General features: G+C 42.4%; 60 protein-coding genes (1 of these 60 cut by a window edge). 45 read left to right on the top strand and 15 right to left on the bottom strand.

Annotated elements, in window-relative coordinates:
- Positions 1-764, top strand: the 3' portion of a protein-coding gene (locus ACEWB7_RS08285) for an AAA family ATPase (RefSeq protein WP_180068828.1). Its footprint begins 952 nt before the window's first position; only the last 764 of its 1,716 coding nucleotides appear in the window; its start codon lies off the left edge, out of view; the stop codon is at positions 762-764.
- A 346-nt stretch (positions 765-1,110) separates the two neighbouring features.
- Here the strand turns inward: ACEWB7_RS08285 and ACEWB7_RS08280 are convergent, their stop codons facing one another.
- Entirely contained in the window at positions 1,111-1,563 is a 453-nt protein-coding gene (locus ACEWB7_RS08280) for a DUF441 domain-containing protein (protein ID WP_312308936.1), read from the bottom strand.
- A gap of 136 nt (positions 1,564-1,699) precedes the next feature.
- On the opposite strand from ACEWB7_RS08280, the gene ACEWB7_RS08275 reads away from it, so the two are divergent.
- Complete coding sequence (locus ACEWB7_RS08275) at positions 1,700-2,407, top strand: pseudouridine synthase (RefSeq protein ID WP_180138704.1); 708 nt, start codon at positions 1,700-1,702, stop codon at positions 2,405-2,407.
- Between the two features lie 10 nt (positions 2,408-2,417).
- Here ACEWB7_RS08275 and ACEWB7_RS08270 read toward each other — a convergent pair whose 3' ends face one another.
- The 3 genes from ACEWB7_RS08270 to ACEWB7_RS08260 form a co-directional block, all read right to left on the bottom strand.
- Complete coding sequence (locus tag ACEWB7_RS08270) at positions 2,418-2,861, bottom strand: GNAT family N-acetyltransferase (protein WP_004784033.1); 444 nt, start codon at positions 2,859-2,861, stop codon at positions 2,418-2,420.
- Positions 2,862-2,960: 99 nt separating this feature from the next.
- On the bottom strand, positions 2,961-3,308 hold the full coding sequence (locus tag ACEWB7_RS08265; RefSeq protein ID WP_180068822.1) for a type II toxin-antitoxin system RelB/DinJ family antitoxin: 348 nt from the start codon (positions 3,306-3,308) through the stop codon (positions 2,961-2,963).
- A gap of 113 nt (positions 3,309-3,421) precedes the next feature.
- Positions 3,422-4,330: an RluA family pseudouridine synthase gene (locus ACEWB7_RS08260; protein WP_411580578.1), complete on the bottom strand. Its 909-nt coding sequence runs from the start codon at positions 4,328-4,330 to the stop codon at positions 3,422-3,424.
- 129 nt (positions 4,331-4,459) lie between these two features.
- On the opposite strand from ACEWB7_RS08260, the gene tsaE reads away from it, so the two are divergent.
- The 4 genes from tsaE to hfq all read left to right on the top strand — a co-directional run bounded on the left by tsaE (position 4,460) and on the right by hfq (position 8,463).
- Positions 4,460-4,936: a tRNA (adenosine(37)-N6)-threonylcarbamoyltransferase complex ATPase subunit type 1 TsaE gene (gene tsaE, locus ACEWB7_RS08255; protein WP_312308931.1), complete on the top strand. Its 477-nt coding sequence runs from the start codon at positions 4,460-4,462 to the stop codon at positions 4,934-4,936.
- Positions 4,929-6,899, top strand: coding sequence for a DNA mismatch repair endonuclease MutL (gene mutL, locus ACEWB7_RS08250; RefSeq protein ID WP_312308952.1), 1,971 nt, complete (start codon positions 4,929-4,931; stop codon positions 6,897-6,899). Before tsaE ends, mutL begins: the two co-directional genes overlap by 8 nt.
- A gap of 6 nt (positions 6,900-6,905) precedes the next feature.
- A complete protein-coding gene (gene miaA, locus ACEWB7_RS08245) occupies positions 6,906-7,850 on the top strand; it encodes a tRNA (adenosine(37)-N6)-dimethylallyltransferase MiaA (protein WP_262738046.1) in 945 nt (314 codons plus the stop codon).
- Positions 7,851-7,941: 91 nt separating this feature from the next.
- On the top strand, positions 7,942-8,463 hold the full coding sequence (gene hfq, locus ACEWB7_RS08240) for an RNA chaperone Hfq (protein WP_312308928.1): 522 nt from the start codon (positions 7,942-7,944) through the stop codon (positions 8,461-8,463).
- A gap of 103 nt (positions 8,464-8,566) precedes the next feature.
- Here the strand turns inward: hfq and ACEWB7_RS08235 are convergent, their stop codons facing one another.
- The gene (locus tag ACEWB7_RS08235; RefSeq protein ID WP_411580575.1) at positions 8,567-9,874 is read right to left on the bottom strand and encodes a peptidylprolyl isomerase; all 1,308 of its coding nucleotides are present in this window, start codon (positions 9,872-9,874) and stop codon (positions 8,567-8,569) included.
- Positions 9,874-12,345, bottom strand: coding sequence for an LPS export ABC transporter periplasmic protein LptC (lptC, locus tag ACEWB7_RS08230; protein ID WP_411580574.1), 2,472 nt, complete (start codon positions 12,343-12,345; stop codon positions 9,874-9,876). Before lptC ends, ACEWB7_RS08235 begins: the two co-directional genes overlap by 1 nt.
- A gap of 121 nt (positions 12,346-12,466) precedes the next feature.
- Here lptC and ACEWB7_RS08225 point away from each other — a divergent pair, with 121 nt between their 5' ends.
- The 29 genes from ACEWB7_RS08225 to ACEWB7_RS08085 all read left to right on the top strand — a co-directional run bounded on the left by ACEWB7_RS08225 (position 12,467) and on the right by ACEWB7_RS08085 (position 34,979).
- Entirely contained in the window at positions 12,467-13,480 is a 1,014-nt protein-coding gene (locus tag ACEWB7_RS08225; RefSeq protein WP_411580573.1) for an aminoglycoside phosphotransferase family protein, read from the top strand.
- Entirely contained in the window at positions 13,481-14,170 is a 690-nt protein-coding gene (gene murU / locus ACEWB7_RS08220) for an N-acetylmuramate alpha-1-phosphate uridylyltransferase MurU (protein ID WP_034170582.1), read from the top strand.
- An 85-nt stretch (positions 14,171-14,255) separates the two neighbouring features.
- Positions 14,256-14,888: a 16S rRNA (guanine(527)-N(7))-methyltransferase RsmG gene (gene rsmG, locus ACEWB7_RS08215; protein ID WP_411580572.1), complete on the top strand. Its 633-nt coding sequence runs from the start codon at positions 14,256-14,258 to the stop codon at positions 14,886-14,888.
- A gap of 24 nt (positions 14,889-14,912) precedes the next feature.
- Positions 14,913-15,695, top strand: coding sequence for a ParA family protein (locus ACEWB7_RS08210; RefSeq protein WP_004784019.1), 783 nt, complete (start codon positions 14,913-14,915; stop codon positions 15,693-15,695).
- Complete coding sequence (locus ACEWB7_RS08205) at positions 15,692-16,579, top strand: ParB/RepB/Spo0J family partition protein (RefSeq protein ID WP_004784018.1); 888 nt, start codon at positions 15,692-15,694, stop codon at positions 16,577-16,579. Before ACEWB7_RS08210 ends, ACEWB7_RS08205 begins: the two co-directional genes overlap by 4 nt.
- A gap of 37 nt (positions 16,580-16,616) precedes the next feature.
- Positions 16,617-17,258: a MotA/TolQ/ExbB proton channel family protein gene (locus tag ACEWB7_RS08200; RefSeq protein ID WP_411580571.1), complete on the top strand. Its 642-nt coding sequence runs from the start codon at positions 16,617-16,619 to the stop codon at positions 17,256-17,258.
- 10 nt (positions 17,259-17,268) lie between these two features.
- Positions 17,269-17,691, top strand: coding sequence for an ExbD/TolR family protein (locus tag ACEWB7_RS08195; RefSeq protein WP_200228777.1), 423 nt, complete (start codon positions 17,269-17,271; stop codon positions 17,689-17,691).
- A complete protein-coding gene (gene msbA, locus ACEWB7_RS08190; protein ID WP_411580570.1) occupies positions 17,691-19,418 on the top strand; it encodes a lipid A export permease/ATP-binding protein MsbA in 1,728 nt (575 codons plus the stop codon). The genes ACEWB7_RS08195 and msbA overlap by 1 nt, the downstream gene beginning before the upstream one ends.
- 3 nt (positions 19,419-19,421) lie before the next feature.
- A complete protein-coding gene (gene lpxK, locus ACEWB7_RS08185; protein WP_312308916.1) occupies positions 19,422-20,426 on the top strand; it encodes a tetraacyldisaccharide 4'-kinase in 1,005 nt (334 codons plus the stop codon).
- 12 nt (positions 20,427-20,438) lie between these two features.
- Positions 20,439-21,200 (top strand): 3-deoxy-manno-octulosonate cytidylyltransferase, encoded by a 762-nt coding sequence (gene kdsB / locus ACEWB7_RS08180; protein ID WP_159123998.1) that lies wholly within the window; start codon positions 20,439-20,441, stop codon positions 21,198-21,200.
- 14 nt (positions 21,201-21,214) lie between these two features.
- Positions 21,215-22,195 (top strand): DNA polymerase III subunit delta' C-terminal domain-containing protein, encoded by a 981-nt coding sequence (locus ACEWB7_RS08175; protein ID WP_312308915.1) that lies wholly within the window; start codon positions 21,215-21,217, stop codon positions 22,193-22,195.
- 17 nt (positions 22,196-22,212) lie between these two features.
- Positions 22,213-22,554 carry a PilZ domain-containing protein gene (locus tag ACEWB7_RS08170; RefSeq protein ID WP_312308913.1) on the top strand — a complete coding sequence of 114 codons (342 nt, stop codon included), beginning with the start codon at positions 22,213-22,215 and terminating at the stop codon, positions 22,552-22,554.
- Positions 22,555-22,581: 27 nt separating this feature from the next.
- Complete coding sequence (locus tag ACEWB7_RS08165) at positions 22,582-23,355, top strand: TatD family hydrolase (protein ID WP_004783999.1); 774 nt, start codon at positions 22,582-22,584, stop codon at positions 23,353-23,355.
- Positions 23,356-23,395: 40 nt separating this feature from the next.
- Positions 23,396-24,001, top strand: coding sequence for a TetR/AcrR family transcriptional regulator (locus ACEWB7_RS08160; RefSeq protein WP_005236135.1), 606 nt, complete (start codon positions 23,396-23,398; stop codon positions 23,999-24,001).
- Between the two features lie 18 nt (positions 24,002-24,019).
- Entirely contained in the window at positions 24,020-24,568 is a 549-nt protein-coding gene (locus tag ACEWB7_RS08155; protein WP_034170572.1) for a Tfp pilus assembly protein FimT/FimU, read from the top strand.
- Positions 24,558-25,142 carry a type II secretion system protein gene (locus ACEWB7_RS08150; RefSeq protein ID WP_312308907.1) on the top strand — a complete coding sequence of 195 codons (585 nt, stop codon included), beginning with the start codon at positions 24,558-24,560 and terminating at the stop codon, positions 25,140-25,142. Before ACEWB7_RS08155 ends, ACEWB7_RS08150 begins: the two co-directional genes overlap by 11 nt.
- Entirely contained in the window at positions 25,139-25,765 is a 627-nt protein-coding gene (gene gspJ, locus ACEWB7_RS08145; protein ID WP_312308906.1) for a type II secretion system minor pseudopilin GspJ, read from the top strand. The genes ACEWB7_RS08150 and gspJ overlap by 4 nt, the downstream gene beginning before the upstream one ends.
- Positions 25,766-25,779: 14 nt before the next feature.
- Positions 25,780-26,751: a type II secretion system minor pseudopilin GspK gene (gene gspK, locus ACEWB7_RS08140; protein ID WP_312308904.1), complete on the top strand. Its 972-nt coding sequence runs from the start codon at positions 25,780-25,782 to the stop codon at positions 26,749-26,751.
- 160 nt (positions 26,752-26,911) lie between these two features.
- A complete protein-coding gene (locus ACEWB7_RS08135) occupies positions 26,912-27,508 on the top strand; it encodes a 6-carboxytetrahydropterin synthase (RefSeq protein WP_312309847.1) in 597 nt (198 codons plus the stop codon).
- Between the two features lie 45 nt (positions 27,509-27,553).
- A complete protein-coding gene (gene ung, locus ACEWB7_RS08130; protein WP_180033498.1) occupies positions 27,554-28,267 on the top strand; it encodes a uracil-DNA glycosylase in 714 nt (237 codons plus the stop codon).
- Entirely contained in the window at positions 28,264-29,385 is a 1,122-nt protein-coding gene (locus ACEWB7_RS08125; protein ID WP_312309849.1) for an enoyl-CoA hydratase/isomerase family protein, read from the top strand. Before ung ends, ACEWB7_RS08125 begins: the two co-directional genes overlap by 4 nt.
- Before the next feature lie 6 nt (positions 29,386-29,391).
- Positions 29,392-29,907, top strand: coding sequence for a tRNA adenosine(34) deaminase TadA (gene tadA / locus ACEWB7_RS08120; protein WP_312309852.1), 516 nt, complete (start codon positions 29,392-29,394; stop codon positions 29,905-29,907).
- Between the two features lie 62 nt (positions 29,908-29,969).
- Positions 29,970-30,404 (top strand): SRPBCC family protein, encoded by a 435-nt coding sequence (locus ACEWB7_RS08115; protein ID WP_004783989.1) that lies wholly within the window; start codon positions 29,970-29,972, stop codon positions 30,402-30,404.
- Positions 30,405-30,418: 14 nt separating this feature from the next.
- The gene (gene cmk, locus ACEWB7_RS08110) at positions 30,419-31,102 is read left to right on the top strand and encodes a (d)CMP kinase (RefSeq protein WP_312309855.1); all 684 of its coding nucleotides are present in this window, start codon (positions 30,419-30,421) and stop codon (positions 31,100-31,102) included.
- A 110-nt stretch (positions 31,103-31,212) separates the two neighbouring features.
- Positions 31,213-32,889, top strand: coding sequence for a 30S ribosomal protein S1 (rpsA, locus tag ACEWB7_RS08105; protein WP_004783987.1), 1,677 nt, complete (start codon positions 31,213-31,215; stop codon positions 32,887-32,889).
- Between the two features lie 164 nt (positions 32,890-33,053).
- Positions 33,054-33,359 carry an integration host factor subunit beta gene (locus ACEWB7_RS08100; RefSeq protein WP_005097312.1) on the top strand — a complete coding sequence of 102 codons (306 nt, stop codon included), beginning with the start codon at positions 33,054-33,056 and terminating at the stop codon, positions 33,357-33,359.
- Positions 33,360-33,381: 22 nt separating this feature from the next.
- Complete coding sequence (locus ACEWB7_RS08095) at positions 33,382-33,747, top strand: lipopolysaccharide assembly protein LapA domain-containing protein (RefSeq protein WP_005236124.1); 366 nt, start codon at positions 33,382-33,384, stop codon at positions 33,745-33,747.
- 242 nt (positions 33,748-33,989) lie between these two features.
- Positions 33,990-34,670 (top strand): orotidine-5'-phosphate decarboxylase, encoded by a 681-nt coding sequence (gene pyrF / locus ACEWB7_RS08090; RefSeq protein WP_373686378.1) that lies wholly within the window; start codon positions 33,990-33,992, stop codon positions 34,668-34,670.
- Between the two features lie 87 nt (positions 34,671-34,757).
- On the top strand, positions 34,758-34,979 hold the full coding sequence (locus tag ACEWB7_RS08085) for a hypothetical protein (protein ID WP_005236122.1): 222 nt from the start codon (positions 34,758-34,760) through the stop codon (positions 34,977-34,979).
- 101 nt (positions 34,980-35,080) lie between these two features.
- Here the strand turns inward: ACEWB7_RS08085 and ACEWB7_RS08080 are convergent, their stop codons facing one another.
- The gene (locus ACEWB7_RS08080; RefSeq protein ID WP_180053398.1) at positions 35,081-35,989 is read right to left on the bottom strand and encodes a lysine exporter LysO family protein; all 909 of its coding nucleotides are present in this window, start codon (positions 35,987-35,989) and stop codon (positions 35,081-35,083) included.
- Positions 35,990-36,054: 65 nt separating this feature from the next.
- The gene (locus ACEWB7_RS08075; RefSeq protein ID WP_312309859.1) at positions 36,055-37,551 is read right to left on the bottom strand and encodes an NAD(P)/FAD-dependent oxidoreductase; all 1,497 of its coding nucleotides are present in this window, start codon (positions 37,549-37,551) and stop codon (positions 36,055-36,057) included.
- A 144-nt stretch (positions 37,552-37,695) separates the two neighbouring features.
- Here ACEWB7_RS08075 and ACEWB7_RS08070 point away from each other — a divergent pair, with 144 nt between their 5' ends.
- From ACEWB7_RS08070 to ACEWB7_RS08050, 5 genes are all read left to right on the top strand, one after another.
- Entirely contained in the window at positions 37,696-38,703 is a 1,008-nt protein-coding gene (locus tag ACEWB7_RS08070) for an AraC family transcriptional regulator (protein ID WP_104426984.1), read from the top strand.
- 83 nt (positions 38,704-38,786) lie between these two features.
- On the top strand, positions 38,787-39,938 hold the full coding sequence (gene zapE / locus ACEWB7_RS08065; protein ID WP_104425963.1) for a cell division protein ZapE: 1,152 nt from the start codon (positions 38,787-38,789) through the stop codon (positions 39,936-39,938).
- 363 nt (positions 39,939-40,301) lie between these two features.
- Positions 40,302-42,467: a malate synthase G gene (locus ACEWB7_RS08060; protein WP_312316168.1), complete on the top strand. Its 2,166-nt coding sequence runs from the start codon at positions 40,302-40,304 to the stop codon at positions 42,465-42,467.
- Between the two features lie 464 nt (positions 42,468-42,931).
- Positions 42,932-44,374, top strand: a complete 1,443-nt coding sequence (locus ACEWB7_RS08055) for an aldehyde dehydrogenase family protein (RefSeq protein WP_312309869.1) — start codon at positions 42,932-42,934, stop codon at positions 44,372-44,374.
- Positions 44,375-44,466: 92 nt separating this feature from the next.
- A complete protein-coding gene (locus tag ACEWB7_RS08050) occupies positions 44,467-45,129 on the top strand; it encodes an SOS response-associated peptidase family protein (protein ID WP_104425965.1) in 663 nt (220 codons plus the stop codon).
- 82 nt (positions 45,130-45,211) lie between these two features.
- Here the strand turns inward: ACEWB7_RS08050 and ACEWB7_RS08045 are convergent, their stop codons facing one another.
- Entirely contained in the window at positions 45,212-45,676 is a 465-nt protein-coding gene (locus tag ACEWB7_RS08045) for a MarR family winged helix-turn-helix transcriptional regulator (RefSeq protein ID WP_004783963.1), read from the bottom strand.
- Between the two features lie 960 nt (positions 45,677-46,636).
- On the opposite strand from ACEWB7_RS08045, the gene ACEWB7_RS08040 reads away from it, so the two are divergent.
- The gene (locus ACEWB7_RS08040) at positions 46,637-48,160 is read left to right on the top strand and encodes a TerC family protein (protein WP_312309876.1); all 1,524 of its coding nucleotides are present in this window, start codon (positions 46,637-46,639) and stop codon (positions 48,158-48,160) included.
- Between the two features lie 478 nt (positions 48,161-48,638).
- On the opposite strand, the gene thiM is transcribed toward ACEWB7_RS08040, so the two are convergent.
- The 3 genes from thiM to ACEWB7_RS08025 form a co-directional block, all read right to left on the bottom strand.
- Entirely contained in the window at positions 48,639-49,472 is an 834-nt protein-coding gene (thiM, locus tag ACEWB7_RS08035; protein WP_312316172.1) for a hydroxyethylthiazole kinase, read from the bottom strand.
- A gap of 39 nt (positions 49,473-49,511) precedes the next feature.
- Positions 49,512-50,672 carry a hypothetical protein gene (locus tag ACEWB7_RS08030; RefSeq protein WP_179992448.1) on the bottom strand — a complete coding sequence of 387 codons (1,161 nt, stop codon included), beginning with the start codon at positions 50,670-50,672 and terminating at the stop codon, positions 49,512-49,514.
- A 168-nt stretch (positions 50,673-50,840) separates the two neighbouring features.
- On the bottom strand, positions 50,841-51,098 hold the full coding sequence (locus ACEWB7_RS08025) for a hypothetical protein (RefSeq protein WP_004783954.1): 258 nt from the start codon (positions 51,096-51,098) through the stop codon (positions 50,841-50,843).
- 682 nt (positions 51,099-51,780) lie between these two features.
- Here ACEWB7_RS08025 and pepN point away from each other — a divergent pair.
- Both pepN and ACEWB7_RS08015 read left to right on the top strand, forming a co-directional pair.
- Positions 51,781-54,390, top strand: coding sequence for an aminopeptidase N (gene pepN / locus ACEWB7_RS08020; RefSeq protein WP_312310079.1), 2,610 nt, complete (start codon positions 51,781-51,783; stop codon positions 54,388-54,390).
- Between the two features lie 209 nt (positions 54,391-54,599).
- Positions 54,600-54,809, top strand: a complete 210-nt coding sequence (locus tag ACEWB7_RS08015; RefSeq protein ID WP_004783945.1) for a hypothetical protein — start codon at positions 54,600-54,602, stop codon at positions 54,807-54,809.
- 41 nt (positions 54,810-54,850) lie between these two features.
- On the opposite strand, the gene ACEWB7_RS08010 is transcribed toward ACEWB7_RS08015, so the two are convergent.
- Both ACEWB7_RS08010 and ACEWB7_RS08005 read right to left on the bottom strand, forming a co-directional pair.
- The gene (locus ACEWB7_RS08010) at positions 54,851-55,297 is read right to left on the bottom strand and encodes a universal stress protein (RefSeq protein ID WP_312310078.1); all 447 of its coding nucleotides are present in this window, start codon (positions 55,295-55,297) and stop codon (positions 54,851-54,853) included.
- A gap of 125 nt (positions 55,298-55,422) precedes the next feature.
- Positions 55,423-55,866 (bottom strand): universal stress protein, encoded by a 444-nt coding sequence (locus ACEWB7_RS08005; protein ID WP_125279008.1) that lies wholly within the window; start codon positions 55,864-55,866, stop codon positions 55,423-55,425.
- A 53-nt stretch (positions 55,867-55,919) separates the two neighbouring features.
- Between ACEWB7_RS08005 and ACEWB7_RS08000 the strand changes: the two genes are divergently transcribed.
- Positions 55,920-56,063 (top strand): hypothetical protein, encoded by a 144-nt coding sequence (locus ACEWB7_RS08000; RefSeq protein ID WP_166135019.1) that lies wholly within the window; start codon positions 55,920-55,922, stop codon positions 56,061-56,063.
- Positions 56,064-56,141: 78 nt separating this feature from the next.
- Positions 56,142-57,146 carry an alpha/beta hydrolase gene (locus ACEWB7_RS07995; protein ID WP_312310077.1) on the top strand — a complete coding sequence of 335 codons (1,005 nt, stop codon included), beginning with the start codon at positions 56,142-56,144 and terminating at the stop codon, positions 57,144-57,146.
- Positions 57,147-57,172: 26 nt separating this feature from the next.
- On the opposite strand, the gene ACEWB7_RS07990 is transcribed toward ACEWB7_RS07995, so the two are convergent.
- Positions 57,173-57,286, bottom strand: coding sequence for a hypothetical protein (locus ACEWB7_RS07990; protein WP_411580577.1), 114 nt, complete (start codon positions 57,284-57,286; stop codon positions 57,173-57,175).
- Between the last annotated feature and the right edge of the window lie 54 nt (positions 57,287-57,340).

The following is a 57,340-nucleotide window of genomic DNA, read 5'->3' as shown; positions in this document are numbered from 1 at the left end:
TAATTGTAGAGCCTGAAACCTGGTCAGTGGATAATGAAGCAGGCAAAACCATTGCCAGTTTCCAGCAGATTCCACTACGTCTGGCTTGGGCGATTACCATTCATAAGTCTCAAGGCATGACGCTAGAAGCTGCTGAGATTGACCTGAGCCATACCTTTGAAAAAGGTCAGGGCTATGTAGCATTATCCCGTTTAAAAAGTTTAAATGGTCTACGCTTAAAAGGCTTTAATGAACAGGCTCTGGAACTGGATAGTCTTGCCATTAAGGCTGATCGCCGTTTTCAGGAACTGTCAGATGAAGCAGAAGCGAATTTTGAAAATGTAGATTTGACTGTACAGCATAAGGCCTTTATTCGTCATTGTGGTGGCACTTTGAACGAAGTCGAGATCCAGCGCAATGAGAAGAAAATTGCCAAAAATGGTGGTAAGCAAAACTACGCGACTGCAACCTTGGATGAAACCCGTGAATTGTTTGAAGAAGGTTATGAGATTTCCGATATCGCAACTGAACGTGGCTTGACGCCGGCAACCATCATTAATCATCTGGGACGTTTGCATAAAGAGCAAGGGCTGGATATTTCGGTGGCTCATCCAGGTGAAGAGGTCGTTGAACAAGTCCGCAAGATTTATAAACGTCTAACCAAACGTCAAAATTCAGATCATTTTAATGATGATGGCAGTATTAAATTACGTCCGATCGTGGAACTGACCAGCCCACGTATGGGTTATGATCAGGTGCGTTTGGCCTTGCTGTTTGTGGAATAGGTTGGTTGATTTATGGCTATTCGACAAGTTATTAAATTATAGGAAATTAGACTTATCTCTTAAAAGATGAGGTTTGGCTGAGTGAGGTGATCTTGTGATTTTAAGCTTAATCTTGTTATAAATTATAACTGAGATAAATTTTAATGACTGGCGCCAAGGATGTTGCCGTTGATCTGTGGCACAAGGACATGTCATCAGATCAACAAATGGTTTTTGTTGCTTTTGTCTTTCAAAAGTAAGGCTCCAAGTATGTAAGGTAAATGAAAGCCAAATCATGATCACTGGCAGATAAAATTCATAAGCAGAATTTTTAAATTGTTAGAGTTGTTTTTTAAAGTCCGATCTATCATCTCGTTCCAATCAATAACGATAAAATCCCGGCCGCAATTAATGGCCCGACTGGGACACCACGAAGTACCGCCACACCTGCGACGGTACCAATTAATAGACCTGCAACGACATCAGGCTGACTCGACATCAGTTTCACCCCACGTCCACCAAGCCAGGCAACAAATAGACCGATTGCAATTGCCAGTAAAGATTTCCAGCTCAGGAAAGATTTAAGAATACTGTCACCGGGAATTTTCCCGCTAGCAATCGGAGCCAATACGCCAATGGTTAAAATAATAATCCCGATATTTAAACCATGTTGCTGTACATAAGGTAAGAGTTCATTGAGAGGCGTGATTTTTAATACGATCAACACGGCCGCAGCAATGGTCACAGCAGTATTATGACTAAAAATACCGCAAGCCAGTAGAACCAGAAGAACAAGCAGATTCAGATCAAGTTGGGACATGAGGAGATAAAAAAATGAAAAGTCACAGGATTATAGGCTTTTTAGCCATTTAAAGGGAGAAAGCTCTACAAGAAATGAATCTGGTTAGTTTTCAGTATAGAATGCGCCTATCTTTCGTATAAACAGGTTCAGACAGATGCTATTGGAAAAAATGTTGCAATCACAAGGTTTCGGTTCACGAAAACATTGTCAGCAACTGATTAAAAATGGTGCTGTTTCGATTCAGGGCGAACTCATCGATAACCCCAAGCATAAGCTGAATCTGCAAGATCTGACTTTTAGCGTCTATGGTCATGAGTATCGCTATCGGGAAAAAGTATATATCGCGCTCAATAAGCCTCAAGATTATGAATGCTCACATCAGGCTACCCATCATTTCAGTGTATTTGATCTGTTTGATGATACCTTGTTAAACCGTGGAATTCAATGTGTAGGTCGTCTCGATCAGGACACTACCGGACTGTTATTGCTGACGGATGATGGTCAGTTTCTACAAGCGTTGACCCATCCTAAAAAACATGTAGCGAAAGTCTATCAGATGACTACTGCTGATCCCGTGACGGATGAGCAGATTCAACAGCTTGAACAGGGTGTGGAATTGAGAAATGAAAAAGGCACCTTTGCTGCTACAGATATTGTTCGTCTGAATGACAATCGACTGCAAATGACCATTCATCAAGGTGTGTATCATCAGGTGAAACGTATGCTGGCAGCTGTTGGCAATAAAGTGGAGCAGCTGCATCGTGCCCAGATTGGTGCATTGGCCTTAAATGAACTGGCAATAGGGGAATGGACCTATCTGGATGCAGAACAAGTGGCACAGGCAAAATTCCGTACCGAATAAAGTCTGGGATTTATTTCAGGAAACAATGGAAAGTCACAAATTCATTGTCCTGAATAAATCCAAGTGATTCATAAAGTTTATGTGACTGATAATTGGTTTTTTGCGTCTCCAGGCTGATTCGAAGCGCATTTTCATGCCGGGCAAATAAAATAGCAGTATCAATCAGTTGCTTGGCTGCACCATGCCGGCGATAAGGCGGGCTAATATAGACATCGTCCAGCACATAATAAGTAGAACATGCGACTGAGGAAAATCTTAAATACAGCAGAATAAATCCGGTAAAAATATCATCCTTGGTATTGATGAAAATGACAGTTTGACCATCTTCAAAACGCTGTTTCAAAAACTCGTAAGATAAATCCAGATTGGAAGAAGTACCATAAAATTGACGGTACTCATCAAATAAAACGGCCAGGTTAGGTAGATCTTCTGACTGGGCACGTCGCACGATCATCGGCTTACTCCATGTTAATTTTATTATTTATCATTAACATCAAGCATAGCGAAGTTTGAAAGGAGAGAAACTTAAGAATTGTTCGTAAATGCAACAATGTTAAATTTTGTCGCTTTCACCTAAAATAGCATTCAGTTCTTCAAATAAATCAAAATGATCATCATCCAGATTCATTTCCTGATGATCTTCAGAAACGGCTGTAGCACTTGGACTTGAGGCTTGTTCTGCCTTAAGTTCATTCTGTTTCTGCTTGCGTAACTTGATCAGCTGTTCCAGATTAATATTCTGATTTTCAATCGAGAAGGGGATTGATTTGGTCAGAACCACCTGTTTAAAAAAAAGACGAACTGCCTGAGCCGGCGTAATCCCCAATTGTTTAAATACTGCAAATGCCTGTTTCTTCTCTTGGGAATCCAGGCGAATTTGATAAACTTCAGTTTTTCTCATAATATTTTCAAAGCTTTAAATTACTTAACTTTTCGCCTTATTCTAATCGATAACTTCGGGATTTCAATCCTCAAGTTGCCGTTTTTAGAAAATAATCTGTAATGACAAGAGATTTACAGTGTCAATTCAAGTTTAGAGCTAAATTGCATCTGCTTTTGGGTAACTGGATCCGTAAACTGAATGTGTTTGGCCAGTAGCTGTAACGGTGCAGAAAAATCATCATCCGCCTTATGGGCAACCTGCGGATAAAAAGGATCATTCTGGATCGGAATCCCCAAATGACTTAAATGTACCCTTAACTGATGCTGCTTTCCTGTATGCGGTTTTAGCTCATATTTGCCCCATTGCTGATCATGTTGCAGCAATTGAATTTCGGTTTCGCTATTAGGTTCTCCCTCTACCACCTGCATGGTATAAAAGGGCTGGCCTTTCTCCATTTTCAGCTTTGTGATGAGTGGAAAACTTAAATCATCACGATAAGCCGCAATTGTATGATAGGTTTTCTTTACCTGCCGAGTCGCAAACATTTGCTGATAAACGCCACGAGATTGCACACATTTTGAAATCAGCACCACTCCTGCTGTTTCACGATCTAAGCGATGAATCGGAGTAAGATGTTCATTTCCAGTTTGCTGTTTTAGGCGTACCAGCAAGGTTTCCTGTACATATTGTCCAGTAGGACTCATGGTCAGAAAATGCGGTTTATCTACGACCAGCAGATGCTCATTCTCAAACAGAATCTGATGCTGAAAAGGAACATGCACTTCGTGTGCCAAAAAACGATAATAAAAACAATGAGTATTCGCTTGAAAAGAACTTTCGATGGTTAAGGCTTTGCCCTGAGCATCATAAACCAGACCATTATCGAAACGGGATTGCCATTCGCTCGACTCAATATGGGGAAATTGCGCGCACAGATAGGCATAGACTGTCTTGGGTGAATTTGATGTCGCTTGCAGGAATACTTTACTTGCCGTAACCCCATTCAGCATGGGTGGGTTAAATTCAACAGTCGAAGTCATCACAACGTGGATCTATCTCTGGTCTGGAACGGATGCTGTGAAAAAATACAGTTTCTCACAGAGGTGAATAGGCTTTTAAAGCGTTGCGATGCTATCATAATTATTCTTTTTCATCATGTCGTGAGTAATATGCCTTATTCATTTAATGTCACTTTAAAACATGAAGATGACACCCAAAATCTGGCCAAAGTTCTGGCAAATAATTTTTCTTCGGGCGTTATATATCTGATTGGTGACTTGGGTGCGGGGAAAACCACGCTGACGCGTTATTACTTACAACAACTTGGTCATAAAGGCTCAGTAAAAAGTCCGACTTATACGCTGGTGGAACCGTATCAGGTGAATGGTCAGGATATATTTCATTTTGATTTATATCGTCTCAATGACCCTTATGAACTTGAATTGATAGGAATCCGGGATTATTTAGAAACTCCCAATGCGCTATTTTTATTTGAATGGCCTTCTAAGGGTGGCGATGAAATCCCGCAAGCCGATTTAATTATTGAAATTTTAAAATCAGAAGATGAGCTGACCCGTACCGCGAGTCTGATTTCTTCTAATCTAGCTTTACAGCAAGCTTTGGAGCGTGAATTCCCAAATGGTTGATGATTTAAGCATACGCCGTATCCGTGCACTTGATCCTGCGCTGGCGAACCAGATTGCCGCAGGTGAGGTGATTGAACGTCCTGCATCTGTGGTCAAGGAGCTGCTGGAAAACTCGATTGATGCAGGTGCGACCGAGCTGATCATCCGGGTGGAACAGGGCGGCAGTACGCTGATTGAAATCATTGATAATGGCCGAGGCATTCATTATGAGGATTTGCCACTAGCCGTGATGCGTCACGCGACCAGTAAGATTCAAACGGCTGAAGAGCTGCATGCGATTACCAGTTTGGGCTTTCGTGGTGAAGCATTGGCCTCGATTGCTGCAGTGTCGCGCCTGACTCTAACCAGTAGCCGGAATGAAGATGGCATTGGCTATCAGGTCGAAGTGAACGGCACAGCTTTTGATCATCAGGAAATTCAACCTGTCGCGGCATCCAAAGGAACCCAGATCCGGGTGCAGGATTTATTCTTCAATGTTCCGGCGCGGCGCAAATTTCTTAAAAAGCCCGGCACTGAATTTGGACATATCGAAGAAATTGTCCGCCGTATGGCTTTAACACATTTCGATATTCGCTTTGTATTGGAACATAACCAAACCATCAAGCTGAATTTGCCGGTCGCCGATAGTGGTGCTTTGCGTTTTCAGCGTGTGCAACAATTACTTGGCCGTCAGTTTACTGAAAATGCCTACTGGATTGATGCAGACAGTATCAATATGCGTTTATCAGGCTGGCTCGGACATCCTTCGGATGCACGGGCTCAAGCCGATCTGCAATATGTCTATGTGAATGGCCGGATCGTTAAAGACAAGACCATTTCGCACGCTTTGCGTATGGCTTATGATGGTATTCTGCATGGCCATCAGCATGCCGCTTATTTACTATTTCTGGAAATCGATCCAGAAAGCATCGATGTCAATGTACATCCGACCAAACACGAAATTCGTTTCCTGAACCAGCGTGAAGTACATGAATTTGTACGTCACTATACCAAGGAAACTCTGGCGCAATTTCAGACTGCGAGTGCTGATCTGGCTGAGGCGATGAAAACTGAGTCTGAAGCTGTTGCGATAACACCTCAGCCGCGCTATCAAGAGCAGTTTAGCCTGCATCAGTCCGTAGCCACTCAACCGGTTATTCCAGTCACATCTCCGTATCGTCAGCATGAAGAAGAAGCTTCTGATGTGTTAACGGATTTCGAGTCATCAGGTCCACAAACTATGTATTATGCGCAGGATTACAATAAGTCATATTCGGGTTCACAGCAGCTGAATAATGCCTTGAAAAGTTATCTCGCGCCTTTAAGAGAAACTGAACCGGAAACCAATACTTCAGCATCGGATACATTTCAGTCACATTTACAAAGTAAAGTAGATGAGCATCCTTTGGGGATTGCGATCGCTCAACTGCATGGTATTTATATTCTGGCGCAAAATACCGAAGGCCTAATCATCGTAGATATGCATGCGGCGCATGAGCGTATTCTGCTGCAACAGATGAAAATGGCTTGGGATAAACCGGAATTCTGGATATCCCAGCAATTGCTGATTCCTAAAGTGGTGAGCATTAGTCGTATGCAAGCCATGCGTGTTGACGAGCTCAAAGATCAACTCGCTCGTTTAGGCCTGGAAATTGACCAGTATGGTGATGAACAGGTCATTGTACGGGGCGTACCGGCCATTTTGCATAAAGCTGATTTTGATGCCTTGATCCCTGAATTATTGAATGATCTGGATCCTAATGATCAGGGACAGGGTTTAATGCAGAAACGTGACCAGATTCTTGCAGGTATGGCCTGTCATGGTGCAGTACGTGCACATCGAATGTTGAGTCTGTCAGAAATGAACGCTTTGCTGCGCCAGATGGAACAAACTGAATTTGCGAGCCAATGTAATCATGGTCGTCCAACCTGGCGAGCATTTCCATTGTCTCAACTTGATAAACTTTTCGCTCGAGGAGAGTAGCCTTACATGTCCAATCAACTGCCGGTCATCAATTTAATGGGACCAACTGCAAGCGGTAAAACTGCTTTGGCATGTGAACTATACGAGCAAGGTCATTTTGAGCTGATTTCTGTCGATTCTGCGCTAGTTTATCGGGAAATGGACATTGGTACAGCGAAACCTTCTAAAGAGGAATTAGAGCGCTATCCACATCATCTGATCGATATTATTAGCCCGCTTGAAGTCTATTCTGCAGCAAATTTTGTCGAAGATGCTTGCCGTCTGATTGATGATATTCATGCACGTGGTAAAACTCCAATTCTGGTGGGTGGCACCATGCTGTATTTTAAGGCCTTACTTGAAGGCTTGTCTGATAATTTACCAAGTGCAGATTATGCGGTGCGTGCCCAGATTGAAGAGAAAGCCGCTCGTGAAGGGTGGGAAGCGGTGTATGCTGAATTATGTCAGGTAGATCCACTAGCAGGCCAGAAATTTAAAGTCAGTGATAAACAGAGAATTATCCGTGCATTAGAGGTTTTTAAGCTAACAGGTGAGCCGATTACAAAACTACAAGCAGAACAACCAAAAAATTTACCATATCGTTACAGTTTCCATAATTATGCCTTAATGCCCGATCGGTTAGAATTGCACAAACGTATTGAAAAACGTCTTGAAATTATGTGGAAAAACGGATTTTTAAATGAAGTTAAAGGATTAATGGGAAAATACGATTTTGACGAAAATTTACCCTCAATGCGTTCAGTAGGTTACCGCCAAGCCATAGAATTCTTAAAAAAAGGTGACCTAAGTCATGAAAAACAACGGGAAATGGAGGATAAGGCTTTATTTGCGACACGACAACTTGCCAAACGTCAATATACCTGGTTGAGATCTTTGCAAGAAAAGCATAAATTTACAACATATTTTACGCTCGAGCAGGCCCAAGAAGACTTGCGAAACTGTCACGGATAAAGCAAAATTTGAGTACTATCTTTTTTATAATTTTTAATTGAAAAATAGAGATAGTTTTTTGCGCTGATTTTTAAATTTTTGGAGTTATAACATGTCTAAAGGTCAAACTTTACAAGATCCATTCTTGAATTCTCTCCGTAAGGAACGTATTCCAGTTTCTATCTTCCTGGTAAACGGTATCAAATTACAAGGTCACATCGAGTCTTTTGACCAATACGTTGTATTATTAAAAAATACAGTAAGCCAAATGGTTTACAAACATGCGATTTCTACAGTAGTACCTGCACGTAACCCTCGTCCAGCTGGTGCTCCTGCTGGTTCACAAGGTGCGGGCTTCGGTGGTCAAGGTGGCGCGGGTGGCTTCGGTGGTCAAGGCGCTGCTGGTGGCTTCGGTGGTCAAGGTGGCTTCGGCGGTCAAGGCGCTGGCTTCGGTGGTCAAGGCTTCGGCGGTCAAGGCGGCTTCGGTAGTCAAGGTGGCTTCGGTAGTCAAGGTGGCTTCGGTGGTCAAGGTGCTGGTTTTGGTGGTCAAGGTGCTGGTTTTGGTGGTCAAGGCGCTGGTTTTGACAACGATTCAAAATTTGAAGATTCTTCTGACGACGAAAACAATCGTTAATCGGATCTGAAATAAAAAAGCCTCTTAATAAGAGGCTTTTTTATTGCTTAAAAAATTGAGCCATTAAAAAAAGCCAGCATTATACTGGCTTTCTTTTCTTAAATTAACGAGCGCGTTTAGGATCTAGCTGAGGATCTTTGATTTCTACATAGGCATTGCTACGGGTTTCACGTAACCAGCTATCTAGCTCAGCATCAAACTGGCGTTCACCCAGGATCTGGCGTGCCATACGTTCCTGATATTCCTGAGTCATATCTTGCTGACGTGTATCGGTCACTTGCAGGATATGCCAGCCAAATTGTGACTGGAACGGTTCACTAATCTGACCCACTGGCGTACTTTTCATACGCTGTTCAAATTCAGGTACCATGACACCTGGGCTGACCCACCCTAAACTTCCGCCATCACGTGCTGAACCTGTGTCATTAGAGAAAGTAGACGCCAATACTGCAAAATCTTCACCTTGCTTAAGACGCGTATATAAGCTATCAATCATCTGTTTAGCATTTTCTGGGCTAACCACTTCTGATGTTTGAATCAGAATATGACGGGTCTGGTACTGAGGAACCAATGCTTTCTGCTCACCACCTTTACGCTCTAAAAGTTTCAGGACATGCACGCCATCTGCCGCAGGAATCAGTTCAGATGTTTGACCCGCTTGCAAAGTAGAAACACGTGCAGCGAGTTCGCTTGGGATTTCTGATAAATTTCGCACGCCCATATCAGACGCATCTACTTTAATATCGCCGGTTGAATATTTTTTGCTGATCGCCTGAATATCATTGCTGCTGCTTAAATCATTTCTTACTTGCGCAGCAATCTGTTGAGCATTTTCTCCGGTTATACGTAAATGCAGAACATGTACCTGGCTGCCTAACAGAGCTTGACCTTGCGGTGTATTCAGGAAGTTTTTCACATCCTGATCACTGATCTGGATACGTGAATTAACTGCTTGCTGGCGTAAACGGCTAAGTGCCAGATCTTCAGCAATACGGTTACGTAAAGAGGCATACGTATTCGGCGCGATAGCATCTAGTTTTTGCTGGAAAGCTTCCAAGCTAGGAGAGCCTGACTCACGTGCTACTTTAAGCACTGCTTCATTTAAAGATTTTTCATCTGGACGGATATTGTAGCGTTTGACCTGTTCCAGTTGAGCCTGACGTACAATTAGCTGTTCAAGTGCTTGTTGTTCAAGATAAGGTTGCGGTGGAACAGGCTTGTTTTGCTTTTGTAACTGGTGAGAAATTTCAGCAACGCTTTGTGCCAGATCACTACGCAGAATAGCGCTATTGTCGACAACAGCTACAACTTCATCTTTAGGTTGGGCAACAGCAAAAGTCGTCATCGCTGAAGAAAGACATAGCGCAAGTGCGGTCGCTTTAAAAATTTGTTTTAACTGTTTTGTCTTCATTAACGTTCTGTCCAAGTTTGATTGATATTGTTAAAACCTAGAATACGATTTTCTAGTAATGAGGTTAGCTTGTTGCTTAACCCGCCAAGACCTTTAAGCGTTACTTCAGCCATTACTGCACGTTTCGCTTTCACATCTGGGTCATTGATATCGTCTAAGTCATTGTAGTATGAGCGGCCATAGACAGATACTCCCCAACAGCATGACTCATAGTTTACGCCAAGTAAATATTCACGTGCGACACTATTATCCAGGTCAAATTGCGCATGGCCGACCAGACGCCAGTTATTGGCAATGGGCTGGATAAATGAGCCAACCACCTGATCATAACTTTCCTGGCGGTTTGGAATATCTTTACGATAGAAATAGCCTGCGTTATATAGATTGCCCTGATCGCCCGTATAATAAACCTGTACATCATGCTGGGCATTGGAGCCATTCGACATCCAGCTAGAATTTAGGTTGACATGCACGTTTTTGTTTAACTGACTTCTAAGCTGAATAACTGGACCAGTATGGCTTTCACGGTCAAATTTATCTGCTTCACGATCTAATGTGACACGGCGATCTTCAAAGAAGAAACTTTGTCCCACACTGGCGCGTAATCGCTCTAAACCTTCTTCATTAAATAAACTGTAACTAAGACCTAAAGAAGCGAAGTTATTGTCTTCTAAGCGGTCATTACCATAGAAGCGGCGTGCACTAAATAATTGGTCATAATTAATTGAGGCTACGACAGAGTCAAAGTTTGGCTGATTGCGCTGATTTTCATACGGTGAATAAGCGTAAAACAGGCGAGGCGTCAAGGTCTGTAAATAGCGACCATCTTTTTCAAAAATTAAACCGGTGTCCAGCGTAAATTGTGGCACTACGATAGAATGATTTTCACTTGATGAGCTGGTTTGATTATTATTAATACGATCAATAGTATCTTGATCATAGAAAGTATTGATATTGCGTAATGTTGCCTGAGGAATGAAGAATGACCAAGGGGTAAAGTGATTATAGCGTACCGAGAAATCATTATAGATGCGTGTACCACTTGGCTGATAAATGACTTCATTATCTGGATCAATATTTTCGGTATTTCTGATGTCTTTCTGGAAATAAGCCGTATCGTTATTAAATTCGTATTGCAAACCCAATGGGTTACCGGTCTTATAATTCACTAAAAGCTGCGGTAAACGTGCATAAGGGCGGTCTTCATCCAGAACGGCAGGATCAAGCGTCTGGAAATCTTCAACTTTAAATTGAGCTTTTAAGCCGGGGATACCATTTTTATAATTAACTTCCCAAGCACGACGCAAGTTCAGGTCTGTTTTTGAATCTGGGTTATTATCCAGATCGGCAAAAAAGTCCTTGTCTGATGCGTAATTATATTCAAGACTTGTTGAGAACTGATCGTTGATTTGCCAGTTATGCAGGAAGTGCAGGTCTTTACGGTCTTTATTGCCATAACTTTCATCAGATGGCAGGTAGCCACCCCAAATCCGGCCTTCACCATAGTTTTCTGTTAAATAACGAAACTCGCCATCCAGCATCGCGCCACGGTCACTGATATAACGTGGTGTAATAGTCGCATCATATTGTGGTGCCAGGTTAAGATAAACCGGCACACCTAATTCCAGACCGCCATCATTGGTAAATCCGAAAGTTGGCGTCAGAATCCCTGTGGTACGGCGATCATCGATTGGGAAGTTAAAATAAGGAACAGCGAGTACCGGAACATCTTTCACATAGAGCTTGGTATTACGGGTTTCACCGCGACCGGTTTCCTGATTCAGCTTGATTTGATCTGCCTGAATTTTCCAGGTCGGTTTCTGTTCAGGTGGACAGGTGGAATAGGTGGCATTTTCCAGTTCAAGCGTATCATCAGAGGTTTTGGCAATCTTTTCAGCACGACCATGCGCATGCTGTTCTTCGGCAATGAAGAAACTGTTGTTTAAGTCACCTTGCTGGGTTTTCAGGTTGTAATTGATATCATCGCTTTGCGAAATCAAGCCACCTTGGGCCAATTGGACTTGACCTTCTGCCTTAGCATAAGTTTGAGTCTGATCAATCGTCACGCGTTCCGCACGAATCTGGCGACCTTCCTGATCAATGACCACATTGCCTTCTAAGTAGGAATCACCGGCCGGATTATAATGGCCATAGTCTGCAGTAATGGTTGAAGTTGCCTGTTCAGGGTCAATCGTCGGTGCATCAGGTGCAATAGGAGTGACCCAAGCACCTTCACAATAGGCTGAACTGAGATATTTAGCTTGACGCTGCTGTGCTTCTGGCGAAGATTTATCCACATAATATTGTGAGAAGAATGCTTCACCGGGATAGGTCTCATTAATGCGCTGTTTAAGTTGTTCCGCATTTACATTGGATGAGTCATTTGATGCAGCATAGCTTGAGACCGAGCTACTACATAAAAGGGTTAAGATCGCAGTCGCTAGAGGGTTTATTTTAAAGTGATGCTTCATTTGTCTCATTAACCAATCATGCTTTTATCGCAATTAATTATTGTCGCATCATAGAGAAAAAGTTGATAAGTAGCTACACTTAGTACTTTAAAAACTCAGCCTGTACTAGAATTTATTGCAAATGAATACTCAACGCGAACAATTGATACAATCTTGGATTGCTTCTGTACTCGGTTCAGATCAATTTGAAACACATTTTTTAGCAGGCGATGCAAGTTTTCGTCGTTATGCACGAATCAAACTGAATAATAAAACATTTATGCTCATGGATGCACCACCAGAAAAAGAAGATTGTGTGCCTTTTGTGACGATTGATGAATTTTTTGATGCCCATGACGTACGTGTTCCACACATCGTGGCCAAAGACTTGGAAAATGGTTTTTTGCTGCTCGAAGATTTTGGTGATGTGCTGTTATCAAATCTGCTGAATGATCAGACGGTTGATGCCTATTATGAGCAAAGTTTTAAACAACTGATTCAGCTGCAGTCCATTCCTGGAGAAGGTCAGTTTCCTGCTTATTCTTATGAGAAGCTTATTTCTGAAATGGAGTTGCTGACTGACTGGATGCTACCTGCTCTAAAAATTCAGCCAACAGAATCAGAGTCCGCTCTGATCAAGCGCACATTTGCGATACTGGCGAATGCTGCTTTGGCACAACCTCAAGTCATTGTGCATCGTGATTTTCATAGCCGTAACCTGATGAAAATCGAAAATGAAACCGAACTGGGTGTGATTGATTTTCAGGATGCAGTGATTGGTGCTGATACCTATGACCTGATCTCTATTACCCGTGATGCCTATGTGCAGTGGAATGCAGATCGCGTGTATCGCTGGTTTAAAGTGTTCTATGACCTGTTACCAGCAGCGGCAAAACAGGACCGTGATTTCGAACAGTTTAAAAAAGATGCGGATATGATGGCGATTCAGCGTCATATCAAGATTTTAGGTATTTTCGTACGTCTATTTGAGCGAGATGGGAAATCTGGCTATCTAAAAGACCTACCACGTGTGATGTGGTATCTGCTCGAAGAAACCAAAGACTATCCAGAATTACAGCCATTTATGCAGTTTATTCATGAAAAAGTGATGCCAGCTTTTGAAGCAAAATATGGTTCATACGAGGTAGCGGCCTAAATGAAAGCGATGATTCTCGCGGCTGGCTTGGGCAACCGCATGCGTCCTTTAACTTTGCATACTCCAAAACCTTTGCTGGAAGTGGGCGGCAAACCATTAATTGTCTGGCATATTGAAAAACTGGCTGCGATGGGTGTGAATGAAATTGTCATCAATACTGCCTGGCTAGGTGAAAAACTGGCTCAGGCTTTGGGTGACGGTTCACAGTTTGGTGTCAAGATTTTGTGGTCACATGAAGGTGAAGGGCTGGAAACAGCCGGTGGCATTATTAATGCTTTACCACTCCTGGGTGATGAGCCTTTTATTCTGGTCAATGGTGATGTCTGGACAACCATGGACTTTGCACCTTTATTGAATGTTGAGCTGGGTGAAAATCTGGCACATCTGGTTTTGGTACAAAACCCGGAGCAGCACCCTAACGGTGATTTTACACTTGCAGACGGCAAGGCTTATACCTTTGACCAGCAGGTGGCGGGTGAAAACCTGACTTTTAGTGGTGTATCAGTGATTCATCCGAAAATGTTTGCAGGCTTAGAGGCTGGAAAACGTCCTTTAGCACCACTATTAAAAGCAGCAATGCTGGAAAACAAGATTGCTGCTTCTAAATTGACAGGTATTTGGGTGGATGTGGGAACACCTGAGCGTTTGAATGCATTGGATTTAATGATCCGAGAAGGGAAGTCTGCTTAAGTGAATATTCACTAAGCACTCCCTACTGTGCCAATATAGAGAAAACGGTATACTTCCACTTAACTTTTTCGAGCGTTGATTGTTTATGCACACGTTTTTTCAAGAACTAAAGCAGGGTAGCCAGGCTTTAGGTTTAGAGCTGTCTGATGAAGCTTTAAATTTATTACTCAAGTACCAGGACGCTTTGGTGCTGTGGAATAAAGCATACAATTTGACTGCAATCCGTGATCCTAATGAAATGCTGGTCAAGCATCTGCTTGACAGTCTGAGTATTTTGAAGGATTTGCCTGCAGGTCGTTTGCTCGATATCGGAACTGGTGGTGGTATGCCGGGCATGATCATTGCTTTATGTCAGCCTGAGCGTGAATGTGTACTACTGGATTCAAACGGTAAAAAAATTCGTTTCCTGAAGCAGTTTATTGCAGACCTAAAATTAAAAAATGTCATTGCAGTACAAACCCGTGTGGAAAATGAAGACAGTATCAATGAGCTGGGTCAGTTTGATGTGATTACCAGTCGTGCATTTGCTTCATTGACAGATTTTGTGAATGCATCTAAACCATATATGCATGAGCAGAGTATTATTGCTTCCATGAAAGGTTTGATTCCTGAAGAGGAAGTGGCGGCGTTAAAAGATGAATTTAGCTGTCAGATTATTGAACTGAAGGTTCCGCGCTTGGACGAACAACGTCATTTACTTCTATTAAAACGTATTTAAAATTTTTGAAGGATCGGGGTCAACATGGCACAAATTATTGCGATTGCCAACCAGAAAGGTGGTGTCGGTAAAACCACAACCGCAGTAAATTTGGCGGCATCTCTCGCTGTGTTAAAAAAACGCGTTTTGCTTGTGGATATGGATTCTCAAGGTAACGCGACCATGGGGTCGGGGATTCAGAAAAATGACCTGCTGTATTCAGTGACTGATGTATTGCTGGGTGAAGTGCCGATTGAAACTGCGATTACTAAAGCTGAAGTCGGATATAAGGTTTTAGGGGCAAACCGTGATCTGGCTGGTGTGGAGCTGGCGATTGCCGAGCAAAAAGGCCGTGAATTCATTTTGCGTGAAGCTTTGCAGGAAATTGAATCCTCATTCGACTATATCATTGTTGATTGTGCACCAAGCTTAAGCCTGATCACCGTGAATGCATTGGCAGCGGTGGATGGTGTCATCATCCCGATGCAATGCGAATATTATGCATTGGAAGGTCTGGCTGATCTGACACAAACCATTGACCGCATTCAGCAGGCACTTAATCCAGACCTACAGATCGTGGGTGTATTGCGTACCATGTATGATGCTCGAAATGCCTTGACCCGTGATGTCTCGGAAGAGTTGGAACAATATTTTGGTAAAAAACTTTATGAAACCGTGATTCCACGTAATATCCGTCTGGCTGAAGCGCCGGCACATGGTCTACCAGTGATTTATTTTGAAAAAAGTTCAAAGGGTGCAGTTGCTTACTTAAATCTGGCAGCTGAAGTATTAAAGAAAAGCAAAGTGAAAAAAGGAAGTAAAGCATGACCGTCAAGAAACGTGGACTCGCCAAAGGTCGTGGTTTAGATGCCTTGCTAGGATCAATTCAAAAAGAAAAATTACAACTCGAAGCACAAGGTCTTGATCATGGTCAGTTGAAACAGATTGATGTCAATCTGCTGAAACGTGGTGAATATCAGCCACGTCGCTATATCAATGAGCAGGATCTGCAGGAACTGGCAGCATCGATTGAAAAGCATGGCATCATGCAACCGATCGTGATCCGTCCGGTCGATGATGAACGCTATCCATACGAGATTATTGCGGGTGAGCGTCGTTGGCGTGCGGCACAACTGGCAGGCCTGACTGAAGTTCCTGCGATTGTGCGTGAGCTGAATGACCAGGTGGCAATCGCGCTGGCCCTGATTGAAAACATTCAGCGTCAGGACTTGAACCCGATTGATCAGGCGATGGCTTTGCAGCGTTTCCATGACGAATTTGGTTTAAGCCATCAGGAAATTGCCGATACCGTCGGTAAGGCACGTACCACAGTGAGCAATCTGCTGCGTCTGCTAACTCTGGCTGAAGAAGTAAAAGACTTTATGCAGCAAGGCTTGCTGGATATGGGACATGCACGTGCCATCCTGACTTTGAAGGCTAAAGATCAGCTTAAAGTTGCTGAGATGGTCATTGAAAAAAGCCTGTCAGTACGCCAAACTGAACAGTTGGTACGCGACTACAATGCACCGAAAACAGAAAAACCAAAAGCAGCGATTGCGCCAGACATTCAGCAGTTGACTCAGCGTCTGTCTGAGCGCTTTAGTGCGGATGTTAAAATTGACTACAACAAGCAAGGAAAAGGCAAACTGGTCATTAGCTATCATTCTTTAGAAGAGCTGGACGGGATTCTTTCGATCCTGGGCGACGAATAATTAATTTAAAATTTGTTTTTATTGGGGAATAAATCAGATGTGGGAATTGGTTAAAGCAGGCGGCTGGTTGATGCTGCCGCTAGTATTGTGTTCGATATTTATGCTGGCGATCTCGGTCGAGCGCTTCATTCGTTTAAAAAAGAGTCTGGTACTGCCCAACTCACTTCTGATAGGTCGTGCACAAAATGCAGACCGAGCCATGCAAAAGCTGCAACAGAGTTCAGCTTTGAAAAACAGTACTTTGGGTCGTGTATTTACTGCTGGTTTTGAAGCGCGTCACCAGTCTGAGCAATATGCTCGTGCCCAGATGGAAGTGATAGCTTCACAGGAAATCGGCTATCTGGAAAAAAATATTAATTTTCTGGGTACTTTGAGCGCAGTAGCGCCTTTACTTGGTTTGCTGGGTACAGTCATTGGGATTATCGAATCATTTTTAATGATTGATGTCGGTACTAATAGTGACCCGGTGTTAATGATGCCCGGTATTTCCAAAGCACTGATTACAACAGCAGCGGGTATGTTGATTGCTATTCCTGCTTTATTTGCACATCGTTATTTCCAGCGTCTGGTTCAGGAATATGTGGCGGAACTTGAACAGCAGGCAACCTTATTTCATGCCAACCTGTTCTATTTGAATGCTTCAGATGATGTAGAAGAACGCATCAAGAAAGCAAGCTAGGAGCAGGGGCATGAAATTTAAACGTAACCAGGTGGAAGATGTACATATCAATCTGACGCCCATGATTGATTGCCTGCTATTTATTTTGGTCTTTCTGCTGCTTTCAACCACGTTTAACCAGATGAGCCGGATGAACCTGACGCTCCCAGATGCGCAAGGTGTACCACCAAAGAATTTTGACCAGAAAATTGAAGTGATTGTGGATGCCAATGGTCACTATGCCGTGAATGGTCAGTCTATTGCCAGTAAAGACACAGCAGATTTAAATACGGCAATTAAACAGATTTCGAATGAACGTCGTGATTTAATGTTTGTCATTGCCGCTGATGCAAAAGCGACACATCAGGATGTTATTCGTGTCATGGACGTTGCAGGGCAACTTGGCTTTGTTAATGTCAACATCAGTACGAAAGTACCAACTCGAGGTTATTAGTGAAGCACGATTTTAAGGTCTATCTTCGCCTTTTAAACTATTTAAAACCATTTTGGGGCACAGCCTTAATTGTCCTGCTTGGTTTCTCTATGAATGCGGCGACAGAAGTTTCTGTAGCCAAATTACTGGAATATATCATTGAGGCGATACAAAACAGAGACCAGGGTTTCACCTTACTTTTCCCATTCTTAGTGGTAGTACTGATGTTCTTCCGGGGCTTAGGCCTATTCCTCGGTGGGTATTATACGGCGGTCATCTCCCGTAATCTGGTATTTAATATTCGTCAGGAAGTCTTTGCCAAAATATTGCGTTTGCCTGCGCAATATTTTCTGGACAATACCAGCGGTCATATTACGGCCAAAATTATGTATAACGTTGAGCAGCTCACAGCCGCCTCAACTGAAGCACTTAGAACGATCATTCAGCAAGGTCTGATCACAATTGCCTTATTGGGATATCTTTTATATACCAACTGGCGTTTAACCATGTGTATTCTGATCTTTGGACCCGTGATTGGTTTTGTGATCAGTAAAGCTTCAAAACGGATGCGCAAGTTATCACAACAGGTTCAGGACACCATGGGTGACGTGAACCATGTGGTTCAGGAAACGGTAAATGCCAACCTGATCGTTAAAGGCTTTGGTGGTCAGATTTATGAACAGGAACGCTTTAAACAGAATTCTTTGGAAAACCTGCGCCGTGGCTTGAAAATGGTGGCAGTACAGCAGCTGAACAGTCCAGTGGTACAGCTGATCATGTCAGTTTCACTCAGTATTGTGATGTATATTGCATTGCGTCCACAGATTCTGGGAGATACTACCGCGGGTGAATTTGTTGCTTATATTACAGCTGCAGGTATGTTGGCACGTCCAATCAAAACATTAACTGATGTGAATGAAAAAATTCAGCGTGGTATGGCGGCTGCACATTCTGTGTTTGAATTGCTAGATATGCCTGAAGAGCATAATACCGGCAAACTCAATGATACCTTAAAAGGCAACATTCAATTTAAAGATGTCAATCTGGTTTATGGCGATGGTCACCATGCGATTCATGACTTTAACCTGGAAGTGAGAGCGGGCGAGACTGTAGCATTGGTTGGACGTTCAGGAGCAGGCAAAACCTCTTTGGTGAATCTGTTGGTACGTTATCAGGAAACTACATCCGGGCAAATTTTGCTGGATCAAAAACCGATTACTGATTATGAGTTGACTGCTTTACGTACCCAGATCGCGATGGTAAACCAGCAGGTAGTGCTATTTAACCGTACTGTTCGTGAAAATATTGCTTATGGCCAGCTAGAAAATGCGAGTGATGAAGAGATCATTGCAGCAGCAAAAGCCGCCTATGCACATGATTTCATTATGGCCCTACCACAAGGTTATGATACGCCACTGGGTGCTCAGGGTCTGAATCTGTCAGGTGGTCAGCGTCAGCGTATTGCGATTGCCCGTGCCATTTTGAAAAATGCTCCGATTCTGATTCTGGATGAAGCGACTAGTGCGCTGGATAATGAATCTGAATACTTTATTCAGCGTGCCTTTGATCAGGCGATGCAAGATCGAACTACGATTGTGATTGCCCACCGTCTATCAACAATTGAAAATGCCGACCGCATTGTAGTGATGGATCAAGGTCGTATTATCGAGCAGGGTAATCATGCTGAGCTGATTGCACGCCAAGGTGCTTATTATCAGCTGCACCAACGTAATTTCGAGGAACATTAATTCATGGCTTTGGCACAGATCATTCAGGATGCTTGGAATACACAGGCAAAGTGGCTGGTTGTGCTGCGTCCTTTGTCATGGCTTTACCGTTTAGGTTTTGTCAGCAATCACTGGCTTTACCGTAAAGGGATCAAAAAAAGCTATACCGCACCTATTCCAGTAATGGTGATTGGGAATATTACCGTAGGTGGGAGTGGTAAAACACCTTTGCTGATTCATCTTGTGGATTACCTCACTGAAAAAGGTCTACGGATTGGCGTGATCAGCCGAGGTTATGGTGGTAAAGGTCCTTTTCCAGTCTATGTCGATTTAAATACCTTACCTGAAGTGGTAGGGGATGAACCAGCCTTAATTGTCCAAGCGACTGGTGTTCCAATGGCTGTGGGGCCAAATCGCCAAAAGAGCATTGAGCTTCTGCTAGAAAAGCATGCACTGGATTTAATTATTTGTGATGACGGTTTGCAGCACTGGGCTTTAAATCGTCAGATCGAATGGATTGTGCTGGACAATAACCGTGGTCTGGGTAATCAAAAACTCTTGCCGGAAGGTTATCTGCGTGAACCCGTTACCCGGTTGGAAAAAGGTACCGTGATTGAACATGCAGCAAATCCAGTTTCGCCTTTGCATATGCATCTTGCAGCCTCTCAGCCGTATTTATTAAATCAGGATGTTATCAAAAGCTTTGATCCAACTGCGGCTTTTTATGCAGTAGTCGGCATCGGTTTTCCACAGCGTTTTTATCAAACACTAGAACATCTGGGGCTGCAGCAATTTCAGTGTCATGAATTTCCAGATCATCATGATTATGAAATTGAAGATCTGCAATTCGATGACAATAGTCCGATCATTACTACTGAAAAAGATGCAGTTAAAATTATGGCATTACTCAAACAGTATCCAGATTATCAGCGGGATATCTGGGTGGTGCCGGTCGATGCAGTCTTGTCACCTGCCTGTTATACAATATTGCAGCAGCAATTAGAGCAACAGGGTATTTCTATTTCCTAAGGTTTATTTACGATGAAACATATAGTTATTCCTGCACGCTTCTCCAGTTCACGTTTGCCGGGTAAACCTTTGCTGGAAATCCATGGTCGTCCGATGATTCTGCGTGTCGTGGATCAGGCCAAAAAAGTACAGGGCTTTGATGACCTGTGTGTGGCAACAGATGATGAACGTATTGCCGAAGTTTGCCGTGCTGAAGGCGTTGATGTGGTCCTGACTTCAGCAGATCATCCCTCAGGTACCGATCGTCTAAGCGAGGTAGCTCGAATCAAGGGCTGGGCGAGTGATGACATTATCGTGAATGTACAGGGTGATGAACCTTTATTGCCAGCCCAGTTAGTTAAACAGGTTGCGCAACTCTTAGAAGATCAACCAGCTTGCTCAATGTCGACTCTGTGTGAGTCAATCCATCATTTAGAGGAATTCAAGCGTGACAGCATTGTTAAGGTTGTGATGTCTAAGCACAATCAGGCATTGTATTTTAGTCGTGCTACGATTCCTTATGACCGTGATGGTGCCAAGCTGGCTGAACAGAAACTGCATGATCAGGCTTATCGCCATTTGGGCTTATATGCTTACCGCGTGAAACTATTACAGGAATATGTGACCTGGGAAATGGGTGTGCTGGAAAAACTGGAATCTTTAGAACAGTTACGTGTACTGGAAAATGGTCACCGTATTGCCATTGCTGTGGCAGAAGCCAATTTACCGCCAGGTGTTGATACGCAGGAAGATCTAGATCGCTTGAACCAGATGGATCCATCTTCTTTTGCTTAATTTGAGAATTCTCCATGCCGCTTGATGTCAATGCACAGATTTATCCATGGCAGCAACAGGTTTGGGATACGCTAACCGGGCGTTTTCCTAAGCTTGGGCATGGTTTATTGTTCTATGGAAAAAAAGGCTGTGGTAAAGAAGCCTTTGTCCAGCAGTTTCTAGCCTGGGTTTTATGCCTAAACCGTCAGCCTGATGGCCCATGCGGTGAGTGTGGTAGTTGTCAGTGGCTGAAAGCGGATACCCATCCGAATTACGTCTATATCAGTACTGATGAAGATAATAAAAAACAGAATGCCAAAATTAAAATTGAAAAAATCCGTGATCTTCTGCCTTTTGTACAGCAGACGGTCGATGGTTGGCGCGTCATTGTCATTGAACCCGCTGAAGCATTGAATATTGCCTCTTCTAATGCCTTGCTGAAAACTCTGGAAGAACCGGGTGAAAATATTGTCATTATTCTGCTTGCGGATCATTATCTGAAATTGCCTGCAACTATTCGCAGCCGTTTACAGCATTTTGCTTTAGACCGGATTTCATCAGCGCAATTTAGTGAATATGTAGAGGCGCAGTTACCTGAAGCAGGTTCGAGCCAGCAGCAGCTATTAATGAATTTATCCAATCAGATGCCTTTGCAAGCGATTGAGGTTGCACAAAGTTCCTGGTTGCCATTACGTCAGGAATTCATGGAAGACTGGAAAAAACTGGTCATTCAAAAAAATATGCCAATGGCAATTGCGACCAAATGGAATAAAAGCCTGAGTTTTGGTGAATTTGGTCAAATGTTTGAATACTTGTTGTCCGATTTAATTTGTGTCAAGCTAAATCAGGCCGTAAAAAACATTGATCTGGACTTTAATGTATTGGCCGAACAATATTCATTGGAAACACTTTTTAAAATTTATGAGGATTTTCAGCGAGCCAAACAATATCTTGAGCAGAACGTACAAAGTAATCTGGTGCTCGATGAATTGTGTATCAAGCTGATGAATCTTTAGCTTAAGGGGAAAACAAGATGCAACCACGTATGGGCGGTATTATTCAGGCCAATATTCCGGATATTGAAACGTTATTTGCCAGTTATATGCCATATGTTGTAGGTGGTGGACTTTTTATTCCTTCCAAGCAGCCAGTAAAATTAGGTGAAGAAGTTTTTGTTTTGACGACTTTACCTGAACAGACGCAGAAAATTCCATTAACCGGAAAAGTGATCTGGGTGTCTCAAAAGCAGAATGGCACCAAGCCACAAGGTTTTGGGATTCAGCTCACCGGTGAAAAGGGTGTTTTCTTCAAAAATGAAGCCGATCGTCTGGTTGCAGGTCTTAAATCTGATGGACGTAAAAGTTACACTATGTAGTTAATTTACCTTCGGTAGGAACTCATTGTGTTTGTAGATACTCATTGCCATTTAACACTGCTCGATTTAACACCTTATAATGGTGATCTGGATCAGGCGCTTGCTCAGGCCCGTGAAGCAGGCGTATCCAAGTTTATGAGTATCTCGGTGGATCTGGATGATCATATCGAGCTGGCTAAAATCGCGGCCCGTCATCCTGATGTCGGTTATACCGTCGGTGTACATCCTTGCGAAGATGCGGCAACGATGGCGCGTGCGACCACTGAATATCTGGTTGAACTGGCACAGCCAGAAAAAGTCTGGGCGCTGGGTGAAACGGGGCTCGATTATTATCACAGCACCGATTTTATTGCCGAGCAAAAAGACTGTTTTGCCCGTCATATTCATGCCTCACAAATTGTGAAAAAACCTGTCGTTGTGCATACCCGTTCTGCCAAGCATGACACGGTTGATATTATTCGTGCAGAGAAATCTACCCATGGCATTTTGCACTGTTTTACCGAAGACTGGGAAACCGCTAAAGCTGTTTTAGACTGCGGTTACTATGTGTCTTTCTCCGGTATTGTTTCTTTTAAAAATGCCCAGGATTTGCGTGACGTTGCCAAACAGGTTCCACTTGATCGGGTTTTAATCGAAACGGATAGTCCTTACCTTGCTCCAATGCCATATCGTGGCAAATCTAATGAACCAAAATACGTTCCTTATGTAGCCAAAGCGCTTTGCGATGTATATGATAAGTCGCTAGAAGAAATGGCTTATATCACAAAGCAGAACTTTGAGAATCTTCTGAATTCAAAGTAAGTAAAGTTAGATAAGAGTACAAGAGAGTTATAGGGTGAAGATGGATCGTCAGGCTCAGTTTCGAGCAAGAGAAACCTTGATTTTTCAAGTTGCAGAACAGTTACTGCTAGAAAATGGTGAAGCAGGGATGACCCTGGATGCACTGGCAGCAGAACTGGATCTGGCCAAAGGCACTCTTTATAAGCATTTCCAGAGTAAAGATGAATTGTACATACTGCTGATTATCCGTAATGAGCGCATGTTGCTGGAAATGATCCAGGATAGTGATAAGGCTTTTCCTGAACATCTGGCATTCTTTATGTTGCATCATCTGCATCACCCTGAACGTACTGTCCTTTTTCATCAGATTGAAGAACGTCTTTCTACAACAGGTGTTGGAATTCAGCATCTGTTTAGCGAACTTTATCAGGTGCGCAAACAGCGCTTACGTCTGATTATCCGTATGACTGAAAGCTATCTGGCTTCAATCAATAGCAGCATGTCGGTGCGTGATTATCTGGCCTCAATCTGGTCATTGACCCATGGTGCAGCTGCTATTCTTAACTCCAGTTTCTACCAGCGCTATCTTGGTTCACGCGATACCTTGCGCGTTGCCCTTATTGATCAAGCTTTAGCTTTACCGAAACAGGTCCATCCTGCCGAGTAGTTCGCCTAAGAGTTGCCTATGATCAGATCACATCACGCCTCCATTCGTGGATTCACTCTAATCGAAGTGATGGTGGTGATTGTGATTATGAGTATTATGGCATCACTAGTTGTATTGAATATTGGTGGGGTAGATCAGCGCAAGGCAATGCAGACGCGGGAAGTCCTGTTACTGGATTTGCAGCGGATCTTGCGGGAAGCTAATGATCAATCCCGTATTCTTGCGCTTGATGTTCAGGCTGCCACTGATATTTCACCATTTCGCTACGGGGTCGTGGAATATCGTTCACCTAATCAGGCAGAACCGACTTTAAATCAGCAGAAATGGCAAAGTTATGCGGAGTTTAATCTGCGCAGTTTACCGGAACAGGTCTCTTTCCGGATTCAGCCTTTAGAGCAGCGTTATAATAATGCCCAAAATCGGGATCTTACTGAAGCCAATGCACCCAAGCTGATCTGGTTAGGCAATGGTGAAGTTAAACCGGTCAGAATCCAGTTTTATCTGGAAGATCGTGAAGTAGGCAATCCGATTGAAATTGATCACTTGGGTAAAGTCCATGAAAGCTAGGGTTTTCAAGCAGAGTGCCGGAGCTGATGTAATCAAGCCATTTAAGTCAAATGCTGATCGTGCGCACTCCGGGCATAGCTCTTCGTCTTGCGCAGCGGTGAAACAGCATTTCACTCATCGCGGCTCCTCAAGCACAGCTTTTGGACTTTCTTGCGCGACAATGCCGCTCAGGTCGAGTATTACTCGACTTAATCGTGCCTCAGGATTTACCTTGCTGGAAGTGATGGTTGCGCTGGCGATTTTTGCCACAGCAGCTATGACCCTGACTAAAGTTGTCATGCAATATACCCAATCGACTTCGAATGCCATTTTGAGAACCCAAGCTCAGTTTGTTGCCTTGAATGAAGCGGCACTGATGGAAATCAATCAGCAGTGGCTCACTGGTACTGAATCTAAACAACTCACCCAGCAGAGCGAAACCTGGCAAATTGATAAGCGCAGTGAGCCTACTGTAAGTCCTAATGTACAACGTATTGAATTACAGGTGAGTCTGGTCAACACTGAAACTGGTCAGGCAGAAAATGGAATTAGCAGCTTGATGTTCTTTAATCACCGGATGAATGAAGCGCCATGAAGTCAAAGGGATTTACGCTGGTCGAACTACTGGTTGCTATTGCTATTTTCGCCGTACTGTCTGCTCTAGGCTGGAAAGTATTTGATTATATTATACAAACCAAAGACCGTAATGCGGTGCATGAACAGCGCTTAAGTCAGTTGCAAGATACTTATCAGCAGATCTTGCGTGATACGGTACAGGCGGTGCCTTTAACGGCCAATATTAATGGTGATATTCAGCCGGCACTGGTTTTGCAAAACGGTCGTTTTAACTTTAGTAAGACTGGAGTTACCGATCCTCTGGAAGAGGGAATTTCTCCAGATGAACGGGTTGAATATCAGTACCGGGCAGATGAACAAAAACTATATCGCTTGAAATACCGGAATTTAAACCAGACCGGTCGTGATCAACCTGAATCCAGTGTGTTGTTGTCCGATGTTGAGCAGTTTCAGATCGTAGTACTTAATCCAAATGAAATGACCCAATGGCCAGACTCATCTTTTGATTTAAATCAGATTGAGCAAAAACAGCGTCTACCCAAAGGCATTAAAATCAACTTAATGGTTAATGGGGTTAGTTATGAGTGGATTTTTAGTTTATTGAATACAGATTTCCTGCTTGAAACCCAAAAGTTAACCTGACAAAGAATAATAAAATGCAGATGAACAAAGCAATGATGATCAAACAGCAGAAGGGGATTGCTCTGATTACCATTCTAGTGATGGTGGCGCTTGCAACTATTTTGGCTGCGACTATTGCTAAACGTCAGGCTGCAACTGTTGAAAGTACCGCTTATTTAATGCGACAAAACCAGTCTTTGATGTATGCCAAAAGTGCTGAAGCGTTTTTTTCTGAATTGCTAGTTGATGACGCAGAGAATGCAGCGGAAGTTGATCATTTAAATGAAACCTGGGCGCAGCCAATGCCGGCTTTTCCGGTTGAAGATGGTTATGTCTCGGGAATACTGCAAGATGAGTCGGGTAAGTTTAATTTAAATAGCCTGATTACAGCAGAAGGCACGGTGAATGAAAATGCTAAAGCCTGGTTTGAGCTGATATTAAAACGTGCTGGATTGCCAGAGCAGTTGAGTGAAGCCGTGATCGACTGGCAGGATGAAGATGAAATGCCAAGTGGACCAATGGGCGCAGAATCCAATTATTATCAGGGCTTGCCGAATGGTTCTCTACCTCCGAATGCCAAATTTCATAGCGTTGAAGAGCTGAAACTGGTACGAGGCTTTGAAGAAAACAAGTACAAACTAATTGCACCTTATCTAAGTACTGCGCCTGTAGCAGATACTACGGTCAATATTAATACCGCATCTGCATTTCTTTTGGCGAGCATGGATGAAAAGCTGGATGTGAATGCCGTGCAGCAATTGCTGGATCGCCGTCAGGCAAATCTGGAATATTTTTCCAATGTGGCTGATCTCTGGACACTAGAACCATTTGCTCAGGTGGATGCAGCCAAACACAACCTGTTTAATAACCTGCTTGGAGTGCAATCCAATCACTTTAAAGCACGTATCGAAGTGATGCTGAGTGAACGTAAACGTCAGTTTAGTAGTGATCTGGTGCGGCAGGACAAGAAGGTTTATATTGCCTATCGAAGCATGGCGCCTTTTTAAAATACCGCCATTTTTAAATAATCTCATTTTTTGGAATTTAATCTGTTTTCGCTTCAATCCCTTTTGCCTATCATGACGAACTGCAAAATTAATCCTCATCGGTTTACTTTTGCTTTATAATTGAAATTAATTCACCTATTTTTTGACGACATTACGGCATATGTTAATTCGTAAGTTATTTAAGTTTGAAAATGCTCATATTGTGCGTAACTGCACCTCGGATCGCTGTAAACGTTCGATTCATGGTCACAGTTATAAAGTTGAGTTATTGCTGAAAGCGTCGAAGTTGGATCATGGCCAGATGGTATATGATTTTGGTCTGCTCAAAGGGGTGATTAAGGATTTTTTTGATTCTTTTGACCATGCGATCTGCTTTTGGCAAAAAGATGATCCTGAATATATTCAGGCATGCAAGAATTTTAGTGCACGCTGGGTATCTTTGCCGGTTTCGCCATCTGCAGAACAATTTTCACGTATTTTCTTCTTCTTGGCTCAGCAGGTACTAGTATCTACTGTCACCCAGAATGGTGAAGGGGATGTTGAAGTTTACTCTGTGATTGTCCATGAAACTGATACAGGCTATGCGCAAAGCTTCCTGGAAGATATCCAGAATACACAGATGGGTCCACTTAGCCTGGAACAGATTGAATTCTCGGAGCAGGTGCGTGCAGAATGGACAGATCCAGAGATGTTTGCGAAACTGAAACAGGGTCTTCCATTTCATAATCCGGCTGTGGATCTGCAAGTCCAGCCTTAAAAATTCGAATATAAACGCAGACTGACATAGATTTAGGATTGAAGCATGTCTTTAAATGAACAGCAAATTGCCAAACTGAATAAAGTTCAGTTAGATGACAGCTGGAAATATGGACTCAGTGAGTTTTTATTGAGTCCAAAAATGGATGCGTTAAAAACGTTTTTAATTGAAGAAAAAAAAGCAGACAAGGTGATTTATCCACCGAATCACCTGATTTTTAATGCTTTGAATACAACGCCATTAGACCGGGTCAAAGTGGTCATCATTGGTCAGGACCCTTATCATGGCCCGAATCAGGCGCATGGTTTAAGCTTTTCGGTGCAAAAAGGGGTTGCATTACCTCCATCTTTACGTAATATTTTTCATGAGTTACACAATGATTTAGGTGTAAAAATCCCTAAACATGGTGATTTAACTCATTGGGCGGAACAGGGTGTACTTCTGCTCAACGCTGTACTGACTGTAGAGGCAGCACAGCCAACTTCACATCAGAAACGTGGTTGGGAAGAATTCACAGATCACGTCATTGATGTATTGAATGAACAACGTGAACATATCGTTTTTATTCTTTGGGGCGCATACGCACAGCGTAAAGGACAGCGCATTGATCAAAATAAACACCTGATCTTAAAGGCGGCACATCCTTCGCCTTTGTCAGCAAACCGCGGTGGTTTTTTTGGTTGTAAAGTTTTTTCGAAAACGAATAATTATCTCAAACAACATGGCATTGAGCCTATAGATTGGCAGCTGGACGCATGACTTATTCTCCTGTAACTAAACCTTACCATCCGGACCTGATTGTTGAACAAGCCAATAATGGCTGGCGCATTGTTCGCCTGAATCGTCCAAAATCATTACACGCTTTAGATGAATCTCTGGTTTCAGCATTGCTAGAAGTCTTTCAGGACTTTCATACAGATGACAGCGTAAAAGCGATCTGGCTGGATTCAACTACCCCGAAAGCATTTTGTGCCGGTGGCGATGTACGTAAGCTGCGTCAGTTAGTAATTAATGATGAAGTGGCAACCGCCAATAAGTTTTTTGAACAGGAATATGCGCTAGATTTATTACTGCATAACTATGCCAAGCCGGTATTGGTGTGGGGTGAAGGTTATGTTATGGGTGGTGGTTTAGGCCTGTTTATGGCGGCTCCATTCCGTTTGGTGACGCCGTATTCACGTCTGGCCATGCCTGAGATTAATATTGGTTTATATCCAGATGTGGGTGCAACCCGCTTCCTGGCAGACCGTGGAGCGATTGGTCTGTTTACTGGTTTAACCGGTTCTATCATGACTGCTGCCGGTGCTTACGGCATTGGCTGGGCAACCCATATCTGTGATGCACAGCGTGCTTCAGTTTTGGATAAAGTCATAAATATAGACTGGGAACATTATCCAGCTGGCGATTTCCGTGCGATTGATGACACCTTGAACAGCATGCACCGTCCGGTAGGCCCGGGTCCTTTGCAAAACTCACTGGATGTAATCCACAGTGTATGTCGTGGCGTAAACTTCGAGCACGATTATGAATCGATTATTGGTTTAAGTGATGCGCGCAGTGACTGGTTGCGTCAGGCCAGCGAAAACCTGCAAAAAGGTTCACCTGCAACCGCTGCTCTAAGCTGGTTATTATGGCAATGGGGTAAACAGGTTCATTCATGGAATGAAATTTTTGAACTGGAAACCCAGATTTCAGATTGGAAAATCCGTCATCCTGATTTTGTTGAAGGTGTACGTGCACGACTGGTTGATAAAGATCTGTCTCCAGAATGGCAAAAGGGTAGTGATTTAAGCCTGAAAGGCATTCTGTCTCAGAATCCACCGGTAACCACCATTGAAAGCTGGAATGAGCTACTCAAGCACTATGATGTGATTTAAGTCTGAATGTCCGAAACACAATTTACCGATGAATACTGGATGCGGCTTGCTTATGAGCAGGCTGCACTTGCTGCTGCGCAGGGTGAAATTCCTGTGGGTGCGGTGATTGTCAGCCAAAATCAGGTCATTGGCCGTGGCTACAATGCGCCTATTTCTTTAAATGATCCGACTGCCCATGCTGAAATCGTAGCATTACGTGAAGCCTGTCAGAACCTGAAAAACTACCGCCTGCCTGAAGATGCTGTCCTCTATGTAACTCTGGAACCGTGCACCATGTGTGTGGGTGCATTGGTGCATTCGCGTATTTCACGGGTCGTCTTTGGTACAACTGAGCCCAAAGCAGGTTCTTTGGTGAGTGCACGCAAGCTTTTTGAGACTGGTTACTATAATCATGTATTTCCATTTGACTCGGGCTGTATGCAGCAGCAATGTGCTGAGCAGTTGAGTGCATTTTTCAAGTTACGCCGTGAACAGAAACGCCAGCTGAAATTGCAAGAAAAATTACTGAATGCTCATAAATAAATCGAATCTAATTCGTTAAACTTTGCTCACTTTAAAATCATTTATTTTCAGGAAAAAGAAAAATGAAAAATGCGATTCAGGTAAAAAAAGAATTCCCAGCAGCGATTGATAAGGTTTTTGAGTTGCTGTCTAAACACGATGCTTATAACGTGGCTTTTGCACCAATGCAGGTGGAACGGATTAAGGATTCGGCAGACCCTGAGCGCCCAGATGGTGTGGGTTCTGTGCGTAGCATGGGTTTAGGTCCAGTCAAGCCGCTAAAAGAGCAAATTACCTTGCTAGAGCCGAACTCCCGTATTGAATACAAGATCGTAAAGAATCCTTTGATTAAACATCATTTGGGTATTATTGAGTTTGAAGCATTGGACGATAACAAAAGTCTGGTGACTTATACGATAGAATTGCAGGCACGTCTTCCATTTGTCAGTAAATTAATTCTTGCACAGCTCAAGACAGGGATTAAACTAGGCCTCGCAAAACTTGCAAAATCTGTATAAATAACGGGAAAGTAATGACAGTTCAAATTATTACCATTGATGGTCCAAGTGGATCTGGCAAAGGCACACTGGCTGCAAAACTGGCAGCACATTACCAGTTTCATTTACTGGATTCAGGGGCTTTGTATCGTTTATTAGGACTGTCATTGCATCACCATAATTTACTCGATGAACTGGATACTAAACTGGCTGAATGCGTACAAATTGCAACAAATTTGGATATCCAATTTGTCAGCACTGAATCAGGTGTTCAGGTATGGCTGAATGGTGAAGATGTCTCCCAAACTATCCGTACCGAACGGGTGGGTGAGTATGCTTCAAAAGTTGCTGCAATTCCTGAACTTAGAACTGCTCTGGTGGCCCGTCAACATGCTTTTGCTCAAGCTCCTGGTCTAGTGGCAGATGGCCGCGATATGGCGACCAGTATCTTCCCAGATGCACAAGCCAAGATTTATTTGACAGCTTCGGCTGAATCCCGTGCGCAAAGACGTGTAAAGCAGTTGCAGGGTATGGGGCTGGATGTTAAAATAAACGACATTTTAGCTAATATCGAAGCGCGGGATAAACGAGATATGGAACGCACTGTTGCTCCGCTCAAACCTGCTGCTGATGCGTACATCATCGACAGTTCAGATCTGAATATCGATGAAGTATTCAAGCTGATGACCACATATGTGGATCAGCAATTAGCTCAATAACCCTATTATTTCAGCAGACGCATAGCTTGATCAGTTTTATATGGACTATGTAGATGCTTAATTAAACCGGCCTTGTCTGATCCAAGACCGCTGACTTTATCGGATATATCATGACCGAATCTTTTGCAGCCCTCTTTGAAGAAAGTGAATTAAACCTCAACGTTGAAAAGGGTGCAGTCATCCAAGGCGTTGTAGTAAGCATCGACTCTGATTGGGTAACTGTTGACACTGGCCTTAAATCTGAAGGCGTTGTTGACCGTGCTGAGTTCTTAAATGAACAGCGCGAACTTGAAGTTCAAGTTGGCGACACTGTAGACGTAGTTGTTGAAGCACTTGACAACGGTATGGGTCAAACAGTTCTTTCTCGCGAAAAAGCTAAACGCGCTGAGACTTGGACTAAACTTGAAAAAATCTTTGAAGACGGCGAAATCGTTACTGGTGTTATCTCTGGTAAAGTTAAAGGCGGTTTCACTGTTGACATCGGTCCAGTTCGTGCGTTCCTTCCAGGTTCTTTAGTTGATACTCGTCCTATCCGTGATACTACTCACTTGGAAGGTAAAGAGTTAGAATTCAAAGTAATCAAACTTGACGCTAAACGTAACAACGTTGTTGTTTCACGTCGTGCTGTTATGGAAGCTGAATCTTCAGCTGACCGTGAAGCGCTTCTTGCTCAGCTTGAAGAAGGTCAAACAGTTACTGGTACTATTAAAAACCTTACTGACTACGGTGCATTCGTTGACCTTGGCGGTATCGACGGTCTTCTTCACATCACTGATATGGCTTGGAAACGTATCAAGCACCCATCAGAAGTTGTTGAAGTGGGTCAAGAAGTTACTGTTAAAGTACTTAAATTCGACCGCGAACGTAACCGCGTATCTTTAGGCCTTAAACAATTAGGCGAAGATCCATGGTTAGCGATTATGAGCCGTTACCCTAAAGGTTCTATCGTTAAAGCTCGCGTAACTAACCTGACTGACTACGGCTGTTTCGCAGAAATCGCTGAAGGCGTTGAAGGCTTAGTACACGTTTCAGAAATGGACCACACTAACAAAAACATCCACCCATCTAAAGTAGTTCAGATCGGTGACGAAGTTGATGTTATGGTTCTTGAAGTAGACGAAGAGCGTCGTCGTATTTCTCTTGGTATTAAACAAACTCGTGCTAACCCATGGGAAGAGTTTGCTAAGAACCACGACAAAGGTGAAAAAGTTTCAGGTACTATCAAGTCAATCACTGACTTCGGTATCTTCATCGGTTTACCAGGCGGTATCGATGGTCTAGTTCACTTGTCTGACATCTCTTGGAACGAACAAGGCGAAGAAGCGATCCGTCGTTACAAGAAAGGTGACACTGTTGAAGCAGTTATCCTGTCTGTAGATGCTGAAGGCAACCGTATCAGCCTTGGTATCAAACAATTGAACAGCGATCCGTTCAACGATTTCTTAGCTGCTAACGAACGCGGTGCGCTTGTTAAAGGTACTGTAACTGCAGTTGACGCTAAAGGCGCTACTGTTAAGTTAGCTGATGAAGTTGAAGCAACTCTTAAAGCATCTGAAATCAACCGCGACCGCGTTGAAGATGCGACTAAATTCCTAGAAGTTGGTCAAGAAGTTGAAGCTAAGATCATCAATGTAGATCGTAAATCTCGCTCTATCAACTTGTCTATCAAAGCGAAAGACGAAGCTGAAGAGAAAGAAGCTGTTGCTAACCTGAAAACAGCTGCTGCTGGTCAAGACAATGGTCCTAAAACTATTGGTGACTTGATCAAAGCGCAAATGAATCACTAAGAGTAGATGGTGAATTGTATTGTTAATGTAAGTTAAGTAATACTTTTTACACAAATACTGTAAACGGTAGCGTAGTATTTAATTATTGCGCTACCGTTTTGTATTTAAACAGGTTATTATCGGAAAATAGATCCCGAGTAGCTTGATAATTAAAGAGGTCGCAGATGACTACTGAAGCACTTAATAAGTCTGACTTAATAGAGCGCATCGCGCTAAAGAATCCGCATTTGGCTGAACCTTTAGTGGAAGAAGCAGTTAAAATTATGATTGATCAAATGATTGAAGCTTTATCATCTGATAACCGTATTGAGATTCGCGGGTTTGGCAGCTTTGCATTGCATCATCGTGAGCCTCGCGTGGGTCGTAATCCTAAAACAGGTAAATCTGTTGAAGTTGCAGCAAAAGCTGTTCCACACTTTAAGCCAGGTAAAGCACTTCGTGATGCAGTAAACGAATCTGCAAACAAATAAACAAGATATTTACGGGGTGTTCATGCGTTACGTTCTGGTCATTCTTTTATTGCTCGTCTTTGGCTATTCATTAGCTTTGGTGTTGCAAAACGGGACTGAGGTCTCAGTGGACTTGTTATTTACTCAAGTTCCTGCAATGCGCTTAGGGTTATTGCTCCTTTTGACTCTTTCCTTAGGAATAGTGGTTGGCTTGTTACTCGGTGTGCAGGTTTTCCGCGTTTTTCAGAGTAATTGGGAAATTAAACGACTACGTAAAGATATTGAACATCTACGTAAGGAACAGTTGAATACTGCCAAGATGATGGCAGCAGAAGCGGCAGCTCATACACGACATGAGAAAACAGTATTAGATATTAATTCTAATGACAGGCCATCGGCACCGCTTTAGACAAAAATGAGAAGTCGAAGTAATCTACTGATTTTTTTACTTCGCCTGTTTTGATTAAACGCCTTTTAGCTTAGCTTCTAAGGCGTTTTTTATTGCTAAATTATATTTAGAAGAAATATATAAAAATTATATAAATAAATGACTTAATTTGAATCAAAAAATCATTTTTGCGAAAATATTCTTGGTTGTTATAGGGCTAGTCCGTATAATGGTTTAATTTTGTCAATTTGAAGGGTCTTCTCATGAGTATCATCGTTGCACTGGATGCTAAAAGTCAATTTGATGCCTTAACGATTGCAGAGCAGCTCGATCCTGCCTTATGTCGAGTAAAGGTGGGCAAAGAGTTATTTACTCATGAAGGTCCTATCATTGTAAAAGCACTTCAAGACAAAGGTTTTGACGTGTTTTTAGATCTGAAGTTCCATGATATTCCGAATACCACTGCACAAGCGGTATGTGCTGCGGCAGACTTGGGCGTGTGGATGGTCAATGTCCACGCTTCAGGTGGTCGTAAAATGATGGAGACCTGTGTTGAGCGTTTAAAAGCAGGTAACTATAAGACTCAACTCATTGCGGTAACTGTGTTGACTTCAATGGGGCGTGAAGACTTGAAAGATATTGGCTTGGATATTGAGCCTAATGAACATGTAAAACGTCTGGCTCAACTCACCAAAGATAGTGGCTTGGATGGGGTGGTCTGTTCCGCACAAGAAGCGAAAATGCTGCGTGAAACTATTGGAAAAGACTTTGCACTGGTCACTCCTGGGATTCGTCCTGAAGGTTCAAATGCAGACGATCAAAAACGTATTGTGACACCAAAACAGGCAATGCTGGATGGATCAACACATCTGGTGATTGGACGACCAATTACCAAGTCGGAAAATCCTCGTCAGACTCTAAAAGATATTTTGGCAACATTGTAATTCCGGTTACCTGATGAAAAGCCTTTCATATGAAAGGCTTTTTTTATACATTGAGAAAAGCTGTATAAAAATAAAAAGGAACTTCAAATGAGAATAATAAAGACACCAGAACAAAAGATGCTAGAACAAAGGCTGGAGATGGAAAAAATAGCAGATCAGTTCGAACAGCAGGAAAAATATAAACAACAGGCACAGTCGGGTTCATGGGACTGGATGTCAGGCCTTGATAGCATAGATATTGTAGAACTCGCTTCAGAGATGATGGAGACAGTAGGAGATTCATTGAGTAGGGTTGATTTGAATTTTTAATATTCCGTAGTTTATTTTATTTCTAATTGAATCCCCCTAAATCCCCCTTTATGAAAGGGGGACTTCTCCTCCCTTTAAAAAAGGGAGGTCGGGAGGGATTTTTAAATTACCGCCAACACACTTACCGCTACTGGCGCCAATACAGATAAAATAAAACCGCTCACCATGGCATGTGGAATAAAATCATTGCCACAGGCCTGTTTGACCATGGGTAAAGTCACATCCATCGCAGTCGCACCTGCAGCAGAAATTGCTGATCTTGGGTAACGCCAGCCGGCACAATACATCAGTAAAATCGCAAAAATTTCCCGAAACAGGTCATTCATCAGGGCAATACTACCCAGTTCTGCATTTCTCAGTTCTGTGACGACAACACCCGACATGGAATAAAAACCATAACCTTGCGACAGCATAATCAGGTCTTTTAAATGAATATCTGGATTCCAGAAAGAATAGACAATTGCTGCCACGCATGAACCAGCAATACAACCTGCCGGAACCAGCAGGATTTTCCAGTTCAACCATGAGCGATCAAGTGGTGAGTAGGCGAGATCCAGTCCAATTAGAAACATAAAGACCAGTAATAAATGCCAAGTGCTGATCTGAACAGAAAGCCCTATTTGAGTGAAACTATAATGCAGCAAGTATCCAGCGGCTAAGGCAAAGAACGCATAACTAATATTGACCAGTGATTTAATCACTAGCTCAGTGGAGACTCGTCCAGAAGAAGGCTGGAAATCTGCCCATTTAAAGAGCAGATAACAACAGCCAAATGCCCCAATAGAGGTGAGAAAAGCAATTGTAATAGAGGTATTTAGAATCTGAGCAGGATGAGGTAATTCCGCTAAAAGTTCAGAAAACTCAAAAGCGATGGCAATCAGCAAAATATAACTAAAATACGGAAGAACCTTAAAGCAGATTTTTGTGAGGGGAGCAGGAAGCCGTTTCGCAAAAACAAAACCAAGCACTAAACAGACCAGAAGCTGGGATACTAACCAAAGCGATTGCATAATAAAAAAGTATGATAAATCAGTCTTTATTATGCCATCGCTAGCACTATGAATGTGAAGGGCTTTTAACTGGCTTTATTTAAAAAATAATAATCTGCTGCATTAAGGGTTTTGGTTTTGAGCCAGTATTTCCAGGTATAGGTAGGCCATAAGGCAAAATTTTTCCCACCTTCCTGCTGATACCAGCTAACGCAGCCAGATTGCCAGACCGTATTGTCCAGCATATGTTGGACATCCTGGTTGAATTTTTCCTGTACCTGATCTTTGACCACAATTGCATCACTATGTGATTGATCCACTAGGGCGATCATTTGCAGGATATAACTTACTTGCGCTTCAATCATGAAAAGGACTGAATTATGTGCCAGCACAGTATTTGGCCCTAATAACTGGAACAGGTTCGGAAAACCTTTCACACAGATTCCATAATAGCTTTCGGCACCATCTTTGCAGACATCATTTAAGTGAATGCCATTCAGGCCAGTGCAGTCAAAATTTTTCAGATAAATTCTTGGATCAGTAATAAATCCGGTACCGTAGATCAGGCAGTCAATCGGACGTTCTTTACCATCTACTGTAATAATACTGTTTTCAGTCACTTCACAAATGCCTTCAGTAACCAGTTCCACATTTTTACGGTTAAAGGTAGGGAAATATTGATTAGACACCAGAATCCGTTTACAACCCATGATGTAGCCTGGAGTTAACTTCTTGGCAGTTTCCTTGTCCTTGACCTGATAGCGAATATAAGCTTCAGCCAGTTTCTGAGCATATTTCATGACAGTTGATTTAACGATAGGCACCACGCGTGATTCATTGGACCAGTACAGGCGAATCCGGTGTAACTTGCGGAACCATTCATATTTGGAAAATAGCTTTTTTTCCAGGTCATGATATAGGTGCTCATCCCGTGGAATAACCCAAGCCGCAGTACGTTGCAAGACATAGAGCTGTTTGCATTCGGGTGCAATTTCAGGGATATATTGAATTGCACTGCCACCAGTCCCAATCGATGCAACATTTTTTCCCTTGAGATCATAATGATGATCCCAGTGAGAAGAGTGAAAGATTTTGCCCTTAAATTTTTCAATGCCCGTAATATGAGGAATTTGAGGAACATGTAAAGGACCAGAGGCAAATACTACAAACTGGGCTTCCAGAATGCTTTGATCATGCAGATGGATTTGCCATAAGCATCGGTCTTGCTGATAATGAACCCCGAGTACTTCGGTATTCAGCCGAGCAAAAGCCCGAAGATTATAATCACTGACTAAATCTTGAATATAGCTAAAAATTTCCGGTGCTTCGGCATAGCGTTTTGACCAGTCAGTTTTGGGGGCAAAAGAAAGGGAATACATGTGTGATTGCACATCACAGGCCGCTCCAGGATACTGATTATCGCGCCAGGTTCCACCAAAATCGCTATCTTTTTCTATAATAATAAAATCATGGATGCCTTGCTGCTGTAAACGTATTGCCATCGCTATCCCGCCAAAACCGGCACCGATAATGGCCACTTTGGTATAGGGATGATTGTGGGTAGGGCTTGTATTGTCCAGCATCTTCGCATTCCTTGCTTATTTTAATAATGGATAATTATCTTGATTTATTAACTGGCTATTAGATATAAAATTGATCTAAACGGCAATAGCCGACTGCTTATTTTTATAGTACAACTAGAGCTATCACATTGTATTTGTATGGTTATGAAACGTTCTGTTCTCAGTCTGATGTATCTGATCCAGGGCATGCGCAAGGCTGGCATAGAGGTCGATCAAAAACTGCAAAATATCGGCTTGCGTGTTGATGCGCTTGATCCGACTTCAATTATTCACCCAAGCGTGGAATATGATGTGCTCAAGGTGGTGGGTCAGGATATCCAGCCAGAACAGGGTTTATTGATCGGCCAGCATTATGCTTTGGCAGGTTATGGGCCTTTGCTGATGTTGCTGGTGACCAGTCCAACCGTACGTGATGCGATGCATCAGGTGATTCGTTTTCAGCAATTGACGCATCTTACCGGTCAGTTGGGAGTGGAGCAAAGTGAGTACCGCAGTGCGCTTTGCTATTATCCCAAGAAAACGGAAGATCATCTGGGAATGCTGGTCGCGCAAGCTGAGATTTCAGGTACTTTCAAGTTCATTCGCGATATTTACAAGATGATGGGTTTGTCCAAGCCTGACTTGCAGATTGAACTGCCTTTCGCCGCACCGGAACAACCTGCTACCCAGAAAATCTATCATGATTATTATGGAACACAGGTACAGTTGGGTGCTGCAAGAGCTGCATTCTGGTTTGATGAGGCCATTTTGGATATCCGGATTCCTTCAGCAGATGCGGAGACCTTTGCAGTCTATGAAGCAAAGTGTCTGGCTGAACTGGAACGTCTGGCGGAAGATGCTGATGTCCCGACTGTGGTACAGCGAGTACAGGATTATCTGGAGCTGCAAACCGGTTTGATGCCGAGTATGGCTGAAACGGCTCAGGCTCTGAATATTCCAGAACGTACTTTACGCCATCAATTACAGCAGTTCGATACCAGTTATAAACAGATTCGCGAAGAGATTATTAAAGATAAAGCTTTGCGACTCATTGAATATAAACAGTATTCGATTGAAATGATTGCAGAGTTATTGGGTTATTCCGAACCGGCTGCTTTTAACCATGCCTTTAAGCGTTGGTTTGGGCAAAGTCCTCGGCAATATATAAAATAGCCTAAGTTAGTTAATGCCAAAGTGTTATAGTGTGCGTTCTAAACTCCGCTATAATTAAACAGATCCTGAATAGTACGAAACCTATGTCCGATTTTAATTCACAGCACAGCACCGCTTTTAGTCCGATCTCTCCTGCAGAACGTTATGCACAGGCTTTGTCTTCAGGACAGTTTATGCCTGATGATGCACAGGCCATGGCAGTACATGAGCTAAATCGTACCTGGCTGGAATTAATTCAGCGCTTTAAAGCGTCTAAGAAAGCCTTTCGCCGTTTCCGCCGTCAGACTTCGCCGAAGGGTGTATACATGTGGGGCGGAGTAGGTCGTGGCAAGACCTGGCTAATGGATCAGTTTTATGAGTCGATTCCATTTCGCCGCAAAACCCGTATGCACTTTCACCATTTTATGCAGCATGTGCATCGTGAGTTAAACAAGCTTTCAGGTCAGCGTAATCCGCTGGATCTCGTAGCGGATCAGATTTATAAAGATGCTGTGGTGATCTGCTTTGATGAATTTTTTGTATCTAACGTGACAGATGCCATGATTCTGAGTGATCTGTTCCAGAAGCTGTTTGAACGTGGCATTACGCTAGTAGCGACTTCGAACATTGCACCGGATGGTTTATATAAAAACGGGATTCACCGTGACCGTTTTCTGCCAACCATTGAAATGGTCAAGAAAAACTGTGTCATTCTGAATGTAGATGCTGGTGTGGATTACCGTTTACGTGTCTTAAAGCAGGCGCAATTATTCAAATATCCACTAACGCATGATAATAAAAACTGGTTGGCACATCGCTATACCGCACTTACTCAAACCCAAACCTCTTCTCAAGAACCAATCATCATCAATAACCGCATTGTTGAAACTGTGGCACATACTGAAGATGTGTTGTGGTGTGAGTTCTCTGAACTATGCCTAAAACCGCGTAGTCCGGCTGACTTCATTGAAATTGCGAATATCTACAATACGGTATTGGTCAGCAATGTGCCGCATTTAACCGATTTCCTAAATGATGCCACACGCCGTTTTATTTATCTGGTCGATGAATTTTATGACCGTGGAGTCAAATTACTGCTGACTTCAGAAGATAATATTATTGATCTTTATAAAGGTGAGCGACTGGCTTTCGAAATTGAACGGACCCGTTCACGTTTGCTAGAGATGCAATCAGATGAATATCTGCATTCAGAACATCGCCAGATCGAGAAAATAGCTTCAAGTGAGCCTGAATAAATACAACAAGCGCTGGTCATGACCGGCGCTTTTTTATGCATTCCATTGCGTCAAAGATCGACAAGCTCAGCCAAACATGGCTTAATCTTGATCTAAATATGACCTTGTATAAAAAGAACGGACAACTTTTATTCAAAAATCTGAACTTAAGTCTAATTTCTACATTTCAAAAACTTTATACACTGTCATGAGGGTATTTAGCAGGATGATATTGCATCGTGTGTGACATCATTTAATAAGAATATGAGGGTATTCTTATTAGAAAAATGCTCATTATTTTGCGGTGTGATAGTACTATTCAGCTAGATTTTAATCGGTATACTAGAATCTCTTGTATAAAAAGTAGCAATATCAGGAAAGACAATGACTGCACGTATTCAAAAAGGCAAGTTAGCGATTGCTAAAGAACTTTACGATTTTATCGAAAATGAAGCACTACCAGGTTCTGGTTTGGACAGCGAAACATACTGGAAGAACTTTGAACAAGTCGTTGTTGATCTTAGCCCTAAAAACAAAGCACTTTTGGCTAAGCGTGATGATATTCAAGCTAAAATTGATGAATGGCATCGCAATAACACATTTGAATTACAAGCTTACAAAGCTTTCTTGACTGAAATTGGCTACTTATTACCAGAAGTAGAAGATTTCCAGATCAGCACTGAAAATGTAGACGAAGAGATTGCACTATTGGCTGGCCCACAGCTGGTAGTTCCAGTACGTAATGCACGTTACTGCCTGAACGCAGCGAATGCACGCTGGGGTTCTTTATACGACGCTTTATACGGCTTCGACGTGATCTCTGAAGAAGATGGTGCTGAAAAAGGTAAAGGCTATAACCCGAAACGTGGTGAGAAAGTTATCGCATTCGCGAAAAACTTCTTAAATGAAACATTCCCGCTGGCACAAGGTTCACATGCTGATACAACCAAATATGCAGTTGAAGGTAATGCACTGGTTGTAACGCTGAAAGACGGCTCTACCACAACTGTTGCGGATAGCTCTAAATTCGTTGGTTACAATGGCGAAGCTTCTGCACCGACTGAAATTGTACTGAAAAATAACGGCCTGCATGCGATCATCCAGATTGATGCAAACAGCCCAATTGGCCAAACAGATGCAGCAGGCGTAAAAGACGTTGTGCTTGAAGCAGCTGTAACGACGATTCAGGACTTGGAAGACTCTGTTGCAGCAGTTGATGCTGAAGAAAAAGTAGAAGGCTACCGTAACTGGTTAGGCTTGATGAAAGGTACGCTTGAAGAGTCTATCGAGAAAAATGGCAAGACCATTACCCGTAAACTCAATGCTGACCGTACTTTCAAAAATGTTGAAGGCGGTGAGACCAAGGTTCATGGTCGTTCATTGATGCTGCTTCGTAACGTTGGTCACTTGATGACAAACCCGGCGATCCTTGTAGATGGCGAAGAAATTTATGAAGGCATCATGGATGCATTGGTAACTCCATTGCTTTCTGTGGCTGATATCCGTGGTGAGAACACGATCAAGAACTCACGTACCGGTTCTATGTATATCGTTAAGCCAAAAATGCACGGTCCAGAAGAAGTTGCATTTGCGGTTGAGCTGTTTGAACGTGCTGAACAGGCGCTTGGCTTACCTGCGAAAACCCTGAAAATCGGTATCATGGATGAAGAACGCCGTACTTCGGTTAACCTGAAAAACTGTATTGCTCAGGCGAAAGACCGTACCATCTTTATTAACACCGGTTTCATGGATCGTACAGGTGATGAAATCCATACCTTCATGGAAGCAGGTCCATTTGTTCGTAAAGGCGAAATCAAAGGCCAAAAATGGTTCCCAGCTTACGAAAACCGTAACGTCATGGTAGGTCTACAAACAGGTCTACGTGGTAAAGCACAGATTGGTAAAGGCATGTGGCCAAAACCAGACATGCTGTTAGACATGTACAAAACCAAGACTGAACATCCTGAAGCAGGTGCAAGCTGTGCATGGGTTCCATCTCCAACAGGTGCAGTGATTCACGCGATTCACTACCACCAAATTAACGTGGCAAACCGTCAGCAAGAATTGCTTGCAACTGAAGCGTTGCCTTTAGATGATTTGTTAACTCCACCTCTTGCAACTGATACCAATTGGTCTGAAGAAGAGAAACTGAAAGAACTGGAAAATAACTGTCAAGGTATCTTGGGTTATGTCGTTCGTTGGGTTGATCTGGGTGTAGGTTGTTCTAAAGTTCCAGACATCAATGATGTGGGCTTGATGGAAGACCGTGCGACTTTACGTATTTCTTCTCAGCACGTTGCAAACTGGTTACGTCACGGGATCGTAACGCGTGAACAGGTTGAAGAAGTAATGCAACGCATGGCGAAAATTGTGGATGAGCAAAATGCGAATGATCCACTGTACAAGCCAATGGCTGCTGACTTTGACAACAGCATTGCATTCCAGGCTGCTTCTGATCTGATCTTCAAAGGTGGTGAACAGCCATCAGGCTATACAGAGCCGCTTCTACATGCAGCTCGTTTAAAACTTAAAGGTTATACAGGTAACTAATCCTGTAACTTGAAAAAAAGCCTCTTCGGAGGCTTTTTTATTGCTCTTAAAAAAGATCTAAGGATAAAAATGTTCTTTTGGAAGGTAAACTAACTGATTGAAGCCCTAAAACAGAACAAAGTCAGAGAAGAAAACTTTAATAATAATTATCTGTTAAACAGTAGCTTTATATCTGCCAGTCGCTATTCCTATGAGCGTTTACAGTTCCTCATGCTGGGTAGCTGTAGAGCTTTGGATCATGATATTTAAGACTCAGTTTAATTCGCAATTTTTAATTTCTAAGAATCGTATTTTGGCTGATGTACTGGAAGATTTAAACTGCGATAAAAGAGAATCATGCATCAGTAAGTTCCACTTACTTATAAAGCTAAAGATAAAAGCGTAACAATTCGTCGCTGTCACTTCCATCCTGAAATGGCTCTGCTAAAGTAAAAGCAAATCAATAAATTGCAGGGAAGAACAGCATGGCATATCAAAATTTGGATCAGCAGTTTATTGCGGGTCAGTGGCAACCCGGCCGTTCTCAGAAAATGATTCAGAATTTGAATCCCTACACCCAAGATACGATCTTTACTTTGCAGGCGGCCAGTACTGCAGATGTTGATGCGGCTTATGTGGCAGCTGATAAAGCCTTTCAGCAGAGTGCTATTAAATCAGTAGAGTTAAGACAGCAAATCCTGCAAAAACTACAACATGTGATTCAGGTACGCCAAGATGAAATTATTGACTGGTTAATTCTTGAGTCTGGAAGTACCCGTTTTAAAGCGGGTCTGGAAGTTGGCGCTGCTTTATCCATTATTCAGGAAAGTCAGAAATTTCCGGGGCAGATCAAGACTGAACAGCTGGAGAGCAAAGATCCCCAACGTAAAAGTCTGGTACTGCGTAAACCCTTGGGTGTGATTGGTGTCATTAGCCCATGGAATTTTCCATTTCATTTATCCATGCGTTCGGTAGCAACAGCGATTGCCTGTGGAAATAGTGTGGTACTCAAGCCAGCAAGTGATACGCCAGTGACAGGTGGAACCTTATTAGGAAAACTGTTTGAAGAAGCTGGCTTACCTGCAGGTGTGCTCAATGTGGTATCAGGTGCAGGCAGTGAAATTGGTGACTATTTTGTCGAACATCCGATTCCAAAAATGATCTCATTCACGGGTTCTACAGAAGTCGGACAGAATGTAGGAAGCAAAGCCTTAGCCAGCCCTCGAATTAAACGTCTGGCGCTGGAACTGGGCGGAAATGCGCCACTGGTGATTCTGGATGATGCTGATCTTGATCTGGCAGTAGAACTGACAATCATGGGGCGCTTTATGCATCAGGGGCAAATCTGTATGAGCACCAATCGGGTTATTGTCGATGCGTCTATTCATGATGCCTATGTGGAAAAACTTTTAGAGCGAGTGAAAACTGTTGCTGTGGGTGATCCAAATCTGGAAGAGACCATCATTGGGCCGATCATCAATCAGAGTCAGATCAAAAAACATCAGCAGATTATTCAAAGTGCAAAAGAGCAGGGTGCAGAGCTGGTATACGAAGGGGGGATAGAAGGTAATCTGGTCTATCCACATATCTTTACTGGGGTAGCACCTGAATCTCCATTGGCTCAGGAAGAAAGTTTTGGACCGATTCTACCAGTACTGAAAGCTCGCGATGAAGCACATGCCTTAAAGCTGGCCAATGATACCCGTTTTGGCTTATCCAGTGCGGTTTGTACCTCGAATATTGAACGTGGTATTAATTTTACGGAACAGCTTGATATCGGTATGACCCATATCAATAGTATTAGTGTGGCAGATCAGGCCAATGCTCCGTTTGGGGGAGAGAAAAACTCTGGACTTGGGCGTTTCAATGGACGCTGGATTTTTGAGGAATTCACCCGTACTCACTGGCTGACTGTACCTAGTGAATAATATTAAATGATAGAAACTTATCCATAATCCATACAGGTTTAAGCTTGGCATCAAGCTATAATCAGAATATCAAGTGATCTGTCTGATTAAGCATGTGTGCCAACTTTAAGCCTTTAACTTCACAGCAAATACATGATCTGGGCTTGCCGGAAATTCCCTTTGAATATCCGGAAGAAGTCTATCCGAATTATGCTACCCCCTTGTTATTTCAATCTGATCAAGGTCTGGAATGGCGCTCGGTTAACTTTGGCTTTATTCCCAAATGGGCAGAGGATAAAACGATTGGGACAAAAACCTACAATGCCAGAAATGAAACTTTGCTGCAAAAACCAACCTTTGCAGAAGCGACAGCCAAATGCAAGTTTGGGGTGATTCCCGTCTCGGAATTTTATGAGTCAAAGTATTTTGATAATAAACCACAGCGCTGGGGTGTCAGGCGTAAAGATGGAAAAGCGACCTTTATTGCGGCACTGTATGAAATTGCTCGGGTGCAGGATGAAATCGTACGTTCGGCTAGTATGATTACGATGGATGCAATAGACCATCCCATGATGAAAGAGTTTCATGAGCCGGGGAATATTAAACGTTCAGTTATTGTGATTCCGCACGAACGTTTACATGAATGGCTGAATCTCACGCAACCGGATATTCGCAGCTTTGTACAGGGATTTCCAGTAGAGGAGTTCGAATGTTCACATGTACCAAAAGAAAGAATCAAAAAAGCCAGTCCACAGCTGAACTTTTTTGAATCCTAAAACCTAGAAAGCAATGGCGGATCGTTAATTATTATAAAAGGTGTTATTGATCTCGCCAGCTAAATTCAAAATTGAAAAATACTTAACGAGCCAAATTTTTAAAGATATGGCGTAAGCTTTCCATGGTTTTTTCAATTTGTAATGGGGTTAGCCCTTCAAATGACTGTTCCAGTACAACATTGGTCAGGTCATTAATTTTATGTGTCATTTCCATTCCTTTTTCAGTCAGCGCGACACGGGTAATACGAGCATCGTCTTCACAGGAATAGGTTTCAACCAGACCTTCATCTTTTAAGCGATAAACGATCTTGGTGGTTGTCGACATTTTAGATACGACCATTTCTGACAGGTCAGAAACGCTGGCATGTGGTTTGGCTTTAAGAGCAAGCAAGATACGGCGACGTGAATTATCGACACCATACTTTTTAAGTGCATGATCTACATTTAGGACATATTGGGCATGAACTTGAGTCACCCAGTAGTATGGAAAGTTTTCTAAATTAAAGTCTTCTGCACAAGGTAAAAATTTCGCATATTTTTTAGTCATGAAATGTTCCTTTTATTTATTTTTCTAGGGCACTGACATTTTATGTAAAAGTTTATACATGTTTCAACCTTTATTTTTAAAATGTTAACGAGATTGCATTTATTAGATCTTCTTAACATCAAAAAAATCAGGTGATTTATGTGTTGTAGATTAATCGGGGTAAATTGTAACTGTCTTTATCCAGATGAATGGCATTGATATGACATGCGAATCTTAACTCCAGATTAAATTTAGAGTCTGACTAAGAACTAGATTGGCAAACCATATGGATAAATGGCCGACTTGCGCATATCTTACTTTTGGTGAGTATGCGGAAATACAATTCAAAATCGATGCTGTTTAAATGAATGCTCTGATACATTTTTTAATCTGTAGCACGATGCAGATTCGGATTTCTCAAATCTGATCGAAAGCTAGAGCGAGTACATTTAAGTTGGTTACCCATCGAATAAAACCGTTTTGGATGAGAAACTTATGCATCTTTTTTATCCCACGACTAACTATTTATAACGTGTATGAACTATTTTAATAAAAAAATCCATATTTAAAATATGTCTTTAGATAAGTGGATTTAATGGACTTAGTAGGATAGTGGATGATTCAATATTTTATGATGCATGATTAGATATGAATATTAAGAGAAACAGTAATTTATATCTCAGGCTTCTATCAGTTAGATTTAATGCGCTTAGGGTCAAAAAGAAGCCTAAATTTTCTTTAATTTGTAATGAGTTATGTAGAATATAACAGATTCAGGCCAATGATTTGAAAATTAAAAGATTTTAGAATGAGGAGAGGCAAAGCGGTGCAACAGTTTTTCATAAATTTTATTGTTCAAAAATCATAAGTTTATGCATAATAGATACATCTTAAGTCGAAAAGGTTAAATTAAATGGATCCCTCGCCGTGCGTTGATCTTCCATATTCGTTGCTTACATACTCAAACGGGATGGTATTCTAATGGAATTTTTATTAGATCCTGGAATTTGGGTTGGTTTAATTACTCTTATTATTCTCGAAATCGTTTTAGGTATTGATAACCTAGTCTTTATTGCCATTCTGGCTGAGAAACTTCCTCCTGAACAGCGTGATAAGGCCCGCGTGATCGGTCTATCCTTAGCCTTGTTGATGCGTTTAGGTCTACTGTTCGCAATCTCTTGGTTAGTCACCTTGACTCAACCGCTTATTCAATTATTTAACTGGACCTTCTCCGGACGGGATTTGATTCTGCTCTTTGGTGGTTTATTCCTGCTCTATAAAGCCGTTACCGAACTTCATGAAAAAATTGAAGGCAAGCCTGAAATACAGGTCACGACCAAGGTGGCATATGCGGGCTTTACAGCCGTTGTGGTTCAGATTGTCATTTTGGATGCTGTATTCTCATTAGACTCAGTGATTACCGCCGTAGGTATGGTCGATAATATCTATGTCATGATGGCAGCCATGATTATCGCGATGGCCGTGATGTTACTAGCGTCTAAGCCATTGACTAACTTTGTGAATCGTCATCCTACGGTTGTGATTCTGTGTTTGAGCTTCCTGTTACTGATCGGGATCAGCCTGATGGCAGAAGGTTTCGGTTTCCATATTCCAAAAGGCTACATCTATTCCGGTATTGGCGTTGCAATTGCAGTTGAAGCCTTTAACCAGTTTAGTCAGCGCAATGCTGCGAAACATGAAGCCAAGATTCCGCTGCGTCATCGTACCGCTAACAGTATTCTTCAACTGATGGGTGCTAAGCTTGAAACCACCAGTACCACTCAGCATGAAGCACAGGAAACCTTTGCGGATGAAGAACGCTATATGATTGGCGGAGTATTGACCCTGGCAGAGCGTTCTGTAGCATCGATCATGACCCCACGAAGCCAGATTTCCTGGGTCGATCTGGAGGATAGTCCGGAACAGATCCGTGAAAAAATCCTGTCTGTACCCCACAGCCTGTTTCCGGTTTGCCGGGGCAGTCTGGATAAGGTGATTACCATCGTTCGTGCCAAAGAACTGTTAGATGTACTGGATGAACCGGAAGAATTAAAAGCTTTGATCAAGCGTCATCGCCCTATCTATATCTTTGAAAGAATGAAAGTGATTGACGCGATTAATACCTTGCGCACATCAAAAGGCTCTCTGGTACTGGTCAGTGATGAATTTGGTCATGTACAAGGTCTGATTTCACCGCTAGACGTGTTTGAGGCAATTGCCGGTGAATTCCCAGATGCCGATGAGCAGCTGGATCTGGTCAAAGTTGATGATACACACTGGATTGCGTCCGGTATGTTGGATCTGTACCAGTTAGAACTTGAGCTCGGTATGCTGGATCTGATTGATGAAGATGCAGGCTATATCAGTGTTGCTGGTCTGATTCTGGATAAAACCAATAGTGTGGCCGAGGTAGGTACTGAACTGAACTACCAAGGTGTTCAATTCAAGGTGATGGAAATCGAAAATAACCGGATTAAATCGGTGAGTATCCATTATCAGGGTTAATCGCCTGTCTTTATTATTTTTTTGAGTCAGTTGCTTAAGGGCAACTGACTTTTTTATTGAATATTCTTTATGACTTAGATATTAATGCTTACCTAAGCTTATTCTTCAGGCTAAATGGAGTATTGAATATTTTGAAAGTCAAGAATGAGTAATAGGTTTTACTGGCTTAGAAGTAAGAAATCTTAATGAAGTATTAAATTGCAGACATGCTTTATTTAGAATTATTAAACAAATTTAAATAAAGTTTAAAAATAAGTGTGAATTTGACTAATTGGTAAAATATATATTTCACGTAATTTTGAAAGATATTAGTCAAATTTGAGATACAAAAGCTCATCCAAAGCTTACACAATACTCGGCTTGAGCGCTTGAAAAATTATCTTTGCCAGATTAGGGCTGAATTTAATTATCTAAAAAATAAGTTGAATAGTGTAATAGGGTGTTCCATGTGTTCATTATATAAACACCCGACTGATGCTTAATCCGCCAAAATCCGAAAGTCTGCATATTGACGGATCGTTTCTATATTCAATTGATGGATCTCATCGGTAAATGCAGCATTAAACTGGCCTAAGGTCGGTGCTTTGGCAAAAGCCAATTGACCGGCGATTGCAAAATGAACATGAGCAGAGAGCGCTGCGATCGCAGGAGGACTTACTGCACTATACGCTGCAATCAGGGCCCCTAGGGCACATCCAGTTGCTGTGACGCGCGGCTGTAAATATGAACCGCCTAAAACCTGAATCACCGGATAATCTCTGGAAATGATGTAATCAGACTCACCTGAAATAGCGATACATTCACATTGTTCCAGTAAGGCCTGCGCCTGTAGATAGACTTCTGAGCTATCGACAGTGCTATTGACGCCTTTGGACTCAATATTTTTCCCTGCCAAAGCACCAATTTCTGAAGCATTCCCCCGTAAAATTGTGGGTTGATAGGTCATGAGCTGATCCACAACACCTGAACGCCAATGCAGTACATTTCCATAACCAACAGGATCTAGTACCCATGACTTTTGGATACTGTGTGCTGTTTTAGCAGCGATCTGCATCGCCTCGACCTGTTCGGTAGTCGGCGTTCCCAAATTTAAACTGAGTGCTCCAGCAATTTTGACAAAGCTCTCTGCTTCAAAAGGATTATCAATCATAGCGGGCGAAGCATTCGCAGCCAGCAAGATATTGGCCACATAATTGCTGGCCACTGCATTGGTCATCACATGCACCAAGGGTTGCTGCTCTTGAAGCAATGACCAGGCTTCACAGATCTGATCGAAAAGAGTATTTTGTAATTGTTGCACGGAAGTATTCATCATCCTGATCTTTCAAATATGAATAGAGCTGCTAAATGCTTAGCGGGTAAAATAATGGTCTTGATGTTTGCAGTTACGGCATAACAGGCTGACATAATCGCTGGCATCATATTCAACAGTAAGCTCTTGTGAGCCGCAATGCATACAGCGTTTTTGTGAATAAAATTTCAGGCGTGGTTCAATCTTTTGCCATGAACGCCAGACCGGTTGGAAGAAAATATTTTCATCATAACCCAGGAAGCGGAAAAACAGGATGCTGCTCATTTTGCTCAAAGGCAATTGCGGTGGGCGAGGTAGAATTGAGGTTTCCCATTTTTCATTCACTGAACGTTCCCGATATTGCTGTAGGGTCTTTTTCAGTAAATTGGTATTAATGAAATTTTCATTTCGTGGTTTTAAAGCTTTCTGCTGATACAGATATTCGAGGGCCGATTGCACCAGATAATAAATCTGTCCCACAGCCAAAACATCGAGCAGGCGATAGCAGAAAGCCTGAAAACTTTGATTGCCCGCAATCTGGATACCCCAGCTACGGCAATAGAACTGAGCGAATTGAATGACTTCCTGATACAGCAGACAATACAGCGCATCTTTGACTTCATCCGCACTTTTAAAAGGTACGCCTTTACTCAGATTTTCATAGAACCAGTAACGCAATTGCTGGGTAATACTAAACAGGCTTGGCTCAGAATAGCCATCCAGACGTACATTAATATAGTACTGCTGATTCTCTTGTTGAATATCTCTAGGAACTAGAATCTGGTCTTTCAGCAGATTTTTGACCAACCCATGCTGATACAGGTAATTCGGGCTGATGGAATAATATTTAATGGCATGCCAGTCAATATATTCCTGATGCTGGCTATGTTCCTGAACCTGTTCATCCAGAATCGAGAGCAGAAACAGTTTATTAATAAAGCTGAGCTGATTGAGCTCATATTCATGCCGATCCTGTTTTTTATGAAATTTCCGGTTTTCCTGTAAACGGACTTCTTTCAGCATACGTTTACGCTGAGCCAGACACTGATCGCAATAACAGTTATGTTTCTGGTCGGTATAGAGCTGATGCTGGCAGTGGCTGCATTCATGATAAGTAATGTCCTGATCATACTGTTCTGCCTCGATCCAGTACATGGAGGCCTTACATAACGGGCACTGCGTACTTTCATCAAGCTGTTTTTGCAGAACGTTGAATACCATGATTGCGCACAACTCCAGAATAAAGAGAAACTGCGATTATACACAGCTCATCAAAGTCACGCGTCATTTGACAATATTTTTAATAAAGCAGATTTCAGAAGAAGAGAGCCTTTAAACGAATAGAGCTACCGAAGTAGCCCTGTATTCAAGAAAACTGGATCATCGTTTTTAAACGGGGCAGGGTAATGTTTCGTCTTCCTCTCCCTGATGTTTCGCTTGAATCAACGCCTGCACTTTTTTGGATGGAACCTTTTTGGCACCAAGTGCATCATAAGTATTCAGAATCGCACTGACCTCATGCGCCTGTAGCTGAACGCCTTCAGAACTCATGAACAGGGCAATAACTTTATGATCAATATTGGCCTGATCCAGAACCTGAAGTGTTTTAAGATTTTCAATCCGTACCACATGCTGTTTTAAATACATAGCTCACCTCAATTTCTTTGTTGTCGTTATTCTTGGAGTCTTTGCGCTTGGAGAAAACACACTTAAACTGTAGCAAAAACTATGCTCATTTTTTAATCAATATTTCGGAATTGCTATTAATCATAAATTATATATTTTTAAATCAAGCACATAAGAAAATGTAAAAAAATATGATATTAGCCGAAAACTTGGCATATATCTTTCTTTGAATCCTGCCATTGCTGTTGGGTGATGCAAAATGCATTCAAACTGGTGCATGTCATTTGTGCATTTAAAATGAAATTTGGAACGCAGATTAACCAGAACTTAATCTTTTAGAAGTCAGGTTTTGCAGCGCCCAGCATCTAAATTAGATATAAGGTTGTCCTGAACCCAGGCAGTAATTTTTCATATTGGAATAATACTTTGCATGTGCAGGAATCATGCATAGAGGAATCATACAGTGCAGATGAAAGCTTTTTTTATTTTATCTTTAAGTTGTTTTAGAGATGGGGATTTTAGATATCGGGCAAATATAAGGCGATTATCGTATATTTTGATGTAGCTCAATTGAAAAGATCAGTAATTATTCCCATATACAATACAAATGAAACGCACAGACAGGTTCAAGATCAAGGCGTATGATCAATACATTGACAATCTTTTGCCTTAGAAGCTGTGCAATAAAGGATCAGGACATTATATGAATATCGCGGCGAATCCGGTGATCGAAGCAGATCAAACCATTTATTTAAAAGACTATCAAAAACCTTCTTTTGTTGTAGATTCAATCGACCTGAATATTCAAGTCTATGACGATCATACGCTGGTCAGCAGCAAACTGGAGATGCAGCGCCAAACAGCAGGTGATCTGGTATTGCTTGGTCGTGACCTGGAACTGCAATCGATCCAGTTAAATGGTCAGCCACTAAATGCATCAGATTATATTTTGGATGCTGAGCAACTGGTGATTAGCAATGCTCCAGATCAGGCGACTATTGAAACAGTGGTCAAGATTCATCCAGAAAGCAATACCATGCTGGAAGGTCTGTATCAGGCCAGTTCAGATTTATTCGTAACTCAGAACGAACCGGAAGGTTTCCGTAAAATTACCTTCTATCCAGACCGCCCAGATGTATTGTCTGTATTTACCACTCGTGTCGAAGCTGACAAAAAGTATCCGGTTCTACTGGCTAACGGTAACCTGATTGAAACCGGCGAAGTGGATGAAAACCGTCACTATGCGCTCTGGCAGGATCCAACCAAGAAACCAAGCTATTTATTTGCCTGCGTGATTGGCGATCTGGCAGTGATGAAAGATCGCTATACCACATCAGAAGGTCGTGATGTGGCACTGGAAATCTATGCTGAAGAAAAAGACATTCCAAAATGCAAAATCGCGATGGAAGCCTTAAAACATTCCATGCGTTGGGATGAAGAGCATTATGGTCTGCCATACGACCTCGATAATTACATGATCGTAGCAACTAGCGCATTTAACATGGGTGCGATGGAAAACAAAGGTCTAAATATCTTCAATACCTCATGCGTATTGGCTGATGAAGAATATACAACAGATGCTGCCATCATGCGTGTACAGTCCGTAATTGCCCATGAATATTTCCATAACTGGACAGGTAACCGGATTACTTGTCGTGACTGGTTCCAGCTATGTTTGAAAGAAGGTTTGACTGTATTTCGTGATCAGTCTTTCTCGGAAGATCTACAGTCTGCTGCCGTACAGCGTATTGATGATGTGGCAGTACTAAAAGCGCATCAGTTCCCGGAAGATTCTGGTCCTTTATCGCATCCACCGCGACCGGATCATTTTGTAGAAATTAATAACTTCTATACGGCGACCGTGTATGAAAAAGGTGCGGAAATTAACCGTATGATGGCGACTTTGCTCGGTAAAGAAAAATTCCGTCAAGGTACAGATGAATATTTCCGCCGTCATGATGGTCAGGCCGTAACGGTTGAAGACTGGGTGGCTGCATTGACTGCCGGTTCTGGTGTGGATCTATCAAACTTCCTGACTTGGTATAACCAGCCAGGTACACCGAAACTGGTGGCAAAAGGTGAGTACGATGCAGATGCACAAACTTATCGTCTTAGCTTTAAGCAAAGTCTGAAAGCTCATCCGAAATATCCGAATCTGAAAGCTGTTCCGATTCCAGTGGCTTTGGCCTTGTTTGATGCAGCTACAGGCGAGCAGCTGAGTCTGAACTCTGATGCCTTATTTGAAAATGGCGTCAAAGATGGGGTATATCTGTTTGATCAGGATGAAGCGACCATCGAGTTTAGCGGTGTGACCAGTAAACCGGTTGTTTCTTTACTGCGCAACTTCTCTGCACCCGTTGATCTGCATTTTGATTACTCTGAACAAGAACTGGCGTTCCTGTTGCAATATGAAACCAATGGTTTTAACCAGTGGCAGGCGACCCAGACTTTATTAGAACGCATTCTGCTGGATGATCAACCTTCTGAAATTTATATCGAGGCAATGCTGAATACCTTGCCTGATCTGATTCAGAAAGATCCGCTATTGGCTTCGCGCTTATTTGATGTACCGGCAGAAGGTTACTTGGGTAGCCGGATTGATACAGACTACAATCCAGCCATGATCCAGGAAAAACGTGATGCCTTGCTGCATAAATTGGCACGTGCCTTTGGAGCATCAGCTAAAGAAATCTATCTGAGTCTAGATCCTGAATTGCAGTCAGATTTCTCTCAGGCGATGGGTGTGCGTGCACTGAAAAATATCATGCTAATGCTGATTGCACGTCAAGGTGATGAAAGTGCATTTGAACTGGCAGAGCAGCAATACCAAAACACAGGCAATATGTCTGAACGTTTGGGTGCCTTGCGTGTTCTGGTATGGAATGATGCACCTCAAGCTAAAGCATTCCTGGATGATTTCTATAACCGCTTTAAAGATGAAGCACTGGCACTGGATCAATGGTTCATGCTGCAAGCAGCTCATCCAAAAGCGACTGCAGAAACAATTAAAGCACTCACTGAGCATGCGGATTATGACTTGAAAGTGCCAAACCGTATCCGTGCGGTGAGTGGCGGTTTGAATGCCAATCCGGTCAATACCTGGAGCTTTGGTGTGCAGCATTATATCGAGCTGGCGAAATATCTGGATCAGAAAAACCCGATTGTCGGTTCACGTCTACTTCAGGTGCTTTCACGCTGGTATACCCTGATTGAACCACAACGCAGTGAAGTCAAAGCACAACTTGAAGCTTTAAAACCACAGGTGAAATCGAAAAATGTCTCAGAGACATTGAACAGCATGTTAAGCGTATAAGATCGTTATGTAAAAAGCCGGATCAACTGATCCGGCTTTTTATTATTGATTTATTTTAAATGGTGAATTTAAGCGCATTTAAAATACTATAATGTGAAATCAGTCACATAAAAGGTTTACAGTAAGAGGCTAGACAGGAAAGTAAAACTATACTTTTCTATTAAACATGAAGAAATCTTCAAATTGATATACTAGAGGTCTTATTCAAGATGTTAGTGAAAATCGAAGATGGTTTTTATTTAAATACTCGGCATATTATTGCGGTTCATGTCAGCAGAAATGCTGCGACTGGTCTGTTTGAAATCTCCCTTCAATATACACCGCATTCTATTCAGCAAGCTGGAGAATACAAAAAAGTATTTAATAGCCAGCTGGATGCTGAACTCTTCCTGAACGAACTGAACCAAAAAGTTCGCTAAAAAAAGCCTGCATCGCAGGCTTTTTTGTTGTCTGGGTTACGTTAAGGTCTCACAATCAATACCGGAATCTCGGACTGGGAAAGGACATTCTGTGCCACGCTGCCCAGCATCAGTTTTTGCAGACCTTTACGGCCATGTGATCCCATGATAATCAGATCGGTCGGAACTTCCTGCGCTGCCTGAAGAATTCCTTCAGAAGGTGCCATACCATGAATGATCTTGGTCGTGACCTGTGTACCATCATACACAAAATTTGCCTTAATCTCATTTAAAAGATCCAGTGCATGTTGTTCTGCCTGCATGAAATAGTCAGTGACTGCGGGAGCAACCTTATAAAAGTCCACGCCTTTAAATGGGTCTACAGCAATAATACTGACCAATGTCACCTTACTATTAAAAGCTTTGGCCAGCTCACGGGCATGTTCAGCTGCAGCATAGGACATCGAGGATTCATCGAGTGCGACAAGAATATGTTCATAGTTTTGCATGGTGCTTCCTCATTTTTAGAATATGCAGTGAAATGATCATTTAGAAAATGGAGGTTTACTGTAGAAGGGTTCAGACAGAAACACTGCCTGAAAAAATTGCGCACCTTGAAGATGCGCAAATCAGATTATTTTTTAACGATTAACACCGGAATTTGACTGGCGCCAAGAACATCCTGTGCAAAGCTGCCCAGAATCATTTTCTGGAAGCCTTTACGGCCGTGTGAACCCATGACGATTAGATCAGCCTGGGTTTCCTCTGCAGTCTCAGCAATATGTTCGGCATTCACTAGACCAGTCACAATGCGGGAATCTGCTTCTATACCTTCACTGCCTGCAATTGCAGTGGCTTCTTTTAGGGCATTTTTTGCATTGGCATGAGCCTGAGCAAAATACTCTTTCATAATCGTTGAACTGTAGTAGAAGTCAGCTTCAGTAAAAGGGTCTTCTGCAATCAGGCTAATCAGGGAAAGTTTACTGCCAAATGCCTTGGCAATTTTGGCTGCATGTCGAACTGCAGAAAAGGAAATATCTGAACCGTCTACTGGGACTAAAATATGTTGGTAAGCCATGATTTTTCTCCGCATGTTGTGTGTTTTTTACGCTTTGATTTATTGATAGCACAATGTACCCATGGGTGCAATTGCAAAAAGCTGAAAAATGGCAAAAAATCTTTAAATTACAGGTATTTTCACATAAATGCAGAGATTTGATGAAAGAAAAAACAGAGCAAAAAACTAGGGATTCAGGTTTTATTGATCAAAAATAACAGGATAAATGACGCTGTTTTTCTGGGGATGGTTTAAACTGCCTGGGCTTATTTTTGGGCTGATCGAGGGGGAAGGTTTTGAGGTTTTTTGCTATTCATTTATTGTTGTTCTGTTCAATTATTCTGGCAGGCTGTCAAAATACTGTACAGAACAGCCGGGTCATTGCCAGTGCTTTTAATTTGACCACAGGGATGCAGCAAAAGGTGATGGATCGCTATGCACCAGGTTCGGTCATCGTGCATCAGAATATGGTCTATGAACCGCAGAAAAAGCTCTCTCTGGATCTGTATCAACCACAAAATATCGAAAATATCGGCCCGCAACCAACCATTGTGTGGATTCATGGTGGTGGCTGGATTTCTGGTTCCAAAGAACATGCCCGGGGTTATTTTAAACTTCTGGCTGCGCAAGGTTATAATGTGGTATCGGTCCAATATCAGTTTGCACCTCAAGCCATTTATCCAAGCCAGTTACATCAGATTGATCAGGCCTTGGAGTTTATTACTCAACATGCAGCCGAATACCAGATTGATGCCGAAAATTTATATCTGGCCGGAGATTCTGCCGGGGCGAATATGGCCAGCCACTATGCTGCACTTTTAACAAATCCCGCCTTTGCCAAACAATCGGATTTTCAACCTTATCTGCAACCTTCCCAGCTTAAAGGTCTGATTCTGCACTGTGGTATTTATGACTTGGAGTCATTCGCCAGTACCGCACCTGATGAAATGAAGATCGTAGAGTGGGGAGTATATAGCCTGATTCAGGCCTATACAGGGGATCGTAAAAATGATACCGAGTTTCTAAAACGTATTTCTCCAATCCAGTATATTACGCCATCTTATCCGCCAGTATTCATTAGCGGGGGCAACAAGGATTTTCTGACCGACACCCAATCCTTGCCTTTTATCAAGGCTTTAAAAGCGCAGCAGGTTCCAGTAACAGAAGTTTTTTATCCCGAATCTAAAGCTTGGCTGATTCATGAATATCAGTTCTTTATGGGCAAGAAAGAAAGTCAGCAGACTTTTATCAAGACGCTGGATTTTTTGCATCAGCTTTCGCCCCTCAACATAAACTTATAAAAAATTTATTTCTTAAGACCATATAGTCAAACTACTTTATTATTCATACAGGATTCGAAAAAAACTTGAAATAACTCATCGACTGAGTCGATCAACCATTCTTTACGCTTACGTTTAACCCATGCCCACATCTGTTCTATAGGATTTAAATCAGGGCTGTATGCAGGAAGCCAAAGAATTTTATGCCCTTGTTG

The organism is Acinetobacter sp. NIOH-H-8, from assembly GCF_046635365.1.
Taxonomy (GTDB): Bacteria; Pseudomonadota; Gammaproteobacteria; order Pseudomonadales; family Moraxellaceae; genus Acinetobacter.
This window is presented reverse-complemented; position numbering and strand designations above follow the sequence as displayed.

Excerpts from the sequence above, each read along its gene's own strand:
- ACEWB7_RS08280 (WP_312308936.1), bottom strand. The coding sequence starts at position 1,563 with ATGTCCCAACTTGATCTGAATCTGCTTGTTCTTCTGGTTCTACTGGCT.
- ACEWB7_RS08275 (WP_180138704.1), top strand. The coding sequence starts at position 1,700 with ATGCTATTGGAAAAAATGTTGCAATCACAAGGTTTCGGTTCACGAAAA.
- ACEWB7_RS08270 (WP_004784033.1), bottom strand. The coding sequence starts at position 2,861 with ATGATCGTGCGACGTGCCCAGTCAGAAGATCTACCTAACCTGGCCGTT.
- ACEWB7_RS08265 (WP_180068822.1), bottom strand. The coding sequence starts at position 3,308 with ATGAGAAAAACTGAAGTTTATCAAATTCGCCTGGATTCCCAAGAGAAG.
- ACEWB7_RS08260 (WP_411580578.1), bottom strand. The coding sequence starts at position 4,330 with ATGACTTCGACTGTTGAATTTAACCCACCCATGCTGAATGGGGTTACG.
- tsaE (WP_312308931.1), top strand. The coding sequence starts at position 4,460 with ATGCCTTATTCATTTAATGTCACTTTAAAACATGAAGATGACACCCAA.
- mutL (WP_312308952.1), top strand. The coding sequence starts at position 4,929 with ATGGTTGATGATTTAAGCATACGCCGTATCCGTGCACTTGATCCTGCG.
- miaA (WP_262738046.1), top strand. The coding sequence starts at position 6,906 with ATGTCCAATCAACTGCCGGTCATCAATTTAATGGGACCAACTGCAAGC.
- hfq (WP_312308928.1), top strand. The coding sequence starts at position 7,942 with ATGTCTAAAGGTCAAACTTTACAAGATCCATTCTTGAATTCTCTCCGT.
- ACEWB7_RS08235 (WP_411580575.1), bottom strand. The coding sequence starts at position 9,874 with ATGAAGACAAAACAGTTAAAACAAATTTTTAAAGCGACCGCACTTGCG.
- lptC (WP_411580574.1), bottom strand. The coding sequence starts at position 12,345 with ATGAAGCATCACTTTAAAATAAACCCTCTAGCGACTGCGATCTTAACC.
- ACEWB7_RS08225 (WP_411580573.1), top strand. The coding sequence starts at position 12,467 with ATGAATACTCAACGCGAACAATTGATACAATCTTGGATTGCTTCTGTA.
- murU (WP_034170582.1), top strand. The coding sequence starts at position 13,481 with ATGAAAGCGATGATTCTCGCGGCTGGCTTGGGCAACCGCATGCGTCCT.
- rsmG (WP_411580572.1), top strand. The coding sequence starts at position 14,256 with ATGCACACGTTTTTTCAAGAACTAAAGCAGGGTAGCCAGGCTTTAGGT.
- ACEWB7_RS08210 (WP_004784019.1), top strand. The coding sequence starts at position 14,913 with ATGGCACAAATTATTGCGATTGCCAACCAGAAAGGTGGTGTCGGTAAA.
- ACEWB7_RS08205 (WP_004784018.1), top strand. The coding sequence starts at position 15,692 with ATGACCGTCAAGAAACGTGGACTCGCCAAAGGTCGTGGTTTAGATGCC.
- ACEWB7_RS08200 (WP_411580571.1), top strand. The coding sequence starts at position 16,617 with ATGTGGGAATTGGTTAAAGCAGGCGGCTGGTTGATGCTGCCGCTAGTA.
- ACEWB7_RS08195 (WP_200228777.1), top strand. The coding sequence starts at position 17,269 with ATGAAATTTAAACGTAACCAGGTGGAAGATGTACATATCAATCTGACG.
- lpxK (WP_312308916.1), top strand. The coding sequence starts at position 19,422 with ATGGCTTTGGCACAGATCATTCAGGATGCTTGGAATACACAGGCAAAG.
- kdsB (WP_159123998.1), top strand. The coding sequence starts at position 20,439 with ATGAAACATATAGTTATTCCTGCACGCTTCTCCAGTTCACGTTTGCCG.
- ACEWB7_RS08175 (WP_312308915.1), top strand. The coding sequence starts at position 21,215 with ATGCCGCTTGATGTCAATGCACAGATTTATCCATGGCAGCAACAGGTT.
- ACEWB7_RS08170 (WP_312308913.1), top strand. The coding sequence starts at position 22,213 with ATGCAACCACGTATGGGCGGTATTATTCAGGCCAATATTCCGGATATT.
- ACEWB7_RS08160 (WP_005236135.1), top strand. The coding sequence starts at position 23,396 with ATGGATCGTCAGGCTCAGTTTCGAGCAAGAGAAACCTTGATTTTTCAA.
- ACEWB7_RS08155 (WP_034170572.1), top strand. The coding sequence starts at position 24,020 with ATGATCAGATCACATCACGCCTCCATTCGTGGATTCACTCTAATCGAA.
- ACEWB7_RS08150 (WP_312308907.1), top strand. The coding sequence starts at position 24,558 with ATGAAAGCTAGGGTTTTCAAGCAGAGTGCCGGAGCTGATGTAATCAAG.
- gspJ (WP_312308906.1), top strand. The coding sequence starts at position 25,139 with ATGAAGTCAAAGGGATTTACGCTGGTCGAACTACTGGTTGCTATTGCT.
- gspK (WP_312308904.1), top strand. The coding sequence starts at position 25,780 with ATGCAGATGAACAAAGCAATGATGATCAAACAGCAGAAGGGGATTGCT.
- ACEWB7_RS08135 (WP_312309847.1), top strand. The coding sequence starts at position 26,912 with ATGTTAATTCGTAAGTTATTTAAGTTTGAAAATGCTCATATTGTGCGT.
- ung (WP_180033498.1), top strand. The coding sequence starts at position 27,554 with ATGTCTTTAAATGAACAGCAAATTGCCAAACTGAATAAAGTTCAGTTA.
- ACEWB7_RS08125 (WP_312309849.1), top strand. The coding sequence starts at position 28,264 with ATGACTTATTCTCCTGTAACTAAACCTTACCATCCGGACCTGATTGTT.
- tadA (WP_312309852.1), top strand. The coding sequence starts at position 29,392 with ATGTCCGAAACACAATTTACCGATGAATACTGGATGCGGCTTGCTTAT.
- ACEWB7_RS08115 (WP_004783989.1), top strand. The coding sequence starts at position 29,970 with ATGAAAAATGCGATTCAGGTAAAAAAAGAATTCCCAGCAGCGATTGAT.
- cmk (WP_312309855.1), top strand. The coding sequence starts at position 30,419 with ATGACAGTTCAAATTATTACCATTGATGGTCCAAGTGGATCTGGCAAA.
- rpsA (WP_004783987.1), top strand. The coding sequence starts at position 31,213 with ATGACCGAATCTTTTGCAGCCCTCTTTGAAGAAAGTGAATTAAACCTC.
- ACEWB7_RS08100 (WP_005097312.1), top strand. The coding sequence starts at position 33,054 with ATGACTACTGAAGCACTTAATAAGTCTGACTTAATAGAGCGCATCGCG.
- ACEWB7_RS08095 (WP_005236124.1), top strand. The coding sequence starts at position 33,382 with ATGCGTTACGTTCTGGTCATTCTTTTATTGCTCGTCTTTGGCTATTCA.
- pyrF (WP_373686378.1), top strand. The coding sequence starts at position 33,990 with ATGAGTATCATCGTTGCACTGGATGCTAAAAGTCAATTTGATGCCTTA.
- ACEWB7_RS08085 (WP_005236122.1), top strand. The coding sequence starts at position 34,758 with ATGAGAATAATAAAGACACCAGAACAAAAGATGCTAGAACAAAGGCTG.
- ACEWB7_RS08080 (WP_180053398.1), bottom strand. The coding sequence starts at position 35,989 with ATGCAATCGCTTTGGTTAGTATCCCAGCTTCTGGTCTGTTTAGTGCTT.
- ACEWB7_RS08075 (WP_312309859.1), bottom strand. The coding sequence starts at position 37,551 with ATGCTGGACAATACAAGCCCTACCCACAATCATCCCTATACCAAAGTG.
- ACEWB7_RS08070 (WP_104426984.1), top strand. The coding sequence starts at position 37,696 with ATGAAACGTTCTGTTCTCAGTCTGATGTATCTGATCCAGGGCATGCGC.
- zapE (WP_104425963.1), top strand. The coding sequence starts at position 38,787 with ATGTCCGATTTTAATTCACAGCACAGCACCGCTTTTAGTCCGATCTCT.
- ACEWB7_RS08060 (WP_312316168.1), top strand. The coding sequence starts at position 40,302 with ATGACTGCACGTATTCAAAAAGGCAAGTTAGCGATTGCTAAAGAACTT.
- ACEWB7_RS08055 (WP_312309869.1), top strand. The coding sequence starts at position 42,932 with ATGGCATATCAAAATTTGGATCAGCAGTTTATTGCGGGTCAGTGGCAA.
- ACEWB7_RS08050 (WP_104425965.1), top strand. The coding sequence starts at position 44,467 with ATGTGTGCCAACTTTAAGCCTTTAACTTCACAGCAAATACATGATCTG.
- ACEWB7_RS08045 (WP_004783963.1), bottom strand. The coding sequence starts at position 45,676 with ATGACTAAAAAATATGCGAAATTTTTACCTTGTGCAGAAGACTTTAAT.
- ACEWB7_RS08040 (WP_312309876.1), top strand. The coding sequence starts at position 46,637 with ATGGAATTTTTATTAGATCCTGGAATTTGGGTTGGTTTAATTACTCTT.
- thiM (WP_312316172.1), bottom strand. The coding sequence starts at position 49,472 with ATGAATACTTCCGTGCAACAATTACAAAATACTCTTTTCGATCAGATC.
- ACEWB7_RS08030 (WP_179992448.1), bottom strand. The coding sequence starts at position 50,672 with ATGGTATTCAACGTTCTGCAAAAACAGCTTGATGAAAGTACGCAGTGC.
- ACEWB7_RS08025 (WP_004783954.1), bottom strand. The coding sequence starts at position 51,098 with ATGTATTTAAAACAGCATGTGGTACGGATTGAAAATCTTAAAACACTT.
- pepN (WP_312310079.1), top strand. The coding sequence starts at position 51,781 with ATGAATATCGCGGCGAATCCGGTGATCGAAGCAGATCAAACCATTTAT.
- ACEWB7_RS08015 (WP_004783945.1), top strand. The coding sequence starts at position 54,600 with ATGTTAGTGAAAATCGAAGATGGTTTTTATTTAAATACTCGGCATATT.
- ACEWB7_RS08010 (WP_312310078.1), bottom strand. The coding sequence starts at position 55,297 with ATGCAAAACTATGAACATATTCTTGTCGCACTCGATGAATCCTCGATG.
- ACEWB7_RS08005 (WP_125279008.1), bottom strand. The coding sequence starts at position 55,866 with ATGGCTTACCAACATATTTTAGTCCCAGTAGACGGTTCAGATATTTCC.
- ACEWB7_RS08000 (WP_166135019.1), top strand. The coding sequence starts at position 55,920 with ATGTACCCATGGGTGCAATTGCAAAAAGCTGAAAAATGGCAAAAAATC.